This window comes from Streptomyces sp. NPDC059003 (assembly GCF_042740445.1).
GTDB lineage: Bacteria > Actinomycetota > Actinomycetes > Streptomycetales > Streptomycetaceae > Streptomyces.
This window is the reverse complement of sequence record NZ_JBHYJH010000016.1, coordinates 21191-78112: the sequence shown is the minus strand read 5'-3', so window position 1 is coordinate 78112 and position 56922 is coordinate 21191. Positions and strand designations below refer to the sequence as shown.

47 protein-coding genes (1 of these 47 running past the window's edge) are annotated in these 56922 nt (G+C 72.9%); 18 read left to right on the top strand and 29 right to left on the bottom strand.

Annotated elements, in window-relative coordinates:
- The 12 genes from ACFWZ5_RS09815 to ACFWZ5_RS09760 form a co-directional block, all read right to left on the bottom strand.
- Positions 1-18: the start of a hypothetical protein gene (locus ACFWZ5_RS09815; RefSeq protein ID WP_384788177.1), read on the bottom strand. 531 nt of this gene lie to the left of the window's left edge; only the first 18 of its 549 coding nucleotides appear in the window; its start codon is at positions 16-18; the stop codon falls past the left edge of the window.
- Between the two features lie 35 nt (positions 19-53).
- Entirely contained in the window at positions 54-1730 is a 1677-nt protein-coding gene (locus tag ACFWZ5_RS09810; RefSeq protein ID WP_384788179.1) for an aromatic amino acid lyase, read from the bottom strand.
- 3 nt (positions 1731-1733) lie between these two features.
- Positions 1734-2786, bottom strand: coding sequence for a phenazine antibiotic biosynthesis protein (locus ACFWZ5_RS09805; RefSeq protein ID WP_384788182.1), 1053 nt, complete (start codon positions 2784-2786; stop codon positions 1734-1736).
- Between the two features lie 69 nt (positions 2787-2855).
- Positions 2856-3611 carry an SDR family NAD(P)-dependent oxidoreductase gene (locus ACFWZ5_RS09800; protein ID WP_384890587.1) on the bottom strand — a complete coding sequence of 252 codons (756 nt, stop codon included), beginning with the start codon at positions 3609-3611 and terminating at the stop codon, positions 2856-2858.
- Positions 3611-4735 (bottom strand): acyl-CoA synthetase, encoded by a 1125-nt coding sequence (locus ACFWZ5_RS09795; RefSeq protein WP_384788188.1) that lies wholly within the window; start codon positions 4733-4735, stop codon positions 3611-3613. The genes ACFWZ5_RS09800 and ACFWZ5_RS09795 overlap by 1 nt, the downstream gene beginning before the upstream one ends.
- Positions 4732-5007 (bottom strand): acyl carrier protein, encoded by a 276-nt coding sequence (locus tag ACFWZ5_RS09790; RefSeq protein ID WP_384788191.1) that lies wholly within the window; start codon positions 5005-5007, stop codon positions 4732-4734. Before ACFWZ5_RS09790 ends, ACFWZ5_RS09795 begins: the two co-directional genes overlap by 4 nt.
- A complete protein-coding gene (locus ACFWZ5_RS09785) occupies positions 4994-5473 on the bottom strand; it encodes a hypothetical protein (RefSeq protein WP_384788194.1) in 480 nt (159 codons plus the stop codon). The genes ACFWZ5_RS09790 and ACFWZ5_RS09785 overlap by 14 nt, the downstream gene beginning before the upstream one ends.
- Positions 5474-5551: 78 nt before the next feature.
- Positions 5552-7312, bottom strand: a complete 1761-nt coding sequence (locus tag ACFWZ5_RS09780) for a prenyltransferase/squalene oxidase repeat-containing protein (protein ID WP_384788197.1) — start codon at positions 7310-7312, stop codon at positions 5552-5554.
- Complete coding sequence (locus ACFWZ5_RS09775; protein WP_384788200.1) at positions 7309-8634, bottom strand: phenylacetate--CoA ligase family protein; 1326 nt, start codon at positions 8632-8634, stop codon at positions 7309-7311. The genes ACFWZ5_RS09780 and ACFWZ5_RS09775 overlap by 4 nt, the downstream gene beginning before the upstream one ends.
- Complete coding sequence (locus tag ACFWZ5_RS09770; RefSeq protein WP_384788203.1) at positions 8631-10061, bottom strand: aldehyde dehydrogenase family protein; 1431 nt, start codon at positions 10059-10061, stop codon at positions 8631-8633. Before ACFWZ5_RS09770 ends, ACFWZ5_RS09775 begins: the two co-directional genes overlap by 4 nt.
- A 192-nt stretch (positions 10062-10253) precedes the next feature.
- Positions 10254-11402: a 3-deoxy-7-phosphoheptulonate synthase gene (locus ACFWZ5_RS09765; protein ID WP_384788206.1), complete on the bottom strand. Its 1149-nt coding sequence runs from the start codon at positions 11400-11402 to the stop codon at positions 10254-10256.
- An 846-nt stretch (positions 11403-12248) separates the two neighbouring features.
- Positions 12249-13511 (bottom strand): dienelactone hydrolase family protein, encoded by a 1263-nt coding sequence (locus ACFWZ5_RS09760; RefSeq protein WP_384788209.1) that lies wholly within the window; start codon positions 13509-13511, stop codon positions 12249-12251.
- Between the two features lie 130 nt (positions 13512-13641).
- On the opposite strand from ACFWZ5_RS09760, the gene ACFWZ5_RS09755 reads away from it, so the two are divergent.
- Positions 13642-14628, top strand: coding sequence for a phosphotransferase family protein (locus ACFWZ5_RS09755; protein ID WP_384788212.1), 987 nt, complete (start codon positions 13642-13644; stop codon positions 14626-14628).
- A gap of 41 nt (positions 14629-14669) precedes the next feature.
- Here the strand turns inward: ACFWZ5_RS09755 and ACFWZ5_RS09750 are convergent, their stop codons facing one another.
- Positions 14670-16607 (bottom strand): collagenase, encoded by a 1938-nt coding sequence (locus ACFWZ5_RS09750; protein ID WP_384788241.1) that lies wholly within the window; start codon positions 16605-16607, stop codon positions 14670-14672.
- Between the two features lie 386 nt (positions 16608-16993).
- Here ACFWZ5_RS09750 and ACFWZ5_RS09745 point away from each other — a divergent pair, with 386 nt between their 5' ends.
- Positions 16994-17713 (top strand): GntR family transcriptional regulator, encoded by a 720-nt coding sequence (locus tag ACFWZ5_RS09745; RefSeq protein ID WP_384788215.1) that lies wholly within the window; start codon positions 16994-16996, stop codon positions 17711-17713.
- A 224-nt stretch (positions 17714-17937) separates the two neighbouring features.
- Here the strand turns inward: ACFWZ5_RS09745 and ACFWZ5_RS09740 are convergent, their stop codons facing one another.
- Both ACFWZ5_RS09740 and ACFWZ5_RS09735 read right to left on the bottom strand, forming a co-directional pair.
- Positions 17938-23157: a trypsin-like peptidase domain-containing protein gene (locus ACFWZ5_RS09740; protein WP_384788218.1), complete on the bottom strand. Its 5220-nt coding sequence runs from the start codon at positions 23155-23157 to the stop codon at positions 17938-17940.
- Positions 23158-23184: 27 nt separating this feature from the next.
- Entirely contained in the window at positions 23185-23514 is a 330-nt protein-coding gene (locus ACFWZ5_RS09735) for a trypco2 family protein (RefSeq protein WP_384788221.1), read from the bottom strand.
- A gap of 236 nt (positions 23515-23750) precedes the next feature.
- Between ACFWZ5_RS09735 and ACFWZ5_RS09730 the strand changes: the two genes are divergently transcribed.
- Positions 23751-24512 carry a MerR family transcriptional regulator gene (locus ACFWZ5_RS09730; protein ID WP_384788223.1) on the top strand — a complete coding sequence of 254 codons (762 nt, stop codon included), beginning with the start codon at positions 23751-23753 and terminating at the stop codon, positions 24510-24512.
- A 21-nt stretch (positions 24513-24533) separates the two neighbouring features.
- On the opposite strand, the gene ACFWZ5_RS09725 is transcribed toward ACFWZ5_RS09730, so the two are convergent.
- From ACFWZ5_RS09725 to ACFWZ5_RS09705, 5 genes are all read right to left on the bottom strand, one after another.
- Complete coding sequence (locus tag ACFWZ5_RS09725; RefSeq protein WP_384788226.1) at positions 24534-25901, bottom strand: phytase; 1368 nt, start codon at positions 25899-25901, stop codon at positions 24534-24536.
- 141 nt (positions 25902-26042) lie between these two features.
- Complete coding sequence (cydC, locus tag ACFWZ5_RS09720; RefSeq protein ID WP_384890583.1) at positions 26043-27866, bottom strand: thiol reductant ABC exporter subunit CydC; 1824 nt, start codon at positions 27864-27866, stop codon at positions 26043-26045.
- Complete coding sequence (gene cydD / locus ACFWZ5_RS09715; RefSeq protein ID WP_384792083.1) at positions 27863-29644, bottom strand: thiol reductant ABC exporter subunit CydD; 1782 nt, start codon at positions 29642-29644, stop codon at positions 27863-27865. The genes cydC and cydD overlap by 4 nt, the downstream gene beginning before the upstream one ends.
- A gap of 67 nt (positions 29645-29711) precedes the next feature.
- Positions 29712-30728 carry a cytochrome d ubiquinol oxidase subunit II gene (cydB, locus tag ACFWZ5_RS09710; protein ID WP_384792086.1) on the bottom strand — a complete coding sequence of 339 codons (1017 nt, stop codon included), beginning with the start codon at positions 30726-30728 and terminating at the stop codon, positions 29712-29714.
- Between the two features lie 48 nt (positions 30729-30776).
- Positions 30777-32051, bottom strand: a complete 1275-nt coding sequence (locus tag ACFWZ5_RS09705) for a cytochrome ubiquinol oxidase subunit I (RefSeq protein WP_384792089.1) — start codon at positions 32049-32051, stop codon at positions 30777-30779.
- Positions 32052-32275: 224 nt separating this feature from the next.
- Between ACFWZ5_RS09705 and ACFWZ5_RS09700 the strand changes: the two genes are divergently transcribed.
- From ACFWZ5_RS09700 to ACFWZ5_RS09690, 3 genes are all read left to right on the top strand, one after another.
- The gene (locus ACFWZ5_RS09700) at positions 32276-33241 is read left to right on the top strand and encodes a LysR family transcriptional regulator (RefSeq protein ID WP_384792091.1); all 966 of its coding nucleotides are present in this window, start codon (positions 32276-32278) and stop codon (positions 33239-33241) included.
- A gap of 319 nt (positions 33242-33560) precedes the next feature.
- Positions 33561-33884: a 2Fe-2S iron-sulfur cluster-binding protein gene (locus tag ACFWZ5_RS09695; RefSeq protein ID WP_384792094.1), complete on the top strand. Its 324-nt coding sequence runs from the start codon at positions 33561-33563 to the stop codon at positions 33882-33884.
- Positions 33884-35125, top strand: coding sequence for an NAD(P)/FAD-dependent oxidoreductase (locus ACFWZ5_RS09690; RefSeq protein ID WP_384792097.1), 1242 nt, complete (start codon positions 33884-33886; stop codon positions 35123-35125). The genes ACFWZ5_RS09695 and ACFWZ5_RS09690 overlap by 1 nt, the downstream gene beginning before the upstream one ends.
- An 11-nt stretch (positions 35126-35136) precedes the next feature.
- Here ACFWZ5_RS09690 and ACFWZ5_RS09685 read toward each other — a convergent pair whose 3' ends face one another.
- Complete coding sequence (locus tag ACFWZ5_RS09685) at positions 35137-35358, bottom strand: hypothetical protein (protein WP_384792100.1); 222 nt, start codon at positions 35356-35358, stop codon at positions 35137-35139.
- A 191-nt stretch (positions 35359-35549) separates the two neighbouring features.
- Between ACFWZ5_RS09685 and ACFWZ5_RS09680 the strand changes: the two genes are divergently transcribed.
- The 3 genes from ACFWZ5_RS09680 (at position 35550) to ACFWZ5_RS09670 (ending at position 38944) form a co-directional block, all read left to right on the top strand.
- Complete coding sequence (locus tag ACFWZ5_RS09680) at positions 35550-36512, top strand: SMP-30/gluconolactonase/LRE family protein (RefSeq protein WP_384792103.1); 963 nt, start codon at positions 35550-35552, stop codon at positions 36510-36512.
- Between the two features lie 92 nt (positions 36513-36604).
- The gene (locus ACFWZ5_RS09675) at positions 36605-37168 is read left to right on the top strand and encodes a PadR family transcriptional regulator (protein ID WP_384792106.1); all 564 of its coding nucleotides are present in this window, start codon (positions 36605-36607) and stop codon (positions 37166-37168) included.
- Between the two features lie 54 nt (positions 37169-37222).
- Positions 37223-38944, top strand: a complete 1722-nt coding sequence (locus tag ACFWZ5_RS09670; protein ID WP_384792109.1) for an acyl-CoA dehydrogenase family protein — start codon at positions 37223-37225, stop codon at positions 38942-38944.
- A gap of 21 nt (positions 38945-38965) precedes the next feature.
- Here ACFWZ5_RS09670 and ACFWZ5_RS09665 read toward each other — a convergent pair whose 3' ends face one another.
- The 3 genes from ACFWZ5_RS09665 to aceA all read right to left on the bottom strand — a co-directional run bounded on the left by ACFWZ5_RS09665 (position 38966) and on the right by aceA (position 42856).
- Entirely contained in the window at positions 38966-39835 is an 870-nt protein-coding gene (locus ACFWZ5_RS09665; RefSeq protein WP_384792112.1) for a 3-hydroxybutyryl-CoA dehydrogenase, read from the bottom strand.
- Positions 39832-41442: a malate synthase A gene (locus tag ACFWZ5_RS09660; protein WP_384792115.1), complete on the bottom strand. Its 1611-nt coding sequence runs from the start codon at positions 41440-41442 to the stop codon at positions 39832-39834. The genes ACFWZ5_RS09665 and ACFWZ5_RS09660 overlap by 4 nt, the downstream gene beginning before the upstream one ends.
- An 85-nt stretch (positions 41443-41527) precedes the next feature.
- A complete protein-coding gene (aceA, locus tag ACFWZ5_RS09655) occupies positions 41528-42856 on the bottom strand; it encodes an isocitrate lyase (RefSeq protein ID WP_384792118.1) in 1329 nt (442 codons plus the stop codon).
- A gap of 346 nt (positions 42857-43202) precedes the next feature.
- Between aceA and ACFWZ5_RS09650 the strand changes: the two genes are divergently transcribed.
- The gene (locus ACFWZ5_RS09650; protein WP_384792121.1) at positions 43203-44639 is read left to right on the top strand and encodes a short-chain fatty acyl-CoA regulator family protein; all 1437 of its coding nucleotides are present in this window, start codon (positions 43203-43205) and stop codon (positions 44637-44639) included.
- 224 nt (positions 44640-44863) lie between these two features.
- On the top strand, positions 44864-45637 hold the full coding sequence (locus ACFWZ5_RS09645) for a hypothetical protein (protein ID WP_384792124.1): 774 nt from the start codon (positions 44864-44866) through the stop codon (positions 45635-45637).
- Between the two features lie 99 nt (positions 45638-45736).
- Here the strand turns inward: ACFWZ5_RS09645 and ACFWZ5_RS09640 are convergent, their stop codons facing one another.
- From ACFWZ5_RS09640 to ACFWZ5_RS09630, 3 genes are all read right to left on the bottom strand, one after another.
- Positions 45737-45994, bottom strand: a complete 258-nt coding sequence (locus ACFWZ5_RS09640) for a helix-turn-helix domain-containing protein (protein WP_384792223.1) — start codon at positions 45992-45994, stop codon at positions 45737-45739.
- 324 nt (positions 45995-46318) lie between these two features.
- A complete protein-coding gene (locus tag ACFWZ5_RS09635; protein WP_384792127.1) occupies positions 46319-46747 on the bottom strand; it encodes a nuclear transport factor 2 family protein in 429 nt (142 codons plus the stop codon).
- Positions 46748-46876: 129 nt separating this feature from the next.
- Entirely contained in the window at positions 46877-47578 is a 702-nt protein-coding gene (locus ACFWZ5_RS09630; protein WP_384792130.1) for a ribonuclease H, read from the bottom strand.
- A 286-nt stretch (positions 47579-47864) separates the two neighbouring features.
- Between ACFWZ5_RS09630 and ACFWZ5_RS09625 the strand changes: the two genes are divergently transcribed.
- Positions 47865-48347, top strand: coding sequence for an ATP-binding protein (locus ACFWZ5_RS09625; protein WP_384792133.1), 483 nt, complete (start codon positions 47865-47867; stop codon positions 48345-48347).
- 32 nt (positions 48348-48379) lie between these two features.
- Here ACFWZ5_RS09625 and ACFWZ5_RS09620 read toward each other — a convergent pair whose 3' ends face one another.
- Entirely contained in the window at positions 48380-48865 is a 486-nt protein-coding gene (locus ACFWZ5_RS09620) for a hypothetical protein (RefSeq protein WP_384792136.1), read from the bottom strand.
- Positions 48866-49073: 208 nt separating this feature from the next.
- Between ACFWZ5_RS09620 and ACFWZ5_RS09615 the strand changes: the two genes are divergently transcribed.
- The 5 genes from ACFWZ5_RS09615 (at position 49074) to ACFWZ5_RS09595 (ending at position 55959) form a co-directional block, all read left to right on the top strand.
- Positions 49074-50225: a DUF5954 family protein gene (locus ACFWZ5_RS09615; RefSeq protein ID WP_384792139.1), complete on the top strand. Its 1152-nt coding sequence runs from the start codon at positions 49074-49076 to the stop codon at positions 50223-50225.
- Positions 50226-50425: 200 nt separating this feature from the next.
- Positions 50426-53014: a hypothetical protein gene (locus tag ACFWZ5_RS09610; protein WP_384792142.1), complete on the top strand. Its 2589-nt coding sequence runs from the start codon at positions 50426-50428 to the stop codon at positions 53012-53014.
- Entirely contained in the window at positions 53011-54276 is a 1266-nt protein-coding gene (locus ACFWZ5_RS09605) for a patatin-like phospholipase family protein (RefSeq protein ID WP_384792145.1), read from the top strand. Before ACFWZ5_RS09610 ends, ACFWZ5_RS09605 begins: the two co-directional genes overlap by 4 nt.
- A 147-nt stretch (positions 54277-54423) precedes the next feature.
- The gene (locus tag ACFWZ5_RS09600) at positions 54424-55578 is read left to right on the top strand and encodes an abortive phage infection protein (RefSeq protein ID WP_384792147.1); all 1155 of its coding nucleotides are present in this window, start codon (positions 54424-54426) and stop codon (positions 55576-55578) included.
- Positions 55579-55704: 126 nt separating this feature from the next.
- The gene (locus ACFWZ5_RS09595) at positions 55705-55959 is read left to right on the top strand and encodes an EF-hand domain-containing protein (protein ID WP_384792149.1); all 255 of its coding nucleotides are present in this window, start codon (positions 55705-55707) and stop codon (positions 55957-55959) included.
- Positions 55960-55976: 17 nt separating this feature from the next.
- Here the strand turns inward: ACFWZ5_RS09595 and ACFWZ5_RS09590 are convergent, their stop codons facing one another.
- Positions 55977-56360 carry a winged helix-turn-helix transcriptional regulator gene (locus ACFWZ5_RS09590; protein WP_384792151.1) on the bottom strand — a complete coding sequence of 128 codons (384 nt, stop codon included), beginning with the start codon at positions 56358-56360 and terminating at the stop codon, positions 55977-55979.
- A 97-nt stretch (positions 56361-56457) separates the two neighbouring features.
- Between ACFWZ5_RS09590 and ACFWZ5_RS09585 the strand changes: the two genes are divergently transcribed.
- A complete protein-coding gene (locus ACFWZ5_RS09585; protein WP_384792154.1) occupies positions 56458-56865 on the top strand; it encodes a RidA family protein in 408 nt (135 codons plus the stop codon).
- Positions 56866-56922 lie beyond the last annotated feature (57 nt).

The window sequence follows — 56922 nt, the reverse complement described above, 5'->3', positions numbered from 1 at the left end:
CATGTTCCTGTCGGACATGGGGTGAACCTCCTTGGATCCGCGGCGCGACACGCTCATCGCGACGCTGTTGCTGTGGTGGTGGGGGCCAGGTCCCGGCCCGCGGCGAAGTCCTCGTCACCGAGCCCCGCGGCGCGCCGCAGCGCACCCGTCTCGATGAGGCCGGTCACCGCTTCGATGTCCTGGTCGAGGCGCCGGTCACGGCTGACGAACGCGCTGTGCTCCCGGATGAGCCCGTGCACGGCCTGGACGGCGGGTGCCGCGAGGTCGACGCCCCGCAGCTCGATCGCCTGGGCGAGAGCCAGCAGATGGATGGCCGCCACCTCGCGCACCAGGCCGTTGACGGTGCGCGCGTCACGGGCCGAGATGGTGCCCATGCTGACGATGTCCTGGTTGTGCGCCTCCGTGGAGCGCGAGAACACCGAGACAGGACCGGTCTGTTTGAGGGCTTCGGCGGTGACGGCGGATGCCGCGATCTGCATCCCCTTGAACCCGTGGTGCAGGCCCGCCTCGGGGTCGTCGGGGCGGCGCCCGACGACCAGATTGGGCGGCAGGCCCTCGTTGAACTTCTCGTCCACGACGAGCGCCAGCTGACGGTCGAGCAGATTGGCAAGGCCCGCCACCGCGGTCTTCAGGCTGTCCATGGACTGCCCGACATGGCCCGCGTAGAAGTTCCCGCCGAGGTGGAGCCCGGACGCGTCGACGTCGAACAGGGGGTTGTCGGTGGCGGAGTTGATCTCGGTGGTGAGCCAGCGCTCCGTCCAGTCGAGCGTGTCGTGGACGATGCCGACGATCTGCGGGGCGCAGCGCACCGAGTACTTGTCCTGGATCCGCTCGTTCAGCTGGAGGTAGCTCCGCCCGGCCAGCTTCTCGCGGCGCACCAGGATGTCGTCGAAGGACGTGGCGAGCCGCGACCCCGTCAGCAGCGTCCGGATGGTCCGCGCGGAGGCGACCTGGCCGGGGTGCTGTTTGTGCGCGTGGACGAAGGGGTGCAGGGCGGACGCGTTGCCCTGCAGCGCCTCCAGCGTCATGGCCGTCGCGAGCTCGGCGACGAAGGCCAGCTCCCGCGCGTCCCACGCGGCGAGGACCGCGTACGCGGCCGCGAAGGAGGTGCCGTTGATCAGCGCGATGCCCTCCTTGGGCGCGAGCCGCAGCGGCTCGATGCCCTCGTCGCGCAGGGCGTCGCGCGCCGGGCGCACGCGGCCGCGGTGCAGCACCTGCCCCTCGCCGATCAGCGCCGCCGCCAGATAGCACAGCGGCACCAGATCGCCGCTTGCGCCGAGCGAACCGCGCTCGGGGATCAACGGCAGGATGTCCCGGCCCAGGCACTCAAGGAGCGTCGACACCGCCTCCGGCCGGATCGCCGAGACCCCCTTGGCCAGCGCGTTGGCCCGGATGAGCATGGTGGCCCTGGCGACCGCCGGCACGGCGGCCGGGCCCACGCCGTTCAGGTGGTAGAGCACCAGGTTGCGCTGGAGCGCGTGTGCCTTGTCCGGCGAGATCTGCCGGACGCAGCTGTCGCCGAAGCCCGTGGTCACGGCGTAGATGGGAACTTCCTGGGCGAGCAGCGTCTCCTTGAGGTCCACGGAGGCGTGCATTTGTTTGACGGCGGCGGGGCCGAGCGTCACCCGGGTGGCGTGGCCGTCGCGGCGCGCGGCCGCGGCGACCGCGCGGGGCGAGAGGCCGGTTCCGTCGAGTTCGAGTTCGAGTTCGAGATGCGAGGCGGCGGACATGGGTCAGTAGACGCCTTCGATCATCTTCTGGCCGTCCACCTCGGCGACGGGATGGATGTTCCGCAGGGAGTCGCCGACGCCCGTGGGGCTGGGCACGCGCGTGGCCAGGTCGCGTTCGAGGCTGTTGGGCACGAGGCCGTACTTGGTGAGGTAGTTCATGACCACGGCCCCTTCCGACCCGAACGCGACCGGCTGACCGGACGCGGGGTCGACCACGCGGTAGAAGACGTAGGGGGCGTACGAGTCGAAGACCGCGTCGCCCGTCGCGTCGGCGTCCGCGCGCTGGACCGTGCCGCTGAGGACCGACGTGCTGCCGTACGAGCCCCGGAACCGCGTCTTGGGGAAGAACTCCGTGGCCAGGTAGTCCAGGGTGTCGGGGTCCATGTGCGCCCCGGTCCAGATCACCAGGCGCACCTTCTCCTGGATCAGCGCGCGGACCGACGGCCGGTCGGCGAGCTTGGCCAGGAGCGGCGGCGTCGTGATGAGGAACGCGATGTCCTGTGACTGCAGGACCAGTTCGGCCTGGTCGACGAGGTGCTCGACATAGGCGCCGGCACCGGCGGTGTCACCGGCGGCGATGAGCCGCTTCACCCAGCGCGGGTCCAGGTCCACGGAGAACCGGATGCCGCCCCTGGCCCGCGCGAGCCGGTTCGAGTACTCGCCGAGCATGTGGGGGCCGCTGGGCGCCACGGCCAGGGCGTGTCCCTGGCCGTCGTCGGTGTAGTGGGAGTTCTCCCACGCCATGTACTGGTCGAACCAGTTCTCGAACATCACGAAGCGCTTGGGGGCGCCCGTGGTGCCGCCGCTCTCGTACACGGCGAACACCTTCTCCGTCGCGTCCAGGCCGCGCGGGATCAGGTCCTCGACCGGCACGTCCCGGAGCTCGTCCACCAGGTTGGGGAACTTCAGGAGGTCGTCGACGCACCGCACCTCGTCGACCGGGTCGAAGCCGAGCCGGTCGCGCCGGTCAAGCCAGTAGCGGGAGCCCGTGGCCGGGTCGAAGTGCCAGCGCATCATGGCTCGGACGTGCGCGTCGGCCTGTTCGCGGGCGTTCATGGCGTGTCACCGTTCTTTCTCGATCGGGGGAGGCGGGGAAGGGAAGAGGGGGCGGAGGGGCGGACGTCGTCAGACGCCGTGGTACGAGCCGCCGTTGATCTGGAGGATCTGCGAGGTGACATAGCCACCCGGCCCCGAGCACAGGTAGAGGGCGAGCTCCGCGACGTCCGCCGGGTCGCCCGCGCGGCGCAGGGCGGTCTGCCGGACGAGCAGGGCCTCCCGAGCGGCGGACATGGTGTCGCCGAACAGGTCGGTGCCCGCGATATAGCCCGGCGCGATCGCGTTGGCGCTGATGCCGCGCGGGCCGAGGCGCGCCGCCAGGGCGTGGACGTACGCGTGGAGGGCCGCCTTCGCGGCGCCGTACCCGCCCGTCCCACCGGACGACCCCCGGTAGGCGGCGATGGAGCTGTGGAGCACGATGCTGCCGCCGTCGGCCATGAGCGGGACCAGGCCCTCCACGGCGACGACCGCGGTCAGGACGTTCGACCGGTACGCGTCCTGCCACTCCGTCAGGACCGAGGTGAGGTCCTGGCCTCCGGGCGGCGGGACCGAGCCCGCACAGCACACCAGGCCGCTGACGGGGAGCCCGGTCGACCTGACGTGGTCCGTCAGGAGCTCCGCCGCACCGGCGTCGGCCATGTCGAGGGCGAGCGGCTCGACGTCCGCTCCCGGCACGCCCGCGCGGATCTCCTCAACAGCCCGGGCGAGCCGGTCCTTCCCGCGGGCGACGAGCAGCACCCTGTCCCCGTTCGCGGCGAACCGCTCCGCCGTGGCCTTGCCGATGCCGGCGCTCGCGCCGGTCACCACGATCAACCTGGACACCATCAGTTCCTCGGAGCAGTCAGAGAGGTCAGAGCAGTCAGAGAGGTCAGAGCGGTCAGAAGGGCTGCCCGGTCGGGCTTGCCGGTGGCGGTCCGCGGGATGGCGGCCAGCTCCACCGTCCGCGACGGGCTCGGGAAGTCCCGCAGCGCCGCCCGGACGTCGGCCAGGCCCACTCCGCTGCCGCGGCCGGCCCAGAAGACCGCGTAGCCCTCTCCGGTGAGCGGGTCGGCGGGCAGGGGAAGGGCGACGCACTCGGCGTGCGGCAGGCGGGTGGTGAGCCGCTCGTCGACCCGGGTGAGATGCAGCTTGATCCCGTTCACCTTGATCAGGGAGCTGCTGCGCCCGACGAGCCGGAACGCGCCGGGGCCGGTGAACTCCACCAGGTCGCCGGTGGCCCACTGGGCGGGCGGGCGCCGCCCGCTCTCGGGCCGGGCCAGGCGCGGGCTGCGGACGACCAGTTCCTCCGTCCGCCCTGCCGGTGCGTCGGCGTCACGGCCGTCCCTCACACCGCGACCGCCCTGTACGTCACGTACGCCACGTGCGTCACGTACGTCACGTATGAAGGTCACGTCGGGGAAGGCCCGCCACGGGCCCGCGCCGCTCTCCTCGGGGGCCAGCGGGCGGTGGGCGATGCCCCCGGTCTCCGTCGACCCCAGGATCTCGTGCGCCCGCAGCAGCGGTGCGGCCCGGGCGACGAGTGCGCGGGCGCTGGGCGGCGGGGCCGCCGAGCTGTGCAGGGCGACGACCGAGCGCGCGCGTTCCAGCACGGGCAGGGAGCGGCGCAGCAGGTCCCAGGCCATCGGGACGCACACGACCAGGACCCGCTCGCCGGGGGCGACCGGCAGGGCCGCGAACGGGTCCGCCCACGCCTGGTGGACGCGGACGTCCGCCAGGCGCGGCAGCCACTGGCCGAACAGGGCGCCGAACAGATGCCGCGGCGGGGCGTAGTTGACCACGTGGTCGACGGGTCCGACGAGGTGCGTGCCGATCAGCTCCACCTCGCGCTCCATCTGGCGCGGGAGGCGGTACCAGCGGCGCGCGGCCCCGGTGCTGCCGGACGTGTCGAAGGGCACCTCGCCGGATCCCTCCGCCGGGGACTCCCGCGTACGAGCCGCCGTGCGCGTCATGCCGTCTGGTCCTCGACGCGCTCGCGCACGTACTCGGCGGTCCGGTCGAGCGTGCTGAACCAGTAGCGGACGTCGTCGCCGACGAAGTCGACCTCGATGCCGAACTCGCCCTCCACGGCGGTGACGTACTCGAGTGCCGCGAGGCTGTCGAAGCCCGGCAGCGCGTCGGTCAGCTCCGCGTCCGGCGCCAGCGAGCGGGCGGCGGCGCCGAAGCGCTTCTCGAGGACGGCCAGGACGCGGGTGCTGATCTCGGCGCGGTCAGTGGTGTGCATGGCGGGAACCTTTCTCATGGCTGCGGGCGACCGGCTGCGGGCCGCTCTCCTGGCTGCGGCCGGCCGGTGGCGGGCCGCCGCTCGTCATCGACCCCGACTCCAGGTACGCGACGCGGTCGGGACGCGTGGCCTCGAACCGGACCATCAGGTGGGTGGCGTCCGCGTCGAGGCCGAGCGCCGCCCTGATCTCCTCGGCGAGCTCCGCCCGGTACGCGTGGTCGCGGTCGGGGTGGACATGGCACACGACGGACGCCCACCGGGCGCGCTTGTCCTCGGCCGCGCCCTCCGCGTACGTCGTCAGCGGCATCCCGCCGGCGAAGTACGTCATGGGCTCCGCGGTGCGGAAGGAGACGACGACGTGCGCGGCGTTCGAGCCGTGCGTGGCCAGCCAACGGGTGAGGCGCAGCGCGGCCTTGAGCCGTGCGGAGGGGGTGAGCGGGGTGCTGGTCACATCGACGGTCGGCAAGATTCCGTGCCTTTCACGAGTCCGTGCCTTTCACGAGTCCGGCCCTTCATGAGTGCCTGCCTTCATGAGTGCGTGTCTTCACGAGAGGGCCAGCGGCGGCAGGGCGTGCTGTTCAGGCGCGAGGCGCAGCTCCAGGCGGCGCCCCAGGCAGTCGGCGAGCGGGCCGCCGCTCGCGCGCATCAGGGGGGTCCAGGCGAACCCGGAGTCCGCCGTGCGCACGCTGTCCAGGAACTTCGTCAGATGACCGGCGTCCCAGTCGAGGCCGAACGCGTCCGCGGCGAGGACGGCTTCGTAGGTGCTGAGCAGATCGGGGACCCGGTTGCCCTCGCTCGCGAAGCCGCCGCCGCGGACCCGGTGTCGGGCGAGCGCGTCGCGGACGTGTGTGTCGCGACCGTGGGCGCCCGTGACCTGCGCGCCGTCGGCCCCGGCCGCCCGGTCGAGCGCCCGCAGGCCCTGCAGGGTGGCCCGCAGCGTGGGCCTGCCGCCGGGTACGTTGGCGTACTGGCCGGGCGCTGTCTCGCAGGTCGCCACGTACGCGGCGACGCCGCGCAGGGGAGCGGCGACGGCCTGCCCGCCGGACCGGTGGAGGATCTCCGCGGCCGCGCACGTCGACACCATGTCCGACGCGCGGCCCTCCCAGTATCCGAAGCCGCCGTCGGGGTTCTGGATGGCACCGGCGAGCCAGTCCGCGATCCTGGCACGGGCCGGGGCGTCCTCCTCGAACGCCCCCGCCGACAGGGCCCACAGGGTGCACCGCACCTCACTGCCCCGCCCGGGCATATACATGATGCCGTCCTCGTTCGGCATCATGCAGCTCTCCATCCACCGCAGCGCGTCCCGCTCCCCGGCGTCCGAGAAGCGGCGGGCCAGCAGGTGGGCGGAGGTGGTGAGCACGTCCGACGCGAGCTCGGGAGCGCGATAGGTGAACCCGCCCTGCCCGGTACGGAAGGACAGGACCGCCTCGACCACGCGGTCGGAGATGTCCGTCAGGTCGGCGCCGAGTTCCCTGAGCGCCCCCACCCCGCAGAACGCGGCCCACACGTCCGGCACGGGATAGCCGGGCCACCGGGTGAACGACCCGTCAGGGAGCAGCCGGCCCCGGATCCAGGCGACACACGCCTCGCGGTCCCGCGGCGCCTCGCCGAGACGGCGCAGGGCACTGGTGGCCCGGAACGTCGCCCACAGGCAGTCCGTCCCGTCGCCCGCCTGGAAGGTGAAGCCGCCCGCCGCGCTCTGCCGGCCCGTCAGCCAGCGCGTGAGCCGCTCGCGGTCCCACGGCAGCGGACCCCGTCCGCCGGTGGCGGCGCTCCAGGCGGTGATGGCGTAGTAGCAGGCCCGCACGTCGGACGCGCCGTCCTTCGCGTGCGCCGGGCTCCAGGCGAGGCCGCCGTCCTTGGCCTGGAGCGCCGCGAGCCAGTCGTGCAGCCCTTCCGGCGGGCGCTCGTCGTAGATCTCCACCAGGGTGCGTACGGCGTAGTAGGTGGCCCACACGTCCGACGCCTGACCGGGCGTCATGGCGAAGCCGCCGTCCGCGTGGGCGGCGCTCCACACCCACGCCGAACTCGGCCCGCCGACCGTGCCCCGGCTGCCCGCGGGCAGATCGGCCATGGCCTGGGTGCAGTAGTAGGTGGCCCAGGCGTCGGAGCTCATCCCGGCCGACCAGGCGAAGCCGCCGTCGGAGTTCTGCCGGGACGCGAGGAAACCGGCGACGGTCCCGGGCGCGGGCAGATCGCCGACGCGGTCGAGCCAGGCGAGGGTCCGCACGGCCGCGTAGGTGCACCACAGGTCGGAGTCCCCGGAGACGACCCCGGACGACCCGCGCAAGGTGTCGTACGTCATGCCGGCACCACCTCGCCGACGACACGGAAGTTGGAGCGCTTCCAGCTCTTCTGGGAGCCGCCGCTCTTGGTCGTCGCGGGCAGCCGGTTGACGAACCGGACCTCGTCCCAGCGGAAGCCGAAGCGCTCGTCCGTACGCCGCTGGACCAGGTCGTTCTTCGCGGGCTCGGCCTCGCGGTCGGCGCCCGGGTCGCGTTCGAGCAGGAGCCTGGCCCAGGTGCCGGCCTCGTCGACCTCGATCAGATAGCCCATGACGTCGCGGCCCGCGTAGACGATGCCTTCGAGGTCGCGGGTGCGCACGCGGCTGCCCTTGATCTCCGTCCCGTCGCTGCCCCGGCCGTGGACCGTCACGACCGGGACGTCCTCGCCGCAGGGGCAGCCGTCGGTCACCGACACCTCGTCGCCCATGTCGAGGCGGAGGAGGGGGCGGGCGTCGTTGTTGAGCGGGGTGACGACGAGCCGTCCTTCGCGTCCGGCCTCGGCGGGCGCGATGCCGTTCCCGTCCGCGATCTCGAAGTAGTTGGCCCCGCGCAGCAGATGCAGCCGGTCCTGCGCGCAGCATGCGGCGAGCGTGCCGCTCTCGGTGCTGCCGTAGCTCGCGTCGTAGGCCCGCGCGCCCCACCACTGGCCCGCCATGGCCCGCAGCTCGGGGGTGCTCACCTCGCCCAGCAGCATGAGGAGCTCGACCGACCGGCTCAACCGGTCGATCAGGCCGCGCCTCTTGACGACCTGGGAGAACTCCAGGAGCACACCGGGCGCCACGAAGAGGACGGTCGGCCGGAAGACCTCCCACAGGCCGACGATGCGGTCCCAGTCGGAGATCCCGGTGGTGTACGGGTAGGCCTTGACGTGGGGAATGCCGAGGAACTCGCAGACGCCGACCATCAGGTCGGCCACCGGCACGATGTCCGACGGCAGCAGGATCAGGGCGCGATGACCGCCGTCGGCCAGGAGCGGGCGCCAGGCCTCGGCCACGGACACGGTGTTGGCGATCATGTCCCGGGCCGTGCGCGGCGTGGGCGTCGGGACCCCGGTCGTCCCGGTGGTCTGGTAGTACTTCAGGCCCGCGTCGACCGGCACTCGCAGATAGTCGAGCGGACGGGCCTTGAGGTCGTCCTTCGAGGTCGCGGGCAGGTCGAGGAACGCCTGCGTGGAGAAGGCGCCGAGCGGGGCGTAGGCGGGGGTCTGCTCCGCGCGGTGCCAGACGTCGGCCAGCTTCGACGCGTAGTAGGCGCCGTCGGAGGGGGCGGCGCGGCGGTGGGCGGCCACCTCCTGCTGTATCCGCTCCATGAAGTCGAGGTCACTCCTGGAGTTGATCTTCACTTGCCACTCCTTGTCTCGTCCGACGTCTGGTCTGACATCTCGCCCGACATCTCGTCCGGCGTCTCGCCCGGAAGGGCCAGGCCCTTGGCGCGCATCAGGAACTCCCCGAGGAACCCGTCGTGCGGTACGTCCGGATGGACCCAGGAGGTCGGCCTGCCCCAGTACACGTTGGCGACCGCCGTGAGCTCCGCGGCCCGCGCGACCAGGCCCCCGTCCCCGGTGTGCAGCGAAAGGACCAGGGAGCCGTCGAGGACGTCCACGGCGCCGCGCTCGAACGGGGCGACCCATACGCACGGGAAGGGCACCTCGTACGACAGCAAGGGGTCTTTCGGGGAGGCCAGTTCGACGACCGCGGGCGTCACGGTCGCCAGGGAGCCCGTGCCGCCGAGCCGTTCGACCCGCGGCGGCAGGTGCACGGTCGAGCCCTTCGCCCGGTTCAGGACCGCCGTCACGAGGCGCCGCGCGTCGGCCTCCGGCAGGCACGGCAGGAGCGCCTCGTCGTCCAGGGGCCGCGCCGGCGCCACATCGCGCAGCGCGGCGGCGAGTTCAGCGGCGAAGCCCGCCGGGTCCTGTTCGACGAGGACGCCCGTGGTCGCCGTGCAGGCGGTGCCCGCGTGGTAGAGGGCACCCGTGCGGGCCAGGTCGAGCCCGGCGCGCCGGTCCGCGTCGGCGGTCACGACCAGCTTCGAGCGGCCCGGGCCCTGGAGGCGGACGTCGGCGCGGTTGCGGTACCTGTCGACGACGTCCTGACCGCCGTACACCAGGGCCCGGTCCGCGCGCTCGATGATCAGGTCCGCCGTCGCGTGGTCGCAGGGCGCCACGACCAGCTGCGTCGTCGGCAGTCCCGCCTGCCGCAGGGCGGTGACGAGGCGGAGCGGGGTGAGCGGGTCCCGGGTGGAGGGGCGGACGACGACCCGGTAGCCGAGGGCGAGGGCCTCCAGCCACAGGGCGTGCACGCCCGGGCTGTTGCCCGCCGCGTGCACGGCGAAGACGTCCCCGGTCCGGCACCACGCGGCGCCCGCCGACGGCGCGTCGCGCACGGGGGTGCCGACCGGGGCGCAGCCCGTGGGCCGTGCCGAAGCCGGGGCCCGGCCCACGTCCCGCAGGGTCTCGGTGATGAGCCGGTCGCACTCGCGCACGACCGCGACGGGAGTGCCCGTGAGCGCCGAAACCCGCCGCTCATGCGCGTCCAGGTCGTCGCCCAGGACCTCCTGGGCCTCGAAGACGTCGGCCGCCTTCCTGAGCACGTCCGCGGTCTCCGCGACGGGGAGCGGCGCGCTTGCGCGCAGCTGGTCGATCCAGTGGGAGACGACCAGGCCAGGGACCGACGGCAGTTCGAGGGCCGGGGTGCCCGAAGCGTCCGCCACGGTGGTGCGGTTCCGCGTCCGGTAGGGCCCGGTCGGACCCAGCGCGGGGATGTCCAGCATGCTCGCTCTCCTGTTCCTTCCGGCGCGTCACGGGCGTACGTGATGAGTCGGCACGGGGGTGCCGGGACGCGTCGGTACGGGGGCGCACCGAGGCGACTCGGTACGGGGGCGCACCGAGGCGACTCGGTACGGGGCATACGGTGATGAGGGCCGGGGGCGGCGCCCCGACGGCGATCGGCGTCCGGCAGGGGCTCAGCGCCCGGCGGCCGTCACGGCGCGGCGCCTGCGGGTGGCGGCCGCGAGGTCCTTGAGCACGTCCACGGTGGCGTCCCAGCCCATGCAGGCGTCGGTGATGCTCTGGCCGAACACGGGCTCGCCGAGGCCGAGTTCCTGGCGTCCGGGGATCAGGAAGCCCTCCAGCATGACGCCGCGGATGTCCGTGTCGCCGGCCGCGACCTGGTCCGCGATCTCCCGGGCGACCACGGCCTGCTGCTCGTGGTCCTTGCCGCTGTTGCCGTGGCTCGCGTCGATGACCAGGCCGGTCGGCAGGGCGGCCGCCGCGAGGAGCCGCGCCGTCTCGCGCACGTTCTCCGCACCGTAGTTGGGCCGGCCCGACGCGCCCCGGAGCACCACATGGCAGTCGGGGTTCCCGCTCGTGCGCAGCGTGACCGGCCTTCCGTCCCGGTCGTGGCCGAGGTAGGCGTGCGGGGCGGCCGCGGACCGGATGGCGTCGACGGCGACACCGACCGATCCCGTGCTGCCGTTCTTCATGCCCACGGGCATGGGGAGGCCGCTCGCCAGCTGCCGGTGCACCTGGCTCTCCACCGTCCGGGCGCCGATGGCTCCCCAGGAGATCAGGTCCGCCAGATACGCCGGGACTGCCGGGCTCAGCCACTCCGTCGCGATGGCGAGGCCGAGTTCGGCGATCTCCAGCATGAGGGCCCGGGCCGTGCGCAGGCCCCGGTCGATGTCCAGGCTGCCGTCGAGCGCCGGGTCGGCGAGGAGGCCGGTCCAGCCGACCGTGGTGCGCGGCTTCTCCACGTAGACGCGCATGACGACGGCCACGTCGTCGGCGAGGTCGGCGGCCAGTTCGCCCAGGGACTTGGCGTACGCCAGACCGGCGTTCACGTCGTGGATCGAGCACGGGCCGACCACGGCGAGCAGCCGGTCGTCGGTGCCGTTCAGTACGTGGCGGGTCATCAGGCGTCCCGCGTTCACCGAGCGGGCCGCGGCCTCCGTCAGGGGCAGCTCGGTGAGGAGTTCGCCGGGGGTGCTGGCCAGGTGCGCACGGTACTGCCCACCGATCTCACCCGTCTCATCCATCTCACCCGTCTCACCAGGTAAGAACTGCTCGACCACGGACTCGGGTCGGTCCTCGGCCAGCGTGTCAAGACTCTGCATCGTTCCTCAATTCGTTCTACTCAGCGCAGCAGTTGTGCGTCGGCAACGAATCACCCGGGCGGACCTCCGGCCTCCGGGGCGAGGGAGAAGCCGCGGTACGGCGCACGACCGCCCGGCAAGCACGTGCTTCACGGTGCCCCACCTGCGAGGGGGCCCGCTACCTGCGCCGCGTGCAGCAAGCTGTGGTGCACCTAGCTGCACCAGGACGCGGCGTCCGCGCGGCGGGCGGGCCGGAAAGAGGCGGCGGGCAGGCGGGAGGACGGCGGCGGGCGGGCCGGAAGAGAAGGGGACGCGTCGCGGCGCCGACTGCGACAGGGTGACGGACCAGCACACCGCCCCGCGAAGGGCCCGATCACCACCGGTGTGCCATGTGACCCTGCCTCGTCTGGTCCCGTTGCTCAAGCAGTTCGACTTCGTGCGCGAGCGCCTCACCGGCCGCTTGGCGGGACTGGTCATGGACAGCGGCGACGGGACGGACACCGCGGTCGGACCGATGACCGACGAGGAGTACTTCTGGGAGCCGGTGACCGACTTCCGGTCGGTCCGGCGGCGTACCGACGGGCCGGGGGCGCGGCGACGCACCTGGCGAGGGCCGGGGAGCGGGGCCGCGACGCCGCGCCCTGCCCGCATCCGGCGCCCCGCCCTTCACCAGGCTCGCGTGGCGCCTGAGCCCTCATCGAAATGCTGGCCTGCGCACCGACCACGCGGCGGGCAGCCGCACGCCGACGCGGGAGGACCACGCCGTCAGCGGCGACGTGGTGGGTCGACCAGGAACCGCCGCACCACGGAGCCGAGATCGCGCTGCCGCGTGAACCGTGCCGGGCGCGGCAGCGCTGGTCGGCTCGGTCAGATTCCGTCGTCCGGGCGCTTGTTGACCTTCAGGCTCTTCGGGATGGCGGGCAGCAGCCGCTGGGCCGACGACACCTCGCGGATGGTGCGGGGATCGGTGAACGCCTCCTGGCGTGCGGGACGGAAGGTGACGGCCGGGCCGCCCTTGCGGAGGTTGCCGCCCTTGGGGGTGGGCCCGTCGAGGGCGGGGAGGCGGTACGCGGTGGCCTTGCGCAGGGCCTGGGACAGGAAGGACGCGGTGAGCTGCGCGGTCTGGGCGCGGGCCGCGGCCGGTGCGGCGACCTTCGCGGGTCGGCAGGGGCCGATGCCGCCGCCCTTGTCGGTGGGGGCGAGGTTGGTGTTGATCATCCGGTGGCCGGTGCCGGCCAGGAGGACGTCCGCGGCGACCTTCGTCGAGCCCGACTTGGCGAGGGCCTTCATCGTGGCGCGGCCGGCGTCCGGCTGTACGTCCTCGTCGCACGCGCCACGGATGTTGAGGACCGGAACCTTGTGCGGCGCGGGCTCGGCGTTCTCGGCGGGCTCGATGGCCACGGCGCCGAAGAGCCCGGCGCGCTTGGCCGCCTTGGGCGACAGCACGTAGCCGCCGCCCCGGCTGTGCCCGACAAGGCCCACACGCGAGGTGTCGATCCGCCCCTTGACGCCGGGGATCCGCAGGCCGTGGTCGACGCCCTTGTTGAGGTCGGCGAGCAGTCGCAGATGCGCGCTGACGAGATCCGTGTAGCCCTTGGTGGGGTCGGTCTCGCCGCCCCACCAGATCTCCGGTGAGACGACGTCGATGGACACGGCCACGAACCCCTTGCGCGTGAGCGCCTGCACGAGGTGCGAGAGCCCCACGTCGTGACGGAGGTAGTCCGGCCCGAGCCCACGCTCCGGCACACCGGGCTTCGCGCAGACCAGCGGCCAGTGCGTCGTGACGGGCTTGCGGGCGACAGCGTCGGCCTTCCCGGCGGTCACGCAGTTGGGATGCGTGCCGTGCACCACGACGACGACCGGGTGCGGGCCCTTGCCCTTGGGCATGCCGAGCACGCCGTGGACCTGCGTCGGGTTCCCCGCCGTCCTGCCACCGGTGATCTTCAGGAGCCCGGGGGCGAGCCGATAGCTGGTCAGGGAGGCCGAGTCCGGCGCGGCCCGGCCGGCGGCCTGCTGCGGGGCCGCGGCCTGGGCGGCGGTGCCGCAGGCCAGGGTCAGAGCCAGGGCGAAGGCGGTGGCAGTGGCGGCGGTGGCCGTGGGGAGTGCTGCTCGGAGCGTTGCGGTCTTCACGGCAGAGAGGACGGTGAGAAGGAAGGATGCGTTCCTCTTACGGCGGTGCTCGTCGGCCCGGGGGTGCGGCTCGCCGTCGAGCCGTGCCGGTCACCCGGGGCGGCTCCGCGGTGATCGTTAGGCTCGCCCCGTGGCGAACAGCGAGAGTACGGCGACAGCGGACACCGGGACCGAGGAACAGAGCTGGGCCAACACCCGCACATGGGTGGAGCGGAGCCTGCCGCCCGGGGACCGCATACGGAACAGCACGGACCTGCGGGGCGGCTGGACCTCACGGATGCGCCGCCTCGACGTCGAGGGCCGGGACGGGTCGTACGCGCTCGTCCTGCGGTCCTTCGTCAAGCCCTTCTTCGTACGGCACGCGCCGGGCCTGCTGACCCGCGAGGCGGACGTCCTTGGCCTGCTCGCGGACACGAGCGTGCCCGCGGCCCGGCTCCACGCGGTCGACGCGGCCGCCGCGCGGTGCGACCACCCGTCGCTCGTGATGTCGCTGCTGCCGGGGACCGTACGCGTTGACGACGACTCCGCCGTCGAGCGCAGGACCGCACTCCTCGCCGAGCAACTGGTCGCCATCCACGCGATCCGTGTCCCGGCCCACGCCCGCCCGCGCCCGTACGAGGCGTGGACCAGCCCCGAACGCGTGCGGACTCCCGACGGCACGGCACGGCCCGACCTGTGGCGGCGCGCCGTCGACGTGATCCGCCGACCGCCTCCCGCCCACCGCCCGTGCTTTCTGCACCGCGACTTCCACCCGGGGAACGTCCTCTTCACCGGCCACGGCACCGACCTGACGATCAGCGGCGTCGTGGACTGGGTGGAGACGTCCTGGGGCCCCGCCGACCTGGACGTGGCCCACTGCTCCACCGCCCTGGCGCTCCTGCACGGGGTGGACGCCGGCCTGCGCCTGGCGGAGCGGTACAGGGAGGCCGGCGGCACCCTCAGCGACGACCCGGCGGCCCACCTGTACTGGCGGCTCCTCGACGCCCTCGCCTTCGCGCCGGACGCGGAGAAGGTCGCCGGGCCCTGGCGGGAGCTGGGGCGGCACGACCTGACGCCCGCCGTGCTCACCCAGCGCCTTGAGGACTACGTCGAGACCCTCCTCAGCCGGTACGGCTGAGGAGGGCCGGTGGGGGGTGGTGGCTCAGGTCGGGTTCCCGGTCACCGCGCCGCGCTCGGCACGGTGCCGCAGTCACCGGCGTGGCACTTGCGCAGCCAGTCGGCGAAGTCGGCGTCGTACCGGGTGCCGATGGTGCTGGTGAGCAGGGTGCGGGCGGCCTTCCAGTTGCCCGTGCGGTAGTGGCCGAGGAGCGTGGTCACGTCCTGCGGATGCTTCTGGAGCAGGTAGCGGACCGCGAGGTAGCCCCACGGGTAGATGCGGGTGGTGTCGGCGTTGTCGTAGGTGGTGTCGAAGAGCGTGCTCAGCCTGTACGTGTTCTTGCCGGCCTCCGCGATCGCGTTGTCATAGGGAACCTTGCGGTACGAGTAGGAGATGTACTCGGCGAAGCCCTCCACCCACATCACGGTCGGCGTGGTCTGGCCCGCCGCGAAGTCGCCGTACATGTTGAACCGGCCGTCGAGGTAGTGCGTGTACTCGTGGTTGAGGTTCCAGATCTGGGAGTCGGCGGCCTCGTAGGCGATGAAGCGCGGCAGGTTGCCGGCCTTGGCCGGGTCGCCCTCCAGGTACATGCCGCCGTTGTTGGTGTCGATGCCGTAGACGATGCCCGCGTAGGTGCCGTAGTCGGCGGAGGAGTTGAACGCGACCACTTCGAGGGTGGTGTTGCGGTCGTTGGCGACCGGCCCGTTGTCCTTGACCACGCCGTGGAAGTAGGCGTCCTGCTTGGCCAGGCTGGAGCAGGCGGCCGACAGCTGCGCGGCGGTCAGCTCCTGGGCGACGATCCGCAGGCTCGGGCTGCAGGTGTGCTTGGTCTTGAGGACGGCGTCGCGGACCCGGTTCTGCAGGTCGCAGGTGCCGTAGAAGGAGCAGTTGGCCTTGTCGAACGCGTCCGTCATCTCGGCCACGCCGACCCACAGGGCGGCGGTGCGGCCGGTGATGGAGCTGCGGTCGAGCAGTTGCTTGGCCAGGGGGCGGACGGTGGGGTTGAGCGCCGGGTGCTGGAGGAAGCGGCCCAGCTCGCGGCCCGCGTTGGCCGTCAGATAGGCCTTGTCGGTGCCGAGCAGATCGGCGTGCGCGACGGCGAAGTCACGCAGGACGGTCAGCACGCTGGTGTCGGCCTGCACCGCGGACACGAACTCCGGCAGGTAGTGGCCGCGGAACAGCACGGTGTAGGTGTTGTTGACCGCCGCGCGCATCCAGTAGAAGCGGTCGTACGAGGAGTTGTAGGAGGTGAGGAGCTTCTTGACGATGCGCAGATAGCGGGCGTTCGTGCCCGAGCTGTCGATCAGCGTGACCGACTCGGCGAGGATCTCGCCGTTGGTGTCGTTCACGTCGAAGGCGCGGGAAGCGGCGAAGAAGGCGTCGAGGCCGCCCTGGGCGGCGCTCTTCAGCGCGGGGCCGTACGAGCCCACGTCGTCGGGGTGGCCGTACTGCACGTAGTAACCGGCACGCAGGTACAGGACCAGTTGGAGGACCGAAGTGCTGTTGTCACCGGGGTAGTTGGCGGCGGTGGCGCGCAGCGCGTTCGCCACGGTCACCATCTGCTCCTCGCGGAACAGCCCCTTGGCGTTCGTGCCTGACTGGCTGAAGAACGTGTAGAGACACGCCTTGTCCGACTTCTTGATCTGCTCGACGAGGGCGGCGCCGGTCTTCGATGCGAAGTCGCCGACGTTGCAGGCCGCCGCGCTCCCGGGCTTCGCCAGGGCGGCGATCCGCTTGCGCTGGGCGGCGTCCGCGCGGGCGCGCAGCGGCGGGCGCTGCGACACGTGCACGGTCGGATCGTCCACGCGCCCTGCGTCGGGGGCGCGTTCGGCGGCGACCGCGGTGGGGGTCGAGGGCTGCGGGGCGACGCCGGGCCGCGGCGTCGGCGCCTTGGCCTCGGCGCCGCTCGCCTGCCCCGTGGGGGCGAGCAGGGCGAGCCCCAGACAGAGGGCCAGGGCGGTGATGAGCAGGGGCGCGAATCTTCTGAGCGTGGGGGTTATCGGTATCAAGATGGCCTCCGGCCGGTCGGCGGCCGTGCGTGGGGCACGGCGATGGGGGGTTGCGGACCGTGCGGGTCAACGGGAGTTGAGCCTGCGGATGTCATGCGCGTTAATGTCATGCACACAATTGAATGTGTGACATGTACCATTGCACACGTCACATTGCTTGAGAAGGCCCTGGACCCGGTTGTTGAAATCGGCGCGCATCCGATGCGCCGTCAGACCGGACGGAGCGGCCGCCGCGCCGCATCCGCGAGCCGCCGAACGCGCGCACCGCGCCGCGCCGCCCGCACGTCCTGGCCCACGACCCGCCCCCACGCCCTGTCACCAGCACAAACAACGTGACATCGTACGGTCAGGCAGCGCGGCAGTACCGGAGGGAACAGATGGGTCATCTCAAGCACGCCAACCTGATCACCGCCCGAGAACGGCTGCGCGACCAGGTCGCCCACGCGCTGCGCGCCGCCCTGATCTCCGGTGAACTGCGGCCCGGCGAGGTCTACTCGGCGCCCGGCCTCGCCGAGGACTTCGGCATCTCCGCCACGCCGGTGCGCGAGGCGATGCTGGACCTCGCCCGCGAAGGGCTCGTGGAACCCGTGCGCAACAAGGGATTTCGCGTCACCGAGGTCAACGAGCGCGACCTCGACCAGTACACCGAGATCCGCCTCCTCATCGAGGTCCCCATGATCGGGCGCATCACGCGCACCGCCTCGCGCGAGGAGCTGGAGGCGCTGCGGCCCGTCGCCGAGCAGATCGTGCGGGCGGCGCGGGCCCACGATCTGATCGGCTATCTGGAGGCGGACCGGCAGTTCCACCTCTCCCTGCTCGCCATCGGCGGCAACGACCGGCTCGTGGAGACCGTCGGCGACCTGCGCAAGCGCTCCCGTCTGTACGGCCTTGCGGGCCTCGACGCGCGCGACCAGCTGCTCCCCTCCGCCGAGGAGCACATCGAACTCCTCGACCTGATGCTGGCCGGCGACGCCAAGGGTGCCGAGCGGTGCATCACCCGGCACCTGGGCCATGTGCGGTCGTTGTGGGCCGAAGGCGAGGAGAAGGGATCGTCCGGACCGACGAGAGTCGAGGGCGGCGGGCGCGCCCGCGCGTGACCCGCGGCGCCCTCCCCGCCGACCCCGAAGGTCAGCTCCGGCGGCTCCGCGGGAGCGGGGCCGACCCGGACCTGCGAGCGGTGCCGCGCTTCCGCGTGGATCAGGTCGACGAGGGTCCCGGTGTCCTGCGGACGGAAGCGCGCGACCAGCGCGAGCACGCCGAGGGTGCAGGCCCACCACATGGGTCGGAACGGTCCCCGCGGAGGCACAAGGGCACCCGCCCGTCACAAAGGAACCCGCCGCCACTCGTCCGCCCAAGTGCGGGCCGCCTCGGCCTCGTCGTTCCTGCCCAGTTCCCGGAGCGTGTGGATCTGGCCGTCCAGGACGTGCAGGAGCTGCGGCACGTACTCGGCGGGGCCCTGCTCGGCGTACGGGACGAGGAGGGCCACGGCCTCGGCGTACGCCTCAAGGGCTTCGGGGTGCTGTTCCAGCTGTGTGTGGCAGAGGGCCTTGCGGTGGACCGCGCCGAGGAGTTCGAGGGCGATCTGCGGGTGGCCGGCGAACGGGCGCAGGACGTCCGTGGCCTCGCGGAGCGGGGCGAGCGCGTCGGCGGGGCGGTCGAGGGCGGTCAGGCAGATGCCGGTGATGTGCAGCACGGAGCCCAGGCTCGCGAGCGCGTCCGGGTCGTCGGGCCACGCGCGCTGCCGGTCCGCCGCTTCCGTCGCCGCCGTGAGGGCTTCCCGGAACGCGTCCAGGACCTCCTGCTCGTCCTCGCTCTCGGTGAGCAGGGCCGCGTTGAACAGGTGCACGGCCCGCAGGGCGACGGCCTTGGCGAGCGCCGGTGCCACGGAGGGGTCGTCCTCGGGAAGGGCACGGAGCAGCGCGGACGCCCGCTCCGCGTCGTCGCCGAACGGCTCGCCGAGCTGCGCGCCCCGCTGGGCGAGCACCAGGTGCGCGCACCCGCGGAAGAAGGTCTCCGCGGGGGCGCCGCCCCCGGTTTCCGGCAGCTCCAGGCTCTCCCGCGCCGCCTCGCGCGCGCCCTGCTGATCGCCGAGGGACAGCAGGCTTTCCGCGAGGAAGACGAGCGTTCTGGCCCGCGGTACGACGACGGCGGCCGCGGTCTCCGGCGGCAGGTCACCGAAGAGCCGCGCCGCCAGGGCGAAGCGCTCGGCCGCCGCGTCGGGTCGGCCGAGCGCGACATGGCAGCTCCCCTGCGCGGTGAGGACTTCCGCCCGCAGCACGGACTGGCCCACGTCGGTGTCCTCCTCCGGCGGACCCAGCGCCTCCGTGAGGACGCCGAGCGCCTCCTCCGGCCGTCCGAGACCGGCGAGGGCGAGCCCACGGCTGTGCCGGATCCTGGTGAGGGTGGAGCGGACGACCGGGTTGTCGGCCGGGGACGCGCGCAGGTCGTCGGCCGCCCGGTCCAGCGGGTCGAGCGCTTCGGCGGGACGCCCGGTGAAGATCCGGCTCTGCGCCAAGGAGGCCAGCGCGTCCGCCCGGCTGAGGGCGAGGCCGACGGCGACGTCCTCCCCGGCAGGCTCCGCCAGGGCGTCGGCGGCGGCGACCGCGTCCGCCGCCGGGCCCTCCGCGTCGGCCGGGTTCCCGGAGAGGATCAGCTCGGCGGCCAGAGTGGACAGGGCCATGCCGCGCACCAGGCCCAGGACCGGGTCCTCGCCGGGCAGTTCGGCCAGCGTGTCGACCGCCTCGCGGGCCGCCGTGAGCCCCACGTCGTGGCGGCCGAGGCGCAGGGCGCAGGCTCCGACCAGGGTGAGCCCGTGGGCGAGGCCCGCCCTGGCCTCCTCGCTGCCGTCGGCGGCCGCACGGCACAGCGCCACGGCCTGCCGGGCCGGCCCGGCGGCCTCCTGGACCCGGCTCAGGGAGTACAGCACCGTGCTCAGGCACACGAGCGCCCGCGCCTCGTCCAGCGCGTCGCGCTCCGCGTCCGGGACCCCGTCGAGCAGGTCGACGGCCCGCCGGGCGGCGGGCAGGGACCGGGCGGGGCCTTCCGCCCCCAGGAGGAGCTGGGCCCAGGCGACATCGAGGAACGCCTCCGCGGCCCGGCCGGTGTGCCGGCCGTCCTCCGCGGCGAGTTCGTCGAAGACCTCGGCGGCGCTCACGAGCGCGTCGAGGGCCTCGTCGGGGCGGCCGAGGCCGAGCAGCAGCGAGCCGTACCCGGCGGCGGCCTGTCCCAGGTCCGGCCGCAGTTCCCGGTGGCGCAGGGCCAGTTCGGTGTGGAGGGCGAGGGCCTCACGGGCGTACTCGGCCGCCTCCTGGAACCGGCCGGCGTCGTGCAGCAGGTCGGCGAGGTCACCCAGGGCCGCGGCGAGCGCGGAGCCGGGGGCCGGTGGCCGCACGGCGCCGTGCAGGGCGGTCGCGCCGGTGGGGGAGTACGCCGTGTAGTCCTCCGGGAGGAGCGCGCGGCGCTCCTCGACGTGCTGCCGTGCGTGGCCGATCGCGTCGTCGAGCCGGCCCGCCGCGCGGCTGTAGTCGGCGAGGATGCCGAGGCCCCGGGCGAGCATCCAGCGGTTCTCCGGCTCCTTGGGGACGACGAACCGGCGCAGCAGCTCGACGCTTTCGACCGCCGGTACGAGCGCCTCTTCATGGCGCCCCCATCCGGCCAGGCCGGAGGCGAGGATCCTGAGGTGCTCGGCCTGGTCGAACGCCTGGTAGCGGGCCTGGTTGGCGGCCGCGCGCGGGACGAGGAGCGGGACCAGGGCGTTCCTGAGCCGGTCGGGCGCGCGGGCGCCGAAGCCCTGGACGGTCCGCGCGACGGCGAATTCGAGGTTGACGACGTCCTCGTACGCCTTGGGCGCGAGCGGATCGGAGCCCACGCAGCGGCAGTAGCCGTCCACGGCCCGCTCGGCTCCGGACGCGCCGTCGGGATCCGGCTCGCGTCCGGCCCCGGCCCCGGCACCCTGGTCCTGCCCGGCGTCGCGCTCGGCGTCGAGACTGCGGGCCAGGTCGACGAGGAGTTCGCGCATCCCGGCGACGCGCGACAGCCGCTTGCCGGAGCCGTACTCGATGGCCCGCGCGAGCGTCCGGGCGGCCTCGGCCCGCTCGCCGCCGTCGGCATGGCAGAGCGCGAGGTTGATCAGGGCGTCGGTGCAGGCGGGGCGGTGCTCGGCGGCACGGGCGGCGAGCTTCTCGTAGTGCCGGGCCGCTTCGTCGAGCCAGGGCAGCGCCTGGACGTGGTCGGCGGCGCGGGCCAGGCAGGTGCCCAGGTTGTAGGTCACCCGGGCCCGGGCGGCCGGGTCGTCCGGGCCGCACTGCGCGCAGGCCCGTTCGGCGTGCCGGGTCGCCTCCGCGGGCTCGCCGAGCGCCGCGTGCTGGGCCGTGAGGTCGGTCAACAGGTCGACGCGGGTGGCGCGTTCGGCGGCCGTCAGGTGGTCGTCGCGGGCGTCGAACCCGGCGACCGCGAGGGCGGCGACCCGGCGGCGCAGCGCGGTCACCGCCCGGTGGCCCTCGGGCCCAGGGGGCCGGTGCCGCACGGCGGCCGCAGCCGTGGCAAGGGCGAGGCCGGTGTCGTAGGCGGCACAGCGCTCGACGGCGGTTTCGAGGAGGCCCGGCAGCTGGGACTGCGGTTGCGCGGCGGCCTCGTCGACCAGCGGGCCCAACCGGGCGACGAGCAGGCCCCGCAGGGCCGCCCGCACCTGTTCGCGGCTCTCCTGGCGGGCGGCCAGCTGGAGGGCGTCGAGCAGGCGGACGGTGTGGTCGAGGGTCCGCGCGGGGTGGTCGTACAGGCGCAGGACCAGGGCGGGGAGCCGGTCACCGGTGTCTTCGAGCAGCTGCTCGGCGAGCAGGTCGGGGGCGAGCGGGGCCAGGCGGCCCCCGGGCCCGGGGAACAGCTCCTGCAGCCACTCCGAGACGCGCACCCGGGCCGGCGCGTCGCCGTCGTCGAAGCCGTCGAGCGCGGTGAGCAGGTCCACCGCCTCCGCGCGGGTGGGGGTGGTGAGGGTGGTGAGGACGACCGCGTGGTGCGGGGCGACCGTGCCGAGGTCGTGGAGGCCGTGCGGGGCGAGGCGACGCTGCCACCGGTCGCGCTCCCGCGCCACGAAGAGCTTGAGGGTGCCCGCGGCCGTGGGCGAGGTCTCGCCGCGCAGGGCGAGCAGCACGGCCAGATGCACCTTGAGGGGGTTGCTGTAGCCGTCGTCGCTCAGGTCGGGCAGGACGGCGGGCACGGTGCCGCCGCCGAAGGCCGCGAGCGCCCGCCGGGCGTGCCGGACCCGCTCCGGCGGCGCGAGGCGGCCCGCCGCGAGCCGCACGACCTCGCGGGTGCCGTGCGCCACAAGACCGGATGTGGTCCGGCTCAGGTCGGCCCACCAGGTGACGGAGTCGGGGAACAGGGCACCCTGCCGCGGGTCGGCCTCCTGGTCGGGCGCGCGGTCGAGCAGCAGCAGGCGCAGCGGCGCACCGCGCCGCCCGGGCTGGGCGAACCGGGCGATCAGACGGCCGATGTCGTCGGTCAGACCGTCGGGGTAGTCGACCACCAGGAGCGTGGGCCAGACGAGTTCGACCCGGGCGGACCCGGCGTCGGCCAGCTGCCGCAGGCGCGCGAACCCCGCCGACCAGCCGTGCCCGGTCACGCCTTCGCACAGCTCCGCGCCAAGCCGGGTCTTGCCCGCCCCGGCGTCCCCGGTGACCACCGCCACGCTGAACTGCTCGGGCCCGGCCCACCAGCGCCACAGCCGGCGGAGCTGCTCCTCGCGGCCGAGGAAGGGAACTTGCCGGTGCCTGGCCTGGAGCAGCTTGTAGTCCGGGACGTCCGCCCGGCTCAGGTCCTCGTACGCCGGGGTCAGGAACCCGCTGGCCCGCGCGTCGAGTTCACGGACGTCCGGCCAGGGGTGCACGTCCTCGACGTGATGCGCGTACACCCCCACCAGATCGGCGAAGCCCCGCTCGTCGAGCAGCCGCGACACGGTCACCGCTTCGAGCCTGCGGCCGCCGAACATCACCGGGTCGTCGACCACCACGCCGAGCAGCTCCCGCCCGGCGCCGAGGAGCACGGCGCCCGACATGCCCTGCCAGGCGGAGGCGTCGGCGCCCAGGGAGACCGGGTGGGAGCTGGTGATGTCGACGTGGTAGCGCCCGCCGAGCGCACCCGTCGTCCGGCTGATCCGGCCTTCCAGGGTCTCGGGTTCGCGTGCGCCGCCGGGGCGCTCCTGCGCCTTGGGGAACCCGTGCGCGCAAGCCCACACCCCGCTGTCCGCGACCCGGCCCCAGCGCAGGGCGCCCCGGTCGGGCGCGGCCCGCCAGGGCGCGGAGGGCACCCGCAGCAGCGCGGCGTCCAGGGTGCCCTCGGGCTCCCAGGCCGCTTCGGCGTCGGTGTCCACCGCCTCGCCGAAGAGGCGTACGTGGTACGGCGGGCCCTGGCGCAGCACGTGCCGCGCGGTCAGGACCAGGTCGTCGGCGACGGCGTACCCGGAGCCGTAGCTCACGCCCTCGCGGTCCCCGGCCCAGACCTCGACCACGCGGTGGGCGCCCCGCCGCCGCTGCTCGTCGTCCATCGCGCGGCTCCCCCTGGCCCTTCGGCCTCACTCGGGCCGCACGGCGGACGGCCGGGTGGTCATCGCGTCGCCCACCTGGACGCGGCGGCCGTCGGGCGCGTCGGCGAGGCGGGGCGTCAGGGTCAGGGTGAGCCGGTGCGTCGAGCCCCGGCGGTGGTCGGCGGTCGCCTCGGCCGTCAGCACGCTCCAGAAACCGGCCTTGGCCCCGGCCCCGGCCCCCGTGCTGAGCGCGACCTCCAACTCCAGGACCACGGCGTCGAGTTCGAACTTGAGCTGTTCTCCCTGCCCGGCCGCGATCGCGTCCTGCAGTTCGCGCCGGAGCCGGGCGATCGCCTCCGCCAACGGGACTTCTGCCATCCGGTCACCATCCGAGCCGATGTGGCGTGCTGCATCACCCCATGGGGCCAGACGAGTGTAGGGCGCGCGGAGGGCCGCGCACAGCGCCTTGACGCAGGTCGCGTGCGCGACCAGGGCCCGGGTCCCGACGCGGGGGCAATCCGGGCGCCGGGCTTGAAGCTGCCGCACCGGCAGCTTCTACCGTCGTGGACAGGCCGGGGGAACACGGCCGGTGGAGCACGCGTGGGGAGTCGGCGATGGCCTGGCCGATCGAGAAGGTCGCCCGGATGTCGGGCGTGACCGCCCGGACGCTGCGGCACTACGACGAGGTCGGCCTGCTGTCGCCGGCCAGGACCGGCGACAGCGGGCGCCGCTACTACGAGGAGCGCCAGCTGCTGAGGCTTCAGCAGATCCTCGTGCTGCGGGCGCTGGGCCTGGGACTCGCCGACATCGGCCGGGTCCTGGCGGAGCAGGTCGACGAGCTTCAGGCCCTGCGCGGCCACCACCGCCGGCTCCTCGACGAGCGCGACCGGCTCGACGCCCTGGCCGCCACGGTCGCGCGCACGATCAGCGCACTGGAACAGTCCAGGAAGGACGGTACGGAGATGACGAGCGTCAGTCGCCCGGAGAACCTGTTCGAGGGCATCAGGCCCGCCCGGTACATGAAGGGCCTGCGGGACTTCCCGGACCTGGTCGAGGCCGTCGTGCGGCACGCGGCGGCGCTGAGCGAGGCCGAGAGGTCTGCCGACGAACGCGAGCGCACGGCGCAGCTGGTCCGGCTCGCCGAGCTGCTCGCCCTCGGCCTGCCCGCCGACGCCGACGAGGTGCAGGCCGAGATCGACACCCAGTACCGCACCCTGGCCCGGATCCGGGCGGCCACCGCCGACGAGTACCGCGCGATCGGGCGCTCCTGCGTGGAGAACCCGCACTGGCGCGCCGGGTACGAGTCGATCGCGCCGGGCCTGGCCGCGTACCACAAGGCCGCCATCGACGTGTACGCCGCGACCCGGCTGAGCTAGCACGGCGACGCGGGGGCCGCCTCAGTCGTCGAGGGCGTCGCGCACCTTGCCGAGGTCCACGAACTTGAAGTTGGTGGAGGGGCGTTCGGGGTCTCCGGGTGCGTCGTGGCCGTCCTGGACGACGAGCAGGCCGTGCGGATACCTGGCGCCGAGCGGCCGGTTGAGGACGGCGGCGCCGTCGCACTCCTCCGAGCCGTCGAGGGCGGCGGACGCCGGGGTGACGCGGAAGCCGCCCTCGTACGCGTTGTGGTCGGACAGCTCGCGGTCGTAGGCGGCGAAGGTGTGGTCGCCCTGGCTCGAGGCGAGCAGACGGCCGTCGCCGTCGTCCTCCGTCAGCAGCGTCAGGCCCTCGACGTCGGCCGTCAGGTGCTTGCCGCCGTAGCCGGGGTCGGCGCCCGCGACGCACTCGTCGGCCGCTTCGTCGTACGTCCCCGGGACGCCGTACTCCCGTACCTTGTCGACGAGGTGGGGCTTGCCGGTCAGGTCGGCGCGGAGCCGCCAGATGCCGACGTCCTCCTGGCCCGCGTACAGCGTGCCGGTGGCGGGGTCCACGACCATCCCCTCGACCTGCGGCAGTTCGCCGGGCTCGGCGCAGGGCGACCAGGTGGCGCCGTTCGGCAGGCGGAAGGTGCGGGGCAGGTCGAGCGTCCGGAGCTTGCGGTAGCCGACCGTGCCGTCGGAGCGCGCGGTCAGCTGGAGGAGCGCGACGCGGGTGCGCTCGCGCCGGCTGACGACGGCATAGGAGCGGCCGGTCGACGGGTCGGTCCAGGTCGCGAGGCCGTACGCGGTGCGCTGGTCGTTGATCTCGTCCTGCGATGACGAGAAGACGGCGGGCGCGGACGGATCCGTGACGTCGACGAGCGGGCCGCCGGCGCGGTCGCGGTCGATGCGGTGGACGCGCAGCCGGTCGCTGCCGCGGTCGCTGGTCACGGCCAGGTCGGCGCGGCCCGACGGCAGGCGGAGGCCGTGCACCAGGTCGACGTTGTTGAAGCGGCCCGGCGCGTCGTCCGGGCCGGGCGCGGCGGGCGCCGGGACCGACTGCACCACGCGCGCGTCGAGGTCGTACACGCGCAGGCCGCCCTCCTTGGCGGTGGCGATGACCAGGCTGCGGTCGGGGTCGGCGGGGTTGCGCCAGATCGCGGGGTCGTCGGCGTCGGCGTTGCCGCCCGCTTCGTCGTCGTGGAGGGCGGGGGTCTCGGCGGTGGGGGTGACGGCGGGGAGCGGGGCGGTGGGCGACGGGGTGGCGGTCCTTGCGGCGGCGGATGGTGCGGTGGTGGTCGGGAGGGCGCTCGTGGCGGGCGCGGTCGCGGTGAGCGCCGCGAGTGCCGCGCACGCCGGGGCGAGGGCGAGGCGGCCGAGGGCGGAGCGGGCCCTGCGGGGCTGAGCCATGGAGGGGGTCCCTTTCATGTCGCGAACATGACGGGTCCACACTCCGGTCAGGCCGTGACGACTCTCCGGTCGGAAGGGGGAGGAGGAGCTGTCCGCCGTATGAACGGCCGGTAGCGGGGCCGGACGCGGCGGCCGGGCCCGTCAGGCGAACTCTGTGAGGTCCACGGGTCGGATCCGGCCCCGGTCGAGGGTCACGACCTGGTCGGCCGCGGCGAGGCCCGACCGGTCGTGGGTGACCAGGAGCGTGGTGCGGCCGCGGGTGGCGTCGAGGATGTCGGCGAGCACGGCGGCGGCGGTGTCGGGGTCGAGTCCCTCGGTGGGTTCGTCCAGGACGAGGACGGGCGGGTCGGCGAGGAGCGCGCGGGCCAGGAGCAGGCGCCGGCGCTGGCCGCCCGACATCGCGGCGCCGTCCTCGCCGAGGAGGGTGTCCCAGCGGTCGGGCAGCGACGCGACCCAGTCCAGGAGCCGGGCCCTGCGGGCGGCTTCGCGCAGGTCGGCGTCCGTGGCGTCGGGGCGGGCGAGGAGCAGGTTGGCGCGGATCGTGGTGTGGAAGACGTGGGCGTCCTGCGTCATGCCGGTGATCGCCCGGCGGGCGTCGTCGCCCGTGCAGTCCCGCAGTTCGCGCCCGCCGACGCGGACGCTCCCGGCCTCGTACGGCACGAACCGCATGAGCGCCGCGATGAGCGTCGACTTGCCGGAGCCGCTGGCACCGAGCAGGACGGTGCGGCGCCCGGGCGGCAGCCGCAGGGTCACTCCGTCCAGGGCCGCCGGGCCGTCGGGGCGGTGGCGCACCCGCAGGCCGGCGATGTCCACGCCGAGCGGCCCGTCGGTGGGGAGCCGGGCCGGGGCGGGCGGGTCGGTGACCGGGGGCGGCGTGTCGAAGAGGTCGGCCAACCGGCGCGCGGACGCCCGCACTTCGGCGAGGCGGCGGGCGGCGGCGGGCAGCGGGGCGAGGGCCTCGAAGGAGACGAGCGCGAGGACCGCGAGGACGGTGAGGTGCACGGCGGGCAGCGCGCCGTCCGCGTGGGCGTCCAGCGCGAGCCACGTGACGCCGACCGTCGCGCCGCCCTGGAGCAGCAGGACCGCGGCCGAGGCGAGGGAGGTGGTGAGGGCCTGGTGACGTTCGAGCGCGGCGACCCGGGCGGCGGCGCCCCGGGCCCGCTCGTCGGCACGGCCGCGGGCGCCGTACGCGGCCAGGTCCGCGGCTCCTTGGGTCAAGTCGACGGTGAGCGCGGCGAGTTCTGCGCGCGCTGCCTTCTCCGCGTGGCCCGCGCGGCGGGACAGCGTGAGCACCAGGGCGGGCACGAGCAGCCCCGCCACGGCCAGGAGCAGCCCCAGCAGGATGCCCGCCTGCGGCAGCAGCGCCGTGGCGAGGCCGGTGGCGGTGGCCGCGACCGCGCAGGCGGCCGCGGCCGGGATCAGCACCCTCAGGAGCAGGTCCTGCGCGGCGTCGACGTCGTCGACGAGGCGGGTCAGCAGGTCGCCGCTGCGGAAGGCGGGGGTGCCCGCGGGGGCGAGCGGCACGAGCGCCTCGTACACCCGGGTGCGGAAGCCCGCGACGGCCCGCAGCACGCCGTCGTGGCCGAGGAGCCGGTCGGCGTAGCGCAGCGCGCCGCGCCCCAGGGCCAGGGCGCGCACCGCGACGATCGCGAGGCTCACCGACGCGAGCGGCGGCTGTTCGGCGGCGCGGGTGATGAGCCAGGAGGCGGTGGCCATCAGCGCCGTGGCGGCGAGTTCGCTGCCCGCCGCGGCGAGCGCGGCGGGCAGCAGCCTGCGCCAGTACGGGAGGAGGTGGCGCAGGAGGCGGACGGTGGGGCGCGGCTCGCGCGCCGGGGCGGCGGTGGCCTGGGGGTGGGCGCTCATGAGGTCACCGGGCTCTCCGGGGGGTATGGGGGGTACGGGGATGGGGGCGCCGGTCTCTTCACGTACGCCCGTGACGGAGTCGGCCCGCGCGGGTGCGGTCATGAGGTCACCAGGCCCTGCGCGGGTGCCGGTCGGGGCAGGTCGACGCGGCCCGCCCGTACCGTGACGACCCGGTCGGCGTGGGGCAGCAGGCTCGTGCGGTGCGCGACGACCACCGCGGTCCGGCCGCGCATGAGGCCGACCGTGGCGCGCGTGACGGCGGCCTCGCTCTCGGGGTCGAGGTGGGCGGTCGGCTCGTCGAGGAGCAGTACGGGGGCGTCCTTGAGGAACGCCCGGGCCAGGGCGATCCGTTGGCGCTGACCTGCGGAGAGCCCGGCACCGTGCTCGCCGAGCGGCGTGTCGTACGCCTCCGGCAGCTCCTCGACGAAGAGGTCGGCCGAGGCGGCGCGGGCCGCCCGCCGCACCTCGGCGTCGCTCGCGTCGGGGCGCCCGAGGCGGATGTTGTCCGCCACGGACGCCGCGAACAGGTGCGGCCGCTGGGGCACCCACGCCACCCGGGACCGCCAGTCGTCGGGATCCAGGCGGGCGAGGTCGGTGCCGCCGACCTCGACCCGCCCCGACTCGGGGGTCACGAACCCGAGGAGCAGCGCAAGGAGCGTGGACTTGCCCGCGCCGCTCGGGCCGACCAGGGCGACGTGTTCGCCGGGGCGGACGGAGAGGGAGACGCGTCGGAGGGCGGGGGTGGCGCGGCCCGGGTACTGGACGGTGACGTCGTCGAGGCGCAGGTGCGTGGCTGTGCGGGGGAGGGGGGCCGGGGTGGGGGCGGTCTTGCGGTGGTGGTCGCTGGGAGCCGCGTGCCTGCCCTGCTCATTGAGGGCGCCGCCCCGGCCCCGCTCCCCGGCCCCGTCGAGAACCGCGAACACCCGCTCCGCCACCGTCACACCCTCCGCGCTGTCGTGGAACGCCGCCCCCATGGCCCGCAGCGGCAGATATGCCTCGGGGGCGAGGAACAGGACGACCAGCGCCGTCCGCAGATCCGTCTCGCCGCCGAGCAGCCGCAGCCCGACAGGGACGGCCACCAGCGCCACGGACAGCGTGGCGACCGTCTCCAGGACGAAGGAGGAGAGGAACGCCACGCGCAGCGTCCGCATCGTGGCCCGCCGGTGCGCCTCGGCCATCTCGCCCACCACCCGGGCCTGGTGCCGCCCGCGGCCGAACGCCCGCAGCGTCGCAAGCCCCGCCACCACGTCCAGGAAGTGACCGCCGAGGCGGGCGAGCAACTGCCACTGCCGTGCGGTACGCCGTGCGGTGTGCAGGCCGACCAGCGCGCCGAACACGGGGATCAGCGGCAGGGTCACGACGATGATGAGCGCCGAGGTCCAGTCGGTCCACAGCAGCCAGGCGACGACCGTCAGGGGCACCACGGCGGCGGCCGCCATCGTGGGCAGGTAGCCGATGACGTACGGATCCAGGGAGTCGAGGCCCCGGGTGAGCAGCGTCGCCGTCTCGCCGTGACGGTGGGCCGCGAGGCGCAGCGGGTCGGCGTGCCGCAGCCACCCGGTGATCCGGTCCCGCAGCGCGCGCTTGGCGTCGGCCGCGGCGCGCTGCGCGAGCGTCCCGCGGACCCAGGCGAGAAGCGCCCGCAGCGCCATGACGGCACCCAGCGCGACCAACGGCCCGACCTGGCCCCCGTCCCCGGCGAAGTACCCGGTGACGTGCTCGTTGACGTGCCCGCCGAACCCGTCCGCGAGGACCGTCGCGAGGAGCACCGCCTGCGCGACGACGAGCCCGGCGCCGAGCAGCGCGAGCGCCGTGGAGTACGTCATATGGCGCCGCAGCACCGGAAGTTCCCGCAGCAGACGCCGTTCGACCGGTTTCATCCGGAGTCCCTCTCCCTCACGCTCACGTCGTCGGCTCAGAAATGGCCCGGCTCGGAAATGGCCCGGCTCAGAAGTAGCTCGGGTGGCGGCGGCCCGTCCGCCCCCGGAACGCCCACCAGCTCCACGCCTGGTACGCGAGGATCACCGGGACCACCAGGACCCCGAACACGCTCAGGATCTTCAAGGTGGCGTCGTCCGTGACGGCGTGACCGACGGTCAGCCCCGAACCCGCCGAGCTGATCAGGACGTACGGGTAGTGGCCTGCCCCCACGAGCAGCACGGGCAGCGCCGTCGCGCAGCACGTGGCCACGAACGCCCGGACGTGGTGCCCATGGGAGAGGGACCACCAGGCACCGGTCAGCGCCGCCGCGAACAGGACGGCGATGACCGCCGAGGTCGCGCGGTTCGTCATCGAGGCGCCCGCGCCGAAGAGCGTGAGGAGCAGCGGAAGACAGCCCACGGCGCCCGCCGCACGCAGCAGCCCGGCACCCAAGTGCCGTGCCGTGACGGCGAGATCCGGGGCGGAGCGCAGCGCGACGAAGGCCGCGCCGTGCGCCGCGAAGAGCAGCGCGGTGGTGATGCCGCAGGCCAGCACGAACGGCGAGAACACGGCGCCGAACCCGACGTGGAAACTGCCGTCGGCCCGGCGGGGCACGCCGTGCAGCAGCAGTCCCACCACGAGTCCCCAGCACGCGGCGGGGAGCGCGCCGCCGAACACGATCAGGGCGTCCCACCGGCGGCGGCCGCGCGCGCTGTGGGCGCGCCCGCGCAGCTGGACGGCCGCGTTGCCGAGGACGAGGCCGACGAGGATCGCCACGATCAGCGGGTACAGGCCGGACAGAAGGGTGCCTTCCAGATGCGGGAAGGCGCCGAACAGGACGCCGGCGAAGGCGACCAGCCAGACCTCGTTGCCCAGGAAGAACGGCGCGATGGCGTCGAGGGCGCTATTCCGGTCGACCTCCCGCCCGCTCCTCCCGCCGAGCCAGGGATGCAGCATCTGTACGCCGTAGTCGTAGCCGCCGAGGACGAAGTACCCGGCGAGGAGCAGGCCGAGGAGGGCCAGCCAGCAGGTCTCCAGACTCATTTCGCTCAACTTTCTTCAAGGACAGGGAGGTGCAAGGGACAAGAGGAGTCAGATCACGGAGGCGCCGACCGGGTCGGCCTCGGCGGGGAGCGGCTCGGCGGCGCCGAGCTGGGTGGCGTCCGGGCCGCGGCGGGCGAAGCGGGTGATCAGGGTCCAGTTCGTCACCGCAAGGGCGAGGAAGACGGCGATGAAGACGGTGCAGGACACGGCGAGCGAGGCCGTGCTGACGCCGGAGAGCGCGTCGTCGACCGTCAACTCGCCGTACACGAGCCAGGGTTGGCGCCCGACCTCGCGGACGACCCAGCCGCCCGCACCGGCGACGAAGGGGAACGGGACCGTCGCGACGAGGATCCACAGGGCGGGCCGCCAGCGCATCAGGCGGTCCTTCCACAGCAGGACGACGGCGATGAGCGTGAGGGTGGACACGGTGTTGCCGATGACCGTCATCACGTCCATCGAGATCCGCATCGTGTCCTGCCAGGGCACGTAGTCGCCGGGCCCGTACTTCTCGACGAGCCGCGCCTGCGCCTCGGCGACGCCGCTGTTCTCCAGGACCGCGTCCTTCATGGGCTGGGTCCGCTCGATGACGGGCCGCTGCATCTCGCCGACGACCACGACGAAGAACGAGGCCACCGCGGACACCCACAGGCCCAGGCGCAGCGAGCCGCGGAACAGCTCGACCTCCTCGGTGCGCCGCAGGAAGTGGTAGGCGCTGACCCCGGCGACGAAGACGCCGCCCGTCGTGAGCGCGGCGAGCGCGACGTGGCCGAGCGCGACCAGGGCGCTGGAGTTGGTGAGCAGCGCCCCGAAGTCGGTCAAGTAGGCGGCGCCGTCGCGCACGTCGTAGCCGACGGGGTGCTGCATGAAGCCGTTGGCGATCATGATCCAGTACCCGGAGGCGTACGCGGTCAGGGTGACCAGCCAGATGAGCGTGACGTGCACGCCTCTGCGCAGCCGGCCCCAGCCGAAGATCCACATGCCGAGGAAGGTGGACTCGGCGAAGAAGGCGATGAGGGTTTCGAGCGCCAGCGGGGCGCCGAAGACATTGCCCGCGAACTTGCTCAGGCCGCTCCAGCTCAGCCCGAACTGGAACTCCATGACGAGGCCGGTGACGATGCCGACCGCGTAGTTGATGACGTAGAGCTGGCCCCAGAAGCGGGTCATGCGCTCCCGGAGGGCTCTCTTGGCGGGATCACGGGTGTACGCGGCCCGGGTGTGCATGATCGCCACGAGGGGGACGAGCCCCATGGTGAGGATCACGAACAGCCAGTGGATGCCGGTCGTGGCCGCGAACTGGAGTCGGGCCAGCTCCGCAGCGCTCATGGTGCGACCTTCCTGGGTGGTCGGGCGGACGCGCGGCCCCTCCGGAGGGGTGGGGCGGTCGCGTGGACGGGGGCGGGAACCGCGTCGCGTGTGCAGGTGACGGGCGCCGTTGCCCGGCACCTGCGCGGTGACCCATGGGAGACCGTAGGGAGAATCGCTTATGCACTTCCAAGACCGGTTCAGTCATGTGAAGATGCTTCGGCAGGCATAAGTGAAGGTGGATCGTGGATCTTCTGCAGTTGCGCTACTTCCAGGCCGTCGCCCGGTACGAGCACATCAGCCGCGCCGCGGAGGAGCTGCGCGTCGCCCAGCCCTCGCTCAGCCGCACGATCGCGCGCCTGGAGGCCGAGCTCGGCACGCCGCTGTTCGACCGGCAGGGCCGCCGCATCCGCCTCAACCCGTACGGCGCGATGTTCCTGCGCCATGTCGACCGGGCCCTGAGCGAGCTCGACGACGGCCGTCGGGCCCTGCGCGACGCCCGTGACACGGGGCTCGGCCGGGTCGCCGTCGCGTCCGAGACCCTCCTGACGGTCACCCATCTCCTCGGCAGCTTCCGGGCCGCCTGTCCCCGTGCCGACGTGCGGCTCTACCAGTCGAACGCGGAGGAGATGGCCCGTCAGCTGCGCGCCGGTGACGTCGACTTCTGCGTCGCGTCGCAGCCGCTCGCGGGGCCGAACCTGGAGTCGGTCGAGCTCGCCCGCGAGGAGGTCCTCCTCGCGGTGCCGCCCGGACACTGGCTCGACGGGCGGGAGAGCGTCACGATCCCCGAGATCGCCGACGAGCCCTTCGTCACCACGCGGCGCGGCAACTGGCAGCGAGCGCTCCTCGACCGGCTCTTCGCGGCGGAGGGGCTCACGCCGCAGCTGTCCTGCGAGGGCGACGAACCGGCCGCCAGCCAGGACATGATCAGCGCGGGCCTGGGCATCGGACTCATCCCGGCCATGTCCCGCCAGGCGGGCACGGAGGCCTTCGCCCCGGTCGCCTGGGTGCACGTGGACGCGCCCGACTGCCACCGGGTGCTCACCCTGGTCCGCAACCGCGACCTGTACCTGTCCGAAGCCGCCCTGAAATTCAGGGAGTTCACCACCAGCAGGCCCTTCATGACACACCGCCTGCCGAAGGTGAAGGCGAAGACGGAGGCGACGGGGGAGGCGACGCGGGAGGCGGAGGCGACGGGGACGGCGAGGTGAAGGCGCACCGCACGGCACACACGCACCACAATCGCGCCCACGCCCCATCGGACACGCCCTAGCGCGCCCGCAACTCCTCTGGTACGTTCCAACGCGCCGCCCCACCCATGGCCGAGGACATCGCGTGTCCGCACGGCCCGAGTGTGAGGGCGAGTCGGCAGGGGTGTCGCGTCCCCCACCGGCCGCAGGCGGCACCCCCTTCGCCTTCCCCTTTCCTTTCCCTCTCTTTCCATCGATTCCACTCGACCGCTGCCCTCCGTGCCACGGCGCGCCCTCGCGCGCGGCCGGACGCCGTCGAGGAGCACCGAGGAGTTCCGCCATGCCCAAAATCACGTACGTCGCCGTCGACGAGACCGCGCGGACCATCGACGTCCCCGTCGGCACCAGCGTCATGCGCGGTGCCGTCTTCAACGACGTCGACGGCATCGTCGCCCAGTGCGGCGGCAACGCGCAGTGCGCCACCTGCCACGTCTACGTGGACGAGACGAGCCTCGACCAACTGGAGCCCGCACACCCCGACGAGGACCACATGCTCGGCTTCGCCGCCTGCCCGCGCCGCCCCACCAGCCGCCTGAGCTGCCAGCTCACGGTGACCGACGCCATGGACGGCCTGATCGTCCACCTCCCGGAACGGCAGTACTGATGACGGACGACAGCACACACCCCGCGTCCGTCGTCATCGTCGGCGCCGGACAGGGCGGCTACCAGACGGCGGCATCCCTGCGCGAACACGGCTACCGGGGCAGCATCACGCTCATCAGCGCCGAGGACACCCTCCCGTACGAGCGTCCGCCGCTGTCCAAGGCCTACCTCAAGGGCGAGGCGGACGAGACCCGGCTGTGGCTGCGGCCCGCGACGTACTACGTGCGCCGGGCGATCGACCTGGTCGGGGGCACCGTGACGGGCATCGACCCGGACGCCCGCACGGTCCGCCTCGACGACGGCTCCGCGTACGCGTACGGCCATCTCGTCCTGGCCACCGGGGCCCGGCCGCGCCCGCTCGGCGTGCCGGGCGCCGGGCTGCGCGGCGTGCACACCCTGCGCACCGCGCAGGACGCCGCCGCACTGCGGGCCGCTCTCGGCTCCGCGCGCCGCGCGGTGGTGGTGGGGGCCGGATTCATCGGTCTCGAATGCGCCGCCGCGGCACGGGAGTCGGGCTGTGAGGTGACGGTCGTCGAAGCGCTCGACCGCCCGCTCGCCCGGGTCCTCTCGGCACGGACCGCCGAACACTTCACACGGCTGCACCGGGCGCGGGGCACCCAACTCCTGTTCGGCCAGGGCGTCGCGGCCCTGCACGGCGACCGGCGCGGAGACGTGACGGAGGTCGAGCTGGCCGACGGGCGCCGGCTGCCCGCCGACCTGGTCCTGATCGGCGTCGGCGTCACTCCGCGCACGGAACTCGCCGCCGCGGCCGGGCTCCCGGTGGACGACGGCATCACCGTCGACTCCCACCTGCTGACCGGCGACCCGCACATCTCGGCCATCGGCGACTGCGCGGCGTTCCCGCAGCCGCGCACCGGGACCCGGCGGCGGCTCGAATCGGTGCAGAACGCCGTCGGCCACGCCCGCCTCGTCGCCCGGCGCCTGACCGGCGAGCCCCGCGCCTACGACGAACTGCCCTGGTTCTGGAGCGATCAGTTCTCGACCACCGTGCAGATCGCGGGGCAGGGCGAAGGGTACGAGACCGAGGTGGTGCACGGCGACGACCCCGACGCGTTCTCGGTGCTCCTCTTCAGCGGGACCACTTTGCTGGCGGTCGAGTCCGTCAACTGCTCCCTCGACCATCTGGCGGCTCGTCAACTCCTGGGCGGTGACGTGAAGTTGACCCCGTACGAAGCCGCTGAGGAGGGCTTCTCACTCATGCAGTACCTGGCGAGCCGCTGACCTCACTCGGACTACGAGCGGTTGCGGGGGTGTGCCTTCGCGGTCCGCTCGTTGCCCCGCTTGTAGTTAGCCGTCCAGCGGGCCATCACCAGCTGGGGGTCGCCCGACTCCGCCTCCGCGAGGAACTGCTCGGCGCGCGGGCCGCGGAGCGTCGCGGCGGTGTGGGCTCCGTGGGTGATCACCACGGTGCCGTCGGGGCGCTGGTCGTACGTGAAGCCATGAGGTCTCGGCATGACCGGGATCGTACGGCCCGGCCCTGCGTGGCCGGTATCGGATTACGGCGCCATCGAAGGGCTGGTGATCGCAGGGCCCGAAGCCAATACTTCGCCGGGCAGTCCGACCCGACGACGGCAGGGGAGCCGATGGAGACGGCAGAGGAACCGATGAAGAAGGCAGATGAACCGATGGGGCCGAAGGTGAGCCGATGAAGTCGAAGGTGAACCGCTTGCTCCGCACCGCCAGGCGCGGGCCCACCCGCGCCCTCGCACCGGCGGTCGCGCTGGCCGCGGCCGCGAGCGTGCTCGCGCCCGCCCCCGCGCACGCGGCACCGGCCTGCCCCGCCACGTCATCCGCACCCCCGGCCGAGGTGGCGCACCTGCCCGACTGGGTCGAGTCGATCGCCGTCGACCGGCAGGGCCGGATGTTCGCCACCGCGTACTTCACCGGCCGCGTCTACCGCATCGACGCGCCGGGCCGCACGCCCGTGCCGCTCACCGGGAACGTGGGCGCCAACGGCGGGATCGTCGTACGGGACGACGGCCGGCTCCTCGTCGGCACCGGCAACGACCTCGTGCACTCGCTCACCGGCGACGCCCTTCCGACATCGAAGCTCCTCCTCGTGGACCCGGAGTCGGGCAGGGTCAGCACGTACGCCAAGGGGCTCGGCGGCATCGACGGCGTCGCCCTCGCGGCCGACGGCACCGTGTACACCACGACCCTGGGCGGCCGGAACATCGGCCGCGTCACCCCGGACGGGAGGGTCGACCCCGCCTGGGCCAAGGTGCCGCAGCCCAACGGGATCGCCGTGTCACGGGACGGCCGTGAGGTCTACGTCATCCAGACCACCGTCGCCCCCGGCCTCTACCGGATCCCGGTGGACGACCCCACGCACCCGCGGCGCTGGATCTCCGCGGCCGCCTCCGACGTCCTCGCCCTCCCCGACGGGCTCACCCTCGACAGCGCGGGCCGCCCGCTGATCACCACCCATACGGCAGGGCAGATCTGGCGGGTCGAGGGCGACGGCTTCTGCGCCGTCGAGTCGGGGCTGCCCCTGTCCACCCAGGTCACCTACGGGCGGGGCGAGCGCGGATTCGCGGCGGGCAGGCTCTACCGGGCAGGGGTCGACGGCCGGATCCACGAGATTCCCGCCGGCGCCGACCCGTCGTGAGCCGATCCGTCCTGAGCCGATCCGCCGTGAGCCGCGTCTCACCTGCACGGCGCCGCTTGTCTATGCAACGAGTTGCATAGAAGGATTCGGGCATGGCGCTCGAGCACGCGATCCTCGTCTCCCTCCTCGAGAAGCCGGGCTCCGGCTATGAGCTGGCCCGGCGGTTCGACCGGTCCATCGGGTACTTCTGGGCCGCGACGCACCAGCAGATCTACCGCGTCCTCAAGCGCATGGAGAACGACGCCTGGATCGACGTCCGCGAGGTGGCGCAGCAGGACCGGCCGGACAAGAAGGAGTACTCCGTCACCGCCCCCGGCCGGGCCGCGCTCTCCCAGTGGCTGCACGAGCCGATCGAACCCGAGAGCGTCCGGCACGAGCTCGCCGTGAAGATCCGCGGCGCGGCCTTCGACGACCCGGTCGCCCTGATCCGCGAGGTCGAGCGGCACCGCGCGGCGCACGCCGACCGGCTCGCGCACTATCTCGCGGGGGAGCGGCGCGACTTCACAGGACCCGAGGCCGAGGCCGCCGGAGCGCCCGACGCCGGGCGGGAGCTCCAGCACGTCGTGCTGCGCGGCGGCATCGCGTACGAGCGGATGACGCTCGCCTGGCTCGACGACGTGCTCGCCACCCTCCGGCGACTCGCCCTTCAGGGCTGAGCTCCAGACCACCCTCCCCATCCCCAACCTCCGAGCCGGAAAGGCGAATCAGCCATGGCCGACGCGCTGCTCTTCAACCCGCGCACCTACGACCCGACCCACTTCGACCCCGAGACCCGCAGGCTGCTGCGGGCGACCGTCGACTGGTTCGAGGCGCGCGGCAAGCGCAAGCTGATCGAGGACTACCGCTCCCGCGCCTGGCTCGCGGACTTCCTGGAGTTCTCCGCCAAGGAAGGCCTCTTCGCCACCTTCCTGACCCCCGCGGCCGCCGCCGACGGGGAGCGGGACAAGCGCTGGGACACCGCCCGCATCGCCGCCCTCAACGAGATCTTCGGCTTCTACGGGCTCGACTACTGGTACGCGTGGCAGGTCACCATCCTGGGCCTCGGCCCCGTCTGGCAGAGCGACAACGCCGCCGCCCGCACCCGCGCGGCCGAACTCCTCGCCCAGGGCGAGGTGTTCGCCTTCGGCCTGTCCGAGAAGACCCACGGCGCCGACATCTACTCCACCGACATGCTCCTGGAGCCCGACGGGAACGGCGGCTTCCTCGCCAGCGGCTCCAAGTACTACATCGGCAACGGCAACGCCGCCGGGCTCGTCTCCGTCTTCGGCCGCCGCACCGACGTCGAGGGCCCCGACGGCTATGTCTTCTTCGCGGCCGACAGCCGCCACGAGGCGTACCACCTGGTCAAGAACGTCGTCGACTCGTCGAAGTACGTCAGCGAGTTCCGCCTGGAGAACTACCCGGTCGCCGCCGAGGACGTCCTGCACACGGGCCGTGCCGCCTTCGACGCCGCCCTCAACACCGTCAACGTCGGCAAGTTCAACCTCTGCACCGCCTCGATCGGCATCTGCGAGCACGCGATGTACGAGGCCGTCACGCACGCGCAGAACCGCATCCTCTACGGCCGCCCCGTCACCGCGTTCCCGCACGTGCGCCGCGAGCTGACCGACGCCTACGTCCGCCTCGTCGGCATGAAGCTGTTCAGCGACCGTGCCGTGGACTACTTCCGCTCCGCGGGGCCCGACGACCGCCGCTACCTCCTCTTCAACCCCATGACGAAGATGAAGGTGACCACGGAGGGCGAGAAGGTCATCGACCTCATGTGGGACGTCATCGCGGCCAAGGGCTTCGAGAAGGACACCTACTTCGCCCAGGCCGCCACCGAGATCCGCGGCCTGCCGAAGCTGGAGGGCACGGTCCACGTCAACCTCGCGCTGATCTTGAAGTTCATGGGCAACCACCTCCTGAACCCGGCCGAGTACGCGCCCGTGCCGACCCGCCTGGACGCGGCCGACGACGCCTTCCTCTTCCGGCAGGGACCGGCCCGGGGCCTGGGAGCCATCCGCTTCCACGACTGGCGCGCCGCCTACGACGCGTACGCCGACGTCCCCAACGTCGCCCGCTTCCGCGAACAGGCCGACGCCCTGTGCGAGTTCGTCACCACCGCCGCCCCGGACGAGGAGCAGAGCCGCGACCTCGACCTCCTCCTCGCCGTCGGCCAGCTGTTCGCGCTCGTCGTGCACGGCCAGCTGATCCTGGAGCAGGCGCGCCTGACCGGCCTGGAGCAGGACGTCCTCGACGAGCTCTTCGCCGTCCTCGTACGCGACTTCTCCGCCCACGCCGTAGAGCTGCACGGCAAGGACTCCGCCACCGCCCAGCAGCAGACCTGGGCCCTCGGCGCGATCCGCCGCCCGGTCGTCGACGACGCCCGCTCGACCCGCGTCTGGGAGCGCGTCGAGGCACTGGCAGGCACGTACGAGATGGCGCCGTAACACCCACCGCCCCGGTCCCCCTCACCCCTCCTCGTAGGCGTAAAACCCCCGCCCGGACTTACGGCCGAGCAGCCCCGCCTCCACCATCCGCTGGAGCAAGGGCGGCGGGGCGTACAGCGGTTCCTTGAATTCGGCGTACAGGGACTGAGCGATCGAGGCGACCGTGTCGAGGCCGATCAGGTCGGCGAGTCCGAGGGGGCCCATGGGGTGGGCGCAGCCGAGTTGCATGCCCGTGTCGATGTCCGCGGCGGAGGCGAAGCCGGACTCGGCCATGCGGACGGCGGCCAGGAGGTACGGGACGAGCAGGGCGTTGACGACGAACCCTGCTCGGTCCTGTGAGCGGATCGCGGTCTTGCCGAGTGTCGTGGTGACGAAGTCCTCGACGGCCGCCACCGTCCGGGGTGCCGTGTGGAGCGAGGGCACCACCTCCACCAGGGGCAGGACCGGTACGGGGTTGAAGAAGTGCAGGCCGAGTACTCGGTCGGCGCGGCCCGTCGCCATGCCCAGGCGCATGACGGGGAGGGAGGAGGTGTTCGTCGCGAGGACGGCCTCGGGGTCCTGGACGATCTTGTCGAGCGCGGTGAAGACCTCGACCTTGGCGTCCGGGTTCTCCACGACGGCCTCGACGACGAGCTGCCGGTCGGCGAGGTCGTCGAGACGGCCGGTGAACACCATGCAGCCGACGGCGTCCCGCGCCGCCGCCCGGTCCAGCTTGCCGTGCCGCACCGCACGGTCCAAGGAGGCCTCCACCCGCTTCCGCGCGGCAGCGGCGGCCACGGCGTCCACCTCGCACACGACGGTGTCGAGCCCGGCGCGTGCGCACACCTCGGCGATCCCCGCGCCCATCTGACCGCCCCCGACGACGCCGACACGGCGGATGTCCTGGTTCATGACCGTACCTCCGTGCGGCGGACGAGGTGCTGGGTGTAGGGGCCGGGGGTGAAGAAGAGGGGCAACTCCGCTGCGAGGGCGGTCTGTTCGAAGAGGGCCCTGACGTCGTCGACGGCCGCCCAGGGGTACTCGGCGCCCAGGGCGGCGAGCTCGTCGTCGAGCAGGCAAAGGGCCGTCTCCCGGTCGACGGCGCGGTGCCGCAGCCACTGCCAGATCTGTACGCGGGCGACCTCGGCTGTCGCCGTGTCCGCCAGGAGGTCGTGCTCCGCCATGAGTCCGTACAGGGCGACGGTGCCGCTGCCCCGCAGCCAGGCGTCGAAGTAGCGCAGCGCGACGGCGATGTTGGTGCGGACACCGTCCAGGGTGGGCGGCCCGCTGGTGCGGCGCACCGCGAGCAGGTCCGCCGCGGTCACCGCCACGTCGTCGCGGGTGCGTTCGATCTGGTGCGGCCGGGCGCCGAGCAGCCCGTCGAAGACCGCGCGGCAGGCGGGGACGAGCGCGGGGTGCCCGAGCCCGGAGCCGTCGAAGCCGTCCTCGGCCTCGCGTTCCTTGTCCAGGCGGACCGTGGCGCGCGCGGCGTCGTCGGCGGACCGGTCCCTGCCGGGGACGTGGGTGCAGACGGCACCGACGGCGTGCGCGCCGCGCCGGTGGCAGGTGCGCACGAGCAGGTCGGTGCAGGCGCGCAGGAACGGCGCGGTCATCGTCACCCTGGCCCGGTCGGGGAGCAGGAAGTCGGTCCGGTGCCCGAACGTCTTGAGGACGCTGAACAGATAGCCCATGCGGCCGACGGCCAGCCCGGCGCTGTGCTCGCGCAGCTCGTAGAGGATCTCCTCCATCTCGAAGGCGGCGGTGACCGTCTCGACGGCGGCGGTCGCGCGGACCGTGCCGCGCGGGATGCCGAGCAGTTCCTGGGCGAGGACGAAGACGTCGTTCCACAGGCGGGCCTCGTACCGGTTCTCCAGCGCGGGCAGCGAGAAGTACGGGCCGAGACCCGCGTCGAGCTGCCGCCGGGCGCAGTGGAAGAAGTACAGGCCGAAGTCGACGAGGGCGGCGGGGACGGGCCGCCCCTCGAACTCCAGGTGCTCCTCCGCCAGGTGCCAGCCACGCGGGCGGACCATGACGGTGGCGAGCCGGTCGCCGGGCCGGAAGCCCTTCTCGTACGCGCTGGTGAAGTCGGTGCGAAGCTCGACGGCGTCGAGCAGGTTCAGCTGCCCGCCGACGACGTTGTCCCAGGTGGGCGCGGTGGCGTCGGCGAAGTCGGCCACCCACACCTGCGCGCCGGAGGTGAGGGCGTCGACCGTCGTGCGCCGGTCGGGCGGGCCGGTGATCTCGACCCGGCGGTCGGTCAGGCCGGGAGCGGGCGGCGCCACCCGCCAGGACGGGTCCGCGCGGACGGCGGCGGTGGCGAGCGGGAAGTCGAGCGGGGACCCGGCGGCGATCCGGATCGCCTGCCGCCGGCGCTCCTTCAGGAGCTCCCGGTGGCGTTCGCCGAAGGCGGCGGCCAGTCGGCCGACGAAGTCCAGGGCCGCGGGGCTGAGGATCTCCTCGTGGCGGTGGCCCGGTGCCGCGAGGAGACGGACGTGGTGGGTCAGGGCGCTGGTGGACATCAGGTCCTCCGTGAGGTGTGTGGGTGGCCAGGGAGGGCCGGGCGGGGAGGTCGCCCGGCCCTCGACCGGGCCCGAGGACGGCGGCCTAGTGGAACTGCTCCGCCTCGGTGGAACCGGTCAGCGCGGTCGTGGAGGAGGCCGGGTTGACGGCGGTGGACACCAGGTCGAAGTAGCCGGTGCCGACCTCCCGCTGGTGCTTGACCGCGGTGAAGCCGTGCTCCTGCGCGGCGAACTCCCGCTCCTGGAGGTCGACGTACGCGGTCATGCCGTGCTCCGCGTAGCCGCGGGCGAGGTCGAACATGCCGTGGTTGAGGGAGTGGAAGCCGGCAAGGGTGATGAACTGGAAGCGGTACCCCATGGCCCCCAGCTCCCGCTGGAACTTGGCGATCTGGTCGTCGTCGAGCGCCGCCTTCCAGTTGAAGGACGGAGAGCAGTTGTAGGCGAGCAGCTGGTCGGGGTAGCGGGCGTGGACGGCCTCGGCGAACTCCCGGGCCTGGTCCAGGTCCGGGGTGCCGGTCTCCATCCACAGCAGGTCGGCGTACGGGGCGTACGCGAGGCCGCGGGCGATCGCCGGGGCCATGCCGTTCTCGACGCGGTAGAAGCCCTCGGCGGTGCGCTCGCCGGTGCAGAAGCGGGCGTCGTGTTCGTCGACGTCGCTGGTCAGCAGGTTCGCGGCGAGCGCGTCGGTGCGGGCGACGATGAGCGTGGGCACGCCGGCGACGTCGGCGGCCAGCCGGGCCGCGTTGAGGGTGCGGACGTGCTGGGCGGTCGGGACCAGGACCTTGCCGCCGAGGTGGCCGCACTTCTTCTCGGAGGCCAGCTGGTCCTCGTAGTGGATGCCCGCCGCACCGGCCGCGATCATCGCCTTGGTCAGCTCGAAGGCGTTGAGCGGGCCGCCGAACCCGGCCTCGGCGTCCGCGATGATCGGCGCGAGCCAGTCGGTGGCGTCGGCGCCGCCCTCGGCGGGGGCGCCCTCGGCGGTAGGGCCCTCTGCGGCGCCGCCCTCTGCGGTGGCGATCTGATCGGCGCGCAGCAGCGCGTTGTTGATGCGGCGCACCACCTGGGGAACGGAGTTGGCGGGGTACAGGCTCTGGTCGGGGTAGGTGTGCCCGGCCTGGTTGGCGTCGGCCGCGACCTGCCAGCCGGACAGGTAGATCGCCTTCAGGCCCGCCTTGACCATCTGCACCGCCTGGCCGCCGGTCAGCGCGCCGAGCGCGTGCACGTAGTCCTGCTCGTGCAGCTGCCGCCACAGGAGCTCGGCGCCGCGCCGGGCCAGCGTGTGCTCCTCCCGCACGCTGCCGGAGAGCCGTACGACGTCCGCGGCGCTGTAGGTGCGCTCGACGCCCTGCCAGCGCGGGTCGTTCGCCCACTGTCGGGCAAGCTCGTCCGCCGCCTGGGGTGCTGTCTGCGTCATGACCGTCTCCTGGAAGGTGGTGAACCGAAGGATGGGAAGAGGGAGGGGAAGGGGTGAGGGGAAGGCGGTGGACCGCAAGGTCCGCACACGGGCTGCGAAAGGTGTGAAGGCCTCATGGTCGCTCCGCGATGCGCGGCCCGCCGTGCCCTCTGACTGGTGAGCGGAGCGGAGCTGCCGAGGTCCGGCGGGCCGCGGTACGACTCTGGCAGTGGCACTGAGTGCCAACAACCTTGGCTCGGTGCCAACTTCTGCGAATCTTCCCGGCTCGTTCTGCCAAGGTTGCGAAGGCGGTGGGGGGATAGGCTGCTGCCGGATGCCAGGCACAGGTCCGGAAGGGGGCCCGGGAATGGGCAAGACGTACGCGGGGGCGCGGCTGCGGCGGCTGCGCGAGGAGCGCCGGATGAGCCAGGCCGAGCTGGCCCGCGTCCTGGCCGTGTCGCCGAGCTATCTGAACCAGATCGAGCACGACTCCCGGCCGCTGACCGTGCCCGTCCTGCTGCGCCTGACCGAGGCGTTCGGGGTGGACGCCGCCTTCTTCTCGGAGCGGGACAGCAGCCGTCTCGTCGCCGACCTGCGCGAGGCCATGGCCGACGAGGTGGCCGCGGGCCGCGTCTCCGCCACCGACCTGTCCGAGCTCGCAACGCGGCTGCCCGCCGTCGGCGACGTACTGCTGCGCCTGAGCCGCCGCGGTCACGCCCTGGCCGAGCAACTGGCCCAGGCGTCCGACGACCGCACCGCCACCGACGAGGCGTCCCCGCGCACGCCGCACGAGGAGATCCGCGAGTTCTTCTACCGCCGCCGGAACTACCTCCACGAGGCGGACACCGCCGCGGAGGACCTGGCCGCACGCCTGGGCATCCGCCCGGGGGAGGTCCTGCGCGCGCTCACCACCCGCCTCGCCGACCGGCACGGCGTACGGACCGTCGACGCCGCCGACGAGGGGACCGTGGCCGACGGGGACAGCCCGCACCGCTACGACCCGGCGTCCCGCACGCTGCGCCTTTCCCCCCGCCTCCGTCCCGGCCAGCGGGCGTTCCGCATGGCCACCCAGCTGGCCCTCGTCGAGTACGCCGACGAGCTGTCCCGGCACGCCTCCGAGGACTTCGAGGAGGGCTCAACCTCCTGGGAACTCGCGCGCATCGGCGTGGCCAACTACTTCGCCGCGGCGCTGATCCTGCCGTACGCCGCCTTCCACACGGCCGCGGAAGAGGTGCGCTACGACATCGAGCGGCTCACCGACCGCTTCGGCCTCGGCTACGAGACCGTCTGCCACCGCCTGAGCACCCTCCAACGGCCGCGCCTGCGCGGTGTGCCGTTCTCCTTCGTCCGCGTGGACCGCGCGGGGAACATGTCCAAGCGCCAGTCCGCGACCGCCTTCCACTTCTCCCGGGCCGGCGGCACCTGCCCGCTGTGGAACGTGTACGAGGCGTTCGCCGCGCCCGGCCGCATCCAGGTCCAGATCGCCGAAATGCCCGACGGCCAGCGGTACTTGTGGACCGCACGCACGGTCACGCGGGGCCGGGGCGGCTGGGGCCACCCCGGCAAGACCTTCGCGATCGGCCTGGGCTGCGAGATCCGCCACGCCTCCCGGCTCGTCTACTCCGACGGCCTCGACCTGGCCAACGCCACCGCGGCGACGCCCATCGGCATGGGCTGCCGGGTCTGCGAACGCCTCGACTGCCCGCAGCGGGCGGTCCCGCCGCTCGGGCAGCGGCTCGCTGTCGACGAGAACCGCAGTACGTTCGTGCCGTACCCGGTCGAGCAGGGCGGGCCGACGGCGTAGCGCGCCGCATGATCGCACGGCCTGTCACATGCTTCGAGCATGTTTGGCGTGATGTCGTCTGTGCCCGCCGACCGGGATTCCGTTTCCGTCTCGGCCAGGCTGACCTGGTGGGAGCATCCTCTTATGACCGTAGCGGGGGCTACGCGTCAACTAGGCAGTGTGGTCCGAACGTTGGCTGACAATCAGCAGTCTGCGGCAGCCGGACCAGTGCCGAGGGGGGCATCGTGACAGGTAAGGAATGGTGGCTGCCGGTTGTCGTCTGCGCGGCCGTGACATGGGTGGCTCTGCTGGTCCGCTTCTGGGGGGAGGGCCGCCTGCTCGGGACGTGGATGTCCCGGTGGTGCGCGATGGTGTTCGTGGCGTGGACGGCCTTGCTGGCGGGCATGGCCAGTTTCTGGCTCACGCCGTATGCGTCCCATGTGCCACCGGCCATCGTGGGCGCCGTCGTCGGCTGGGCCCTGGTCTCGTCGGTCGGCAAGGAGCAGGAGAGACAGATGCAGACCGCTCCGCTCGTGAAGCTGCTGACCTTGTACGACTCGGTCCTGCTCGAGCGGCTCGCCGAGCAGCTGAAGGACGACGAGGCCACGTGGTGCGAGGGGCTTGCTCAAGGCTTCTGCGAGAGCTTCGAGTTGCAGTGCTTCATAGACGACATCCAAAAGCGCCTCCTGCTGCGGGTGGACGTGGCGGGCAGACCCGTACAGCGGCAGAAACGGCTGCGGCAGCACATCAACGAACGGCACAGCGAGGCCCAGAACGCCGTCAACGAGTGGGCCACCCAGGAGAAGCTGAGAGGCTACGGAGGGACGCTCACCGCGGCGGAGGCCGAGCGCAAATGCCTCAAGGCCCGGGGCGAGGCGGAGCAGCGCTGCTGCCATCTGCTGGGCATCGCCTACAAGGCGGGGAAGCGGTCGACGGACCGTGAGATCACCGAGCTCAAGACCCGGCTCGCCCATGGCAGGGCGCACCAAGGAATGACCGGCGACTGCGCGCGCGGCTGAGGAGCCGCGCCGCACGAGGCGGGACTGCCGCGCCACCGGGGACTGCTGCGCCACCAGGGGCCGCTGCGCCACCAGGGGCCGCTGCGCCGCCTGGGACTGCTACTTCGCCGGGGCGAAGGGGCGGACCGGCCCGCCTTCGGTCCGTGCCGAACCCTGGCTCGGCTGCTCGGCCGGGGGCGGGTCGAAGAAGCTGACCTCGACGCTCATCTTCAGGGCCCCGGCTATGTTCGCCAGTGAGTGCAGCGTGAGGTTCTCGTCGCCCGAGAGGATCTGGCTGACTCTGCCGGGCGATACGCCCATGAGCTCGGCGAGTTGAGTGCGGGTGATGCGCCGCTCGGCCAGCAGGCCCGCCACCATGACGGACACGTCGCGAGCGAGCTGTGCCCCCGTCAGGTCGTCCGAGCGCCCTCTTGCGATGTCTGCAAGCCAACCCATCGCTACCCCCAGCGATCTCGGCGCCTGACCAGAATCCCTACCTCTGAGAGGATGCCACGTTTAGGCATGCCTAAAGGCCGCATAAGGCAAAGACTTGGCCCGCCGTCAAAGGGGCGGCGACGCGTCGGTCCTGTGACCAGCATCGACGTACGCAGCGAATGTTTTCGGCCATCCTCGCGGAGTGGCCGGTATCGCCTTCGCGAGGGTGGCCGGCCCTCCGCCGCCCGAACGCATGGCCGGAAATCGTCAGAGGTTGTCTCCCCAGCCGCCCTGGATCATGGTCTGGAACGCCCACGTCCCGTCCCGCTTCAGCAGGATGTCGGCGTACCTGAGCTGCTGGGTGTGGCCGTCCGTCGTCATGGTGGAGTCCGTGAAGACCACGGCCATGGAGGCCGACAGGAACACCGGGGTCCGGGTGGACTCGAAGGTGATGTCCTGACTGCCGTCGCCCATCACGTGGGTCATGGTCGCGGTGAACTGCTGCCGGTCCCACTGCGCCGACCGGCCGTTCCCCGCGGAGTCGTCGCTCACCAGGTTGAGCGGGAACACCGCCATGTCCGCCATGCGCTCCACGTCACGCTTGCCGCTGGCTTCGTCGTACTCCGCGAACCAGGCGTCCAGGCTCGCGCGGTCCTTGGCGGTGGGGGTGTATCCGGTGTCGGGCAGGTGGGTCACGCAGGCTCCTTCGGGTGGCGGTCACGCTGGGGCGATCGCGTAGTCAAGCTTGACTACGCAAGGAAAGGTATACCGCTGGCGCGCCGTAGTCAAACTTGATTAACCGTTTCCGAGGGCGGGCTATTTCTCCTATGCGCCCGCGCCCGCGCACTCGGGGTGGCCCCAGCTGCGGGCGCCCTTCGCGATCTGCTCGCCGACCGCGTAGTCACGGCCGCACGCGCAGGTGCCCTTGAACTTCGCGGAGATCGTCCGGGGTCCCGACTGGCTGCGTCGCGCGCCGGTGCGGGCGGCGGGGCGCTTCGGGCGGTCGCCGCCGGCCGGTGCCGCGGGCACGGAGGGGACGGCGCTCGCGCCGTGGGCCGTGCCGTCCGGCTCCTGAGCGAGCGCCGCCTGGCTCGCGGCGTGGTCCGCGATCGCGTTCAGAGGGTCGCCGTCGACCTGGTGGGCGGGGACGTAGACGAATTCGACGCTGCGGCCCTGGAGCCGTTCGTCGATCGCCTGGACGAGCTCGCGGTTGGCCACGGGCTTGCCGCCCGCGGTCTTCCACCCCTTCTTCTTCCAGCCGGGCAGCCAGACCGTGACGGCCTTCATCGCGTACTGCGAGTCCATGCGCACCTGCACGGGCACGTCCGCGGGGACCGATTCGAGCAGCTGGTACAGGGCGGTGAGCTCGGCGACATTGTTCGTGGCCACGCCGAGCGGCCCCGCTTCCCAGCGCACGGGCACACCGTCGGCGTCGGCCACGACCCAGGCCCAGGCCGCCGGGCCGGGGTTGCCCTTGGAAGCTCCGTCACATGCCGCGATCAGCTGTTTCTTCATGCCCTTGATCATGCCAGGGTGGCCGCCGCGTCGGCTCCGGCGGGCCGGGCAGGCGTCCGCACGCACCCGCCGACGCCCGGGGGAGGGGTGGGCGTATGCTGCGCGTCGCGGCCGGTGTCGCCGTGGGCCGCTGGTGGTGGCCGCGGTGCCGCCCGGTCCCGGCGGGACGGCAGGAGCGCGGGGGAAGCGCCCGCCGTCGAGCCGGGGACCGAACAGAAGAAGAACGGCCGGCCGCCTCTCGCCGCCGGGCCGGGTACGTCGGTCCGGACGCCCTGACTTCTCCTGCCACGAGGTGACGATGAACGAGCCTGCCGACGACTTACGTACCGGCCTCGCCGCTGATCTCGAGGTCACACTCGGCCGCCGAGCGGTGCTGTGCGTGACCGGCCGCATCGGCGCCGCGGAGACCGTGAGCGCCGCTCTCACCGCCCTGGGCCGCTCACCCGTGTTCCTGAACACCCCTTACGGCGCGGCGGCCACCACGTCGGACTTCGCCCGCGCGCTCTACACCGCCCTGGAGCTCCCGGGGCCGATCCCCTGTGACCTCACGGGAATCGACCAGTGCGTCGACGCGCGCACCCGCGGCGCGGAGCCCGTCCTGGTCGTCCCCTCCGCGGAGACCCTGCACGGCCCCGTCCTCCGGGAACTCGTATGCCGCTGGACCCGCACGCCGGGCCCCTGCCCTCTCATCCTCACCGGCACCGACCAGCTGCGGGAGGCGCTCGCCGACGCCGGGCTCGGCGCCGTCGTCCTCACCTGGCGCGCGCTGGACGTCGGATGAGAGCCGGGCGCCCGCATCGCCGCACGAGGTGATCAGGCCCGAGGCGTCAGCTCCGTGATCGTCCTCCGCTTGTCCGGGTCGCCCACGCACCCCAGGAGCCTGCCGTCCTTGCCGCGGAGGAACATGCTCGGCCCGGCCATGGCCCACGGAGGCATGTCCATCGCTACCTTCCTGACCTCGATGTCCACCTCCGACCATGCGTACGCGTACATCCGGCCGTTGCCCTCGCGCAGGACCACGCCCCGCTGGAGGCAGTACAGGACGGGGAGCCCGCGCAGGACCCTGCGATGGTGCAGGCGTCCGAGCGCCGCCATGGCGACGGACAGGAGCAGCACGAGGGACCCGGCCGCGTAGAACTCGTCGGCCCACAGCCCCACGCCGACCGCGAGCGGAAGAAGCGTGAGGAGGGTGAAGGCGAACACGCCCGCGCCGGGCGCGCCGGGCCGGTGCGTCAGGACGAGCCGCCCGAGCCCGCGCTGCTCCGCGAGGCCGTCGACGGCGACAGGCAGTCCCTCCACGTTCCCGCCTCCTCACGGTCCGGTGTGAGTGGTCGGCAGCGGCTCGCTGTGCGGAGAAATCCCGCTTCTCCAGGCTCAGTTCCCGCTGCGGACGGGGCCGTAACGTCTCCCGGCCGCGGGCGTGGAGGCCGACCGGGCCGTGTCACTCGACCCGGTTCAGGTCGCCGTTTCCCGGTGCGGCCGCCGCATGTTCGGGCACAGTCGGTACATGACCGGTTACGAGGACAGCGTGCCCAGCTATCTCACCTTCCGGGTGGCACCTCAGGACGGGCCCGTCGCGGCCTTCGCCGAGCAGGAGGCCTGGGAGGCCCGCGAGCGGTACCCCGATCTCATGGGAGTGGGGCTTCCGGAGTTCTTCTACGCGCGCGAACGCGAGGCGGGCGGCTGGGAGTTGTCGGAGTACGGCGACGGCACGCCCCAAGGGGCGCGGGACTCGCTGGGGTCGTGCTTCCGCAGACGCGCCAAGGCGGCCGCCGACGGCGGCGAGGAACAGGCGCGGAAGACCTGGATGGCGGCGGCCCTGCGGATGGACCGGGAAGTGGTCGACGAGCTCCGTGTCGGCGGCGAGCGGTTCCGCGTCGTGCGCGCCGCGCGGTTCATCCGCATGGGGCGCAGCGGCCCCGAACCGCCCCGGCCCTCCGACCCGGACCCGGCCGAGGTGGGCGAGTCCCACGTGGTGCGGTCCCGCACCAAGGGATTCGTCGTCGATCCGTACGTCAGCACGGGGCTTTCGGACAGCCTGCTGAAGCTGGACCTCGTGCAGTTCGTGGGGACCGTGTCCGGCGCGCCCGCGGAGGTGCGGGACGACGCGTTGCGGGCCATGGCGCGCTATCCGGGCGGCGTGCTGCTGCCCGCGGTCTTCATGGTCTCCGAGCGTGTGGACGGACGCTGGAAGGCGCACAACCCGGGTGCGGCGGACGCCACGCCGCAGGGTGCGCGGGACGGCCTCGCCCGATGGCTGCGGGTGATGGCCCCGTTCACCCTGAGGCTCACGGACGACAAGCGCGCGGAGTACGCGCGGGCCGCCGACGCCCTCGACGCGAAGCGCGGCAACGGACTGAGCGTGGACGGCTGTCGCTACCGGATCACCCGCGTCGAGCGGCTCATCCGCATCGGCCCCGACGGCCCCGAGGGCCCGCGCCCCTCCGACTTCGACCCCGAGCCGCCCGTGGCGGTCCACACGCGCCAGCTCAAGGAGCAGGGCCTGTGGAAGGAGGAGGACGAGCCGCTCGAACTCGACGAGCGCGCCCTGGAGTTGCAGGCGCTGTTCGAACAGGAGGAGCTGCGGCGGACCGCGGCCAGGGAGCGCAGGGAACGCGAGAAGCGCGAAAAGCGGGAGGCGCGCAAGAAGCACCCATGACCCCGCCCCTCCCGTCCCAGGCAGACTCACGGAGACGGGAAAAGCGACATTCTGCGTATGCCCTCCCCGGGTGAGAACTGCGACAGTTCCTACCCGTCGTACAGCGCATCCGGGGGGCCGCGATGTCCAGTGAGGTCACTCGCTTCCAGGTGGCGCGCGCACCGCAACGCGGATGCCTCCCCGGGCAGGGGCGGCCTCCGGTGCGCCTGGAGTCCTGGCTTGCCGACTCGGACGTGCTGCCCCGCCTGCGGGCCGTGGACAGCGACGCGAGCGGCGAGGCGGCGCGCCTCGTTCCGGGCGTCCCGCCGGACCGCCCGCTGCTGTCCGTCGAGGCCACCGGGGTCGCCGACGCCGAGCCCCTGGCGAAGCTGGACGCGTGGCTGCGCTGCGCGGAGAACCGCCCCCACCCCCGCGACCTCCGCGAGGCGGTGCGCCGCTGCTTCGACCGGGATCCGGACGAGGGCGACCGGTCACCGACCCCCACCGGATTCCCCGCCGACGACCCCCTCTACCCCACCGCCCGCGCCCTCGCCGAGCAGCTCATCGCCATTGGGCACATCGAGGCGCCGCCCACCACCCAGCACACCGTGCTGCGTTCGGTCCTGGTCCTCGCTCTGGTCGAGCTGGTCCTCACCGACCGGGGTGTGCTGCGTACGGAGGACGACGTGCTGTGGGCGCTGCGCGACCGTCTGGTCCTGCTGCCGGGGCAGCTGTTCCCGCTGCCGTCCCGCGCCGCGCTCGTGCGGCAGCCGGGCTTCGCCGATCTGTACGTCGTGCGCCAGGAGTGGAACCGCTATGTGCCCGGCGAGATCGCCCACATCGAGAACGTCCTGGCCCATGAGCTCAAGGAACGGGTCCTGACCCGCACCGACGAGACCGAGACCACGCTGAGCGTCAGCACCGAGCGGGCCGAGACCCAGGAGCGGGACACGCAGTCGACGTCCCGCTTCGAACTCACCGAGGAGAGCACCGCGGCGACGTCGACCGGTGTCCACCTCGAAGGACAGGTCGACACCTCGGGCCAGTACGGACCGACGCAGGTCACCACCCACCTCGGCGGCAGCCTCGACTTCTCCGCCGAGGAGTCGCAGCGGCACGCGACCCGGCAGGCCACCGAGATCGTGTCGCGCGCGGTGCACCGCGTCGAGCAGCGCACCCGCGAGGAGCGCACCACCCGCACCCTCACCCGGGTCGAGTCCAAGGACACCCACAGCCTGCGGGCAAAGGACACGCCGGTCGTCGGGATGTACCGCTGGGTGGACAAGGTCGTGCGGTTGCAGACGTACCGCTATCCGCACCGCTTCCTCCTGGAGTTCGAGGTCCCCGAACCCGCCGCGTATGTGCGCTGGTTGGAGAGGACGGGCCAGGACGGCGGGTACGTCACCCCCGAGCCAGCGCCCTTCACGCGCAGCGGCGACCCCGCCGACGCGGACACCCCGGCTCTGCTGCCCACGGACATCTCGGAGAACCCGGAGGACCCCGCCTGCTACCTCAAGCTGGCCGCGCGCTGGCACGCCGTCGGCATCACCAAGCCCCCCGCCCCCGAGGTCACCGCCCACGGCTACCTGCACATCCCCGCCACCGACCCGAGCGGCGACAAGACGTCGCACGATCTGTGGATCACCCCGCTGGAGGGGACCACGAGCGGCACCGGCGGCGTGGAGGGCGCACCCGTCACGGTGCCCCCGGGATACCTCGCCGACTCCGAGTGGTCCGGCTGGTGCATGGCCTGGGACCAGGACGACAGCGTCCGCCCAGGCTGGAACGCGACCAAGACGCCGTCCTGGGAAGGAGTCGCGCCGGCCGCCGCGCTCACCGTGGGCGACAGCGCGAACCTGCCCGCCGACGCCGACCCGGGCCAGGTGCGGAACAGGGTGATCGCCTGGGGCGAGCGCAGCTGGATATCCAAGCCGATCAGCGGCCGCCTCGAAGGCCGCCGCGTCGGCAAGCTGCCCATCACCGTGCTCGCCGCGAACTTCGGCATGTTCTCGGCACAGATCAGGGTGCGCTGCGTACGGCAGGCGGCGGCACTCCTCGACTGGCAGCTCGCCACGTACGAGAAGCTCCGCACCGCCTACTTCGAGCTGCTCCGCGCCCACCAGCGGGAACGCGCCGAGCGCGAGGTCCGGGCGGGCATCCGCATCGACGGCCGGAGCCCGCTGGACAACGCCCGGGTCGTGCGCGAGGAACTCAAGCGCCAGGTCGTCGAGTTGATGCTCGGGAAGCGTTACGAGGGCTTCGACAACCTGGAGTACGACACCGACGCGCGTCCGCACACGAACACCAAGGCGACCCTGGCCAGCGCCGCCGTGATCCAGTTCGTGGAGCAGTCCTTCGAATGGGAGAAGCTCACCTACGTCCTGTACCCCTACCTCTGGGGGGCCGGCAAACGCTGGGACGAGCTCCAGCGCAGCGCGTCGGCGGACCCCGACTACGCCCGCTTCCTGCGGGCGGGGTCGGCGCGCGTGGTGCTGTCCGCGCGTCCGGGGTTCAGCAGACAGGTCCTGTACTTCCTGGCCACGGGGCAGCCCTGGACGGGCGGCGCCGCTCCGGCACCCGGCGACACCGAGTACGTCACGGTGGCCCAGGAGATCCAGGCGCAGACCGGCGCCCCGGACGACGGCGAACGGGTCGGCTCCTCCTGGGAGGTACGGCTGCCCACCACCCTCGTCTGGCTGGACCCCGACCCCGACCTGCCCAAGGAGAACTCCGAGGCGACCTTGCCGGATCCGGAACCGGATGGGGACCTGGACGAGAAGGCGGCCACCACCTCGGCGGGGCGGCGGTGAGCGACACGGACCGGCGGCGCAAGCTGCGTCCGGAAGACGTCCGGTACCTGGCGCTGGAAGGCGGTGGCGGCAAGGGGCACGCCTACCTCGGCGCCATCGAGGCCCTCGAAGAACTCGGTGTGATGAACCAGGTCAAGGGGTACGCCGGGGCGTCGGCGGGGGCCATCACCGCGCTCATGCTCGCCACCGGCATGCGCAGCGCCAAGATCCGCGCGTACATGGAGACCACCGACTTCGACGCTTTCTTCGACCCGCCCGAGCCGCGCGGCAGGCCCGAAGCCGGCACCGGCGGCCGCCTGGTGGAACCCCAGTGGACGCAGAAGGAGAAGAACCTGCTCCTGTTCTTCGACGTCGCCAAGCCGCTCCTCAACAAGATCGCGGCGGTCGTGGCCGACGCCGTGGCACCCGAGCTGGTCGCCGAGGTCACGTCCAAACGCGACCGGCAGCCCTTCAAGGCCCTCCTGGAGAACTGGCCGCGCTATCTCACCTTCCTCGGCCGGGACATGGGGCTCTTCGAAGGCGCGGAGGCTCGGCGTGCCTGGGACCGCCTCCTCACGGCGCGGCTGCAGTCCCGGGTGTACGCGCCGAACGCCCACAACCTCACCTTCCGCGAGCATGAGCGCCACTTCGGCACCGTCCTGCTGATGACCGGGTCGAACCTGTCCACCGGGCGCACCGAGATCTTCTCCGCCGAGCACACCCCGCACTTCCCGGTGGCCGACGCGGTCCGCATCTCGATGAGCCTGCCCTTCATCTACAAGCCGTACGTCATCGACGGGAACCGACCCGGCTGGCCCCCGTGCGGGACGTACGTGGACGGCGGGCTGTGGAACAACCTGCCCTTCCGTGAGTTCGACGAGGGCCCCGACCCGCAGTCGGCCGCTCCGCCCGCCTCGGCCGCGGCACCCGCACCGGTCACCGGTGTCACCCCGCGTACGCTCGCCCTGAGGCTGACGATCGACGCACCCTTGCGCGTACGCAACCTGGGCGGCCTCCTGAAGCGTGCCGGGATGCTCGGCCTCTTCGGCACGGGGGAGTCCCAAGTGCTCTCCACCTACACGAACCAGACGGTTCTCCTCGACACGGAGGGCCTGGACCTCGTCGACTTCACGCCCCCAAAGGAAGCGAAGGAACTCGCCGTCAAGCGTGCCCGCCGTGCCGTCTACCGCTACTTCGACCGCCCTGTCCTCCCGAAGGACGAGGACCCGGCCGACGACGCGGAGGTCGAGGCCCGCTGGCGGGACAGCCGGGCCTGCGGATAGCAGACTTCGGCGGGAACGGGCACCGCGGCGGTGTCGACTTTGGTTACCGCCGCGGCGACCGATGGCCGATGATCAGCGCCCCGCCGACGGCCGACGCTGGAACCGTCCTGATGGCGACGGTGGGAGCACACGATGCGGAACGAGGGCATGACCCGGGGGAGTTTCCTGGCCGGGGCGGCGGCGGTGGGAGCCACCGCGATGGTGGGCACGGCCTTGTCCGGGCAGCCGGCGGCGGCCGCGGCGCGCCCGGGCGGCGAACGGGCGGACGCCCGGCGCGGGTTGACGTACCGGGGCGTGCTGTACGAGTGCGCGGACGGCGAGACGCCGGACACGGGGTGGAACCGCGCGCGCATGCGGTCCGACCTGCGCGCCATCAGCGGCGAACTGCACGCGAACTCCGTCGTGGCGTACGGCACCGGCGTCGAGCGCCTGACGGCCACCGCCACGGAGGCGGCCGAGCGCGGGCTGCATGTGTGGCTCCAGCCGCGCCTCGCCGACCTGCCCGAACGCCAGATCCTGGACCATCTCGCCGAGACCGGGCGGCAGGCCGAGCGGCTGCGCCGTCAGGGCGCGCGGGTGCATCTCAGCGTGGGCGCCGAGTTCGTGCTGTTCGTGCCCGGCATCGTCCCCGGCGACAACGCACTCGAACGGGTCGAGAACATGCTCAAGGGCAACTGGGACCCGGCGGCGGCACAGCGCAAGCTCGACCGGTTCATCCCGCTGGCCGCCAGGACCGCCCGCCGGGTCTTCCACGGCCCGGTGACCTACGGCTCCGCCCACGGCGACGTCGTCGACTGGCGCCTCTTCGACATCGTCAGCGTCAACTACTACTCCTCCTTCGCCGATCCGCGCAGACACGTACGCGAGCTCAAGCCCTACCGGAAGTGGGGCAAGCCCGTGGCCATCACCGAGTGCGGCAGCTGCACCTTCCTGGGCGCGCCCGACGAAGGAGGCATGGGCTGGAACGTCGTCGACTACAGCAAGCCCAAGCCGGAGATCCGCCCGGGCATCCAGCGCAGCGAGCGCACCCAGGCCCGCTATCTGACCCAGGTCCTCGACGTGTTCGAGCGCATGAACCTGCACGCGGCGATGGTCTACGAATTCGTCAGCCCGGACGCGCCCCACCGCCGCGCACGCCGCTACGACCTCGACATCGCCAGCTACAGCCTCACCAAGGCGATCTGGCGGACCGAGGACGCCCCGACGGCCCGCTGGCACTGGGAGCCCAAGGAGTCCTTCCACGCGGTGGCACGGCACTTCGCACGGGCCGAGCGCCGGGCTGACCTGGGCGTACGAGGGTAGGGAACCAGCCGGGGGCGGAGGACGTTGAGGTTCGTGAGCCAGGCGGGCCGGGCCCGCCCGCCGCGCCCAGGGACTTCCGCCCCACTCCGAGACTTCCGCCCCACCCCGAGACCCAAGGACCCCACGATGAGCGACAAGGCCCGCAAGCTGTTCGAGGCCCTCGACCTCGACGAGAACGGCACGCTGACCCGCGAGGAAGTGATCATCGCCCTGCGGACCAAGGGCCCGACCCTGGCCGCCTCCGGCGACCTGCCGTTCTGGGGTCTGGGCGACGTCGAGGACTCCTCGGCCCTGTTCGACGCCGCCGATCAGAACGGCGACGCGGTCCTGACCCTGGAGGAGTTCACGGCGGTGGTGGACCGCCGCTTCGGCTGGCGCTGATCATCGGCCGGCGCCGCTCAGGCGTCGAAGCGGTGGCGGGCGGTCTCGATGTGGCCGAGGTACCGCTGGGTCCAGGCGCACATTCCGTCGACCGTCTGCCGCAGGGCCAGGCCCGCCGCGGTGAGGGTGTACTCGACCCGCGGCGGCACCGTGGGGTGCACGGTGCGGTCGGCCAGGCCGTTGCGCTCCAGCATGCGCAGGTTCTGCGTGAGCATCTTGTGGCTGATGCCCTCGACTGCGTCGCGCAGCTCGGTGAAGCGCAGGGTGCGCTCGCCGAGGGCCTCGATGATCAGGAGTGCCCACTTGTTGGCGACGTCCGAGAAGATTTCCCGAGCCAGGGAGTCCGCGCGCCTCAGGTCGGCGTCCTCGGGCAGGCCTTCGAGCAGCTGCTTGGTCACCATCAGGTTCCCCAGTCACTGAAAAGTGCGTTCTTCCATGTCAGCGGCCACTCTCCTACGGTTTCCGAGTAACCACAAGAGACCGAGAGAGGGTTACGACATGGCCATCACCCTGGTGAACCCCGGCGGACTGCCGACCGTCGACGCCTACCGGCAGGTGTCCGTCGCGACGGGGTCGAAGCTCGTCTTCGTCGCCGGTCAGGTCGCCTGGGACGCCGACGGGGCCACGGTCGGCGAGGGCGACCTCGCCGCGCAGGTCGAGCGGTGCTACCTCAACGTCGGCACCGCCCTGGCCGAGGTCGGCGGCTCCTTCGACGACGTGGCGAAGCTGACCGTCCACGTCGTCGACTGGACCCCCGACAAGATGCCCCTGCTCCTGGAGGGGATCACTCGGGCGGCCGCGAAGCTGGGGGTCACCCCGACTCCGCCGGCCACGCTCCTGGGCGTCGCCGCGCTGGACGTACCCGAGCATCTGGTCGAAGTCGAAGCCACCGCGGTCATCGACTGAGCAGGCCGGACAGGCCGGACAGGCCGGACAGGCCGGACAGGCCGGACAGGCCGGACA

Coding starts and splice junctions, on each gene's coding strand:
- ACFWZ5_RS09810 (WP_384788179.1), bottom strand. CDS start 1,730: ATGTCCGCCGCCTCGCATCTCGAACTCGAACTCGAACTCGACGGAACC.
- ACFWZ5_RS09805 (WP_384788182.1), bottom strand. CDS start 2,786: ATGAACGCCCGCGAACAGGCCGACGCGCACGTCCGAGCCATGATGCGC.
- ACFWZ5_RS09800 (WP_384890587.1), bottom strand. CDS start 3,611: ATGGTGTCCAGGTTGATCGTGGTGACCGGCGCGAGCGCCGGCATCGGC.
- ACFWZ5_RS09795 (WP_384788188.1), bottom strand. CDS start 4,735: ATGACGCGCACGGCGGCTCGTACGCGGGAGTCCCCGGCGGAGGGATCC.
- ACFWZ5_RS09790 (WP_384788191.1), bottom strand. CDS start 5,007: ATGCACACCACTGACCGCGCCGAGATCAGCACCCGCGTCCTGGCCGTC.
- ACFWZ5_RS09780 (WP_384788197.1), bottom strand. CDS start 7,312: ATGACGTACGACACCTTGCGCGGGTCGTCCGGGGTCGTCTCCGGGGAC.
- ACFWZ5_RS09770 (WP_384788203.1), bottom strand. CDS start 10,061: ATGCTGGACATCCCCGCGCTGGGTCCGACCGGGCCCTACCGGACGCGG.
- ACFWZ5_RS09765 (WP_384788206.1), bottom strand. CDS start 11,402: ATGCAGAGTCTTGACACGCTGGCCGAGGACCGACCCGAGTCCGTGGTC.
- ACFWZ5_RS09745 (WP_384788215.1), top strand. CDS start 16,994: ATGGGTCATCTCAAGCACGCCAACCTGATCACCGCCCGAGAACGGCTG.
- ACFWZ5_RS09740 (WP_384788218.1), bottom strand. CDS start 23,157: ATGGACGACGAGCAGCGGCGGCGGGGCGCCCACCGCGTGGTCGAGGTC.
- ACFWZ5_RS09735 (WP_384788221.1), bottom strand. CDS start 23,514: ATGGCAGAAGTCCCGTTGGCGGAGGCGATCGCCCGGCTCCGGCGCGAA.
- ACFWZ5_RS09730 (WP_384788223.1), top strand. CDS start 23,751: ATGGCCTGGCCGATCGAGAAGGTCGCCCGGATGTCGGGCGTGACCGCC.
- ACFWZ5_RS09725 (WP_384788226.1), bottom strand. CDS start 25,901: ATGGCTCAGCCCCGCAGGGCCCGCTCCGCCCTCGGCCGCCTCGCCCTC.
- cydC (WP_384890583.1), bottom strand. CDS start 27,866: ATGACCGCACCCGCGCGGGCCGACTCCGTCACGGGCGTACGTGAAGAG.
- cydD (WP_384792083.1), bottom strand. CDS start 29,644: ATGAAACCGGTCGAACGGCGTCTGCTGCGGGAACTTCCGGTGCTGCGG.
- cydB (WP_384792086.1), bottom strand. CDS start 30,728: ATGAGTCTGGAGACCTGCTGGCTGGCCCTCCTCGGCCTGCTCCTCGCC.
- ACFWZ5_RS09705 (WP_384792089.1), bottom strand. CDS start 32,051: ATGAGCGCTGCGGAGCTGGCCCGACTCCAGTTCGCGGCCACGACCGGC.
- ACFWZ5_RS09695 (WP_384792094.1), top strand. CDS start 33,561: ATGCCCAAAATCACGTACGTCGCCGTCGACGAGACCGCGCGGACCATC.
- ACFWZ5_RS09690 (WP_384792097.1), top strand. CDS start 33,884: ATGACGGACGACAGCACACACCCCGCGTCCGTCGTCATCGTCGGCGCC.
- ACFWZ5_RS09685 (WP_384792100.1), bottom strand. CDS start 35,358: ATGCCGAGACCTCATGGCTTCACGTACGACCAGCGCCCCGACGGCACC.
- ACFWZ5_RS09680 (WP_384792103.1), top strand. CDS start 35,550: ATGAAGTCGAAGGTGAACCGCTTGCTCCGCACCGCCAGGCGCGGGCCC.
- ACFWZ5_RS09675 (WP_384792106.1), top strand. CDS start 36,605: ATGGCGCTCGAGCACGCGATCCTCGTCTCCCTCCTCGAGAAGCCGGGC.
- ACFWZ5_RS09670 (WP_384792109.1), top strand. CDS start 37,223: ATGGCCGACGCGCTGCTCTTCAACCCGCGCACCTACGACCCGACCCAC.
- ACFWZ5_RS09665 (WP_384792112.1), bottom strand. CDS start 39,835: ATGAACCAGGACATCCGCCGTGTCGGCGTCGTCGGGGGCGGTCAGATG.
- ACFWZ5_RS09660 (WP_384792115.1), bottom strand. CDS start 41,442: ATGTCCACCAGCGCCCTGACCCACCACGTCCGTCTCCTCGCGGCACCG.
- aceA (WP_384792118.1), bottom strand. CDS start 42,856: ATGACGCAGACAGCACCCCAGGCGGCGGACGAGCTTGCCCGACAGTGG.
- ACFWZ5_RS09650 (WP_384792121.1), top strand. CDS start 43,203: ATGGGCAAGACGTACGCGGGGGCGCGGCTGCGGCGGCTGCGCGAGGAG.
- ACFWZ5_RS09640 (WP_384792223.1), bottom strand. CDS start 45,994: ATGGTGGCGGGCCTGCTGGCCGAGCGGCGCATCACCCGCACTCAACTC.
- ACFWZ5_RS09630 (WP_384792130.1), bottom strand. CDS start 47,578: ATGATCAAGGGCATGAAGAAACAGCTGATCGCGGCATGTGACGGAGCT.
- ACFWZ5_RS09625 (WP_384792133.1), top strand. CDS start 47,865: ATGAACGAGCCTGCCGACGACTTACGTACCGGCCTCGCCGCTGATCTC.
- ACFWZ5_RS09615 (WP_384792139.1), top strand. CDS start 49,074: ATGACCGGTTACGAGGACAGCGTGCCCAGCTATCTCACCTTCCGGGTG.
- ACFWZ5_RS09600 (WP_384792147.1), top strand. CDS start 54,424: ATGACCCGGGGGAGTTTCCTGGCCGGGGCGGCGGCGGTGGGAGCCACC.
- ACFWZ5_RS09595 (WP_384792149.1), top strand. CDS start 55,705: ATGAGCGACAAGGCCCGCAAGCTGTTCGAGGCCCTCGACCTCGACGAG.
- ACFWZ5_RS09590 (WP_384792151.1), bottom strand. CDS start 56,360: ATGGTGACCAAGCAGCTGCTCGAAGGCCTGCCCGAGGACGCCGACCTG.
- ACFWZ5_RS09585 (WP_384792154.1), top strand. CDS start 56,458: ATGGCCATCACCCTGGTGAACCCCGGCGGACTGCCGACCGTCGACGCC.